Annotated in this window: 50 protein-coding genes and 1 pseudogene; 33 read left to right on the top strand and 18 right to left on the bottom strand. The window is 67.3% G+C overall.

Going from position 1 to position 55,144, the window contains the following annotated elements:
* A pseudogene (locus ARC63_RS07955) lies at positions 1-186 on the top strand (IS110 family transposase); the annotation flags it as partial.
* 45 nt (positions 187-231) lie between these two features.
* Here ARC63_RS07955 and ARC63_RS07950 read toward each other — a convergent pair.
* The 4 genes from ARC63_RS07950 to ARC63_RS07935 form a co-directional block, all read right to left on the bottom strand.
* A complete protein-coding gene (locus ARC63_RS07950; protein ID WP_010483507.1) occupies positions 232-618 on the bottom strand; it encodes an SseB family protein in 387 nt (128 codons plus the stop codon).
* 125 nt (positions 619-743) lie between these two features.
* On the bottom strand, positions 744-2,456 hold the full coding sequence (locus ARC63_RS07945) for an alpha-amylase family glycosyl hydrolase (RefSeq protein WP_057502974.1): 1,713 nt from the start codon (positions 2,454-2,456) through the stop codon (positions 744-746).
* A complete protein-coding gene (locus ARC63_RS07940; RefSeq protein WP_057502973.1) occupies positions 2,456-3,943 on the bottom strand; it encodes an MFS transporter in 1,488 nt (495 codons plus the stop codon). The genes ARC63_RS07945 and ARC63_RS07940 overlap by 1 nt, the downstream gene beginning before the upstream one ends.
* Positions 3,940-6,132, bottom strand: coding sequence for a glucosidase family protein (locus ARC63_RS07935; RefSeq protein ID WP_057502972.1), 2,193 nt, complete (start codon positions 6,130-6,132; stop codon positions 3,940-3,942). Before ARC63_RS07935 ends, ARC63_RS07940 begins: the two co-directional genes overlap by 4 nt.
* A 237-nt stretch (positions 6,133-6,369) precedes the next feature.
* On the opposite strand from ARC63_RS07935, the gene ARC63_RS07930 reads away from it, so the two are divergent.
* Together ARC63_RS07930 and ARC63_RS07925 are read left to right on the top strand one after the other, a co-directional pair.
* Complete coding sequence (locus ARC63_RS07930) at positions 6,370-8,424, top strand: glycoside hydrolase family 97 protein (protein ID WP_057502977.1); 2,055 nt, start codon at positions 6,370-6,372, stop codon at positions 8,422-8,424.
* A gap of 277 nt (positions 8,425-8,701) precedes the next feature.
* Positions 8,702-11,470, top strand: a complete 2,769-nt coding sequence (locus ARC63_RS07925; RefSeq protein ID WP_057502976.1) for a TonB-dependent receptor — start codon at positions 8,702-8,704, stop codon at positions 11,468-11,470.
* A 183-nt stretch (positions 11,471-11,653) separates the two neighbouring features.
* Here ARC63_RS07925 and ARC63_RS07920 read toward each other — a convergent pair whose 3' ends face one another.
* The gene (locus ARC63_RS07920) at positions 11,654-13,267 is read right to left on the bottom strand and encodes an alpha-glucosidase (protein ID WP_057502971.1); all 1,614 of its coding nucleotides are present in this window, start codon (positions 13,265-13,267) and stop codon (positions 11,654-11,656) included.
* Between the two features lie 215 nt (positions 13,268-13,482).
* Here ARC63_RS07920 and ARC63_RS07915 point away from each other — a divergent pair, with 215 nt between their 5' ends.
* Positions 13,483-14,481 carry a polyprenyl synthetase family protein gene (locus ARC63_RS07915; protein ID WP_057502970.1) on the top strand — a complete coding sequence of 333 codons (999 nt, stop codon included), beginning with the start codon at positions 13,483-13,485 and terminating at the stop codon, positions 14,479-14,481.
* A gap of 153 nt (positions 14,482-14,634) precedes the next feature.
* Here the strand turns inward: ARC63_RS07915 and ARC63_RS07910 are convergent, their stop codons facing one another.
* Positions 14,635-15,420 (bottom strand): dienelactone hydrolase family protein, encoded by a 786-nt coding sequence (locus tag ARC63_RS07910; RefSeq protein ID WP_019337088.1) that lies wholly within the window; start codon positions 15,418-15,420, stop codon positions 14,635-14,637.
* A gap of 133 nt (positions 15,421-15,553) precedes the next feature.
* Between ARC63_RS07910 and ARC63_RS07905 the strand changes: the two genes are divergently transcribed.
* Entirely contained in the window at positions 15,554-16,147 is a 594-nt protein-coding gene (locus ARC63_RS07905; protein ID WP_019337089.1) for an SMI1/KNR4 family protein, read from the top strand.
* Between the two features lie 60 nt (positions 16,148-16,207).
* On the opposite strand, the gene murD is transcribed toward ARC63_RS07905, so the two are convergent.
* The 3 genes from murD to ARC63_RS07890 all read right to left on the bottom strand — a co-directional run bounded on the left by murD (position 16,208) and on the right by ARC63_RS07890 (position 21,621).
* Positions 16,208-17,617: a UDP-N-acetylmuramoyl-L-alanine--D-glutamate ligase gene (gene murD, locus ARC63_RS07900; RefSeq protein ID WP_057502969.1), complete on the bottom strand. Its 1,410-nt coding sequence runs from the start codon at positions 17,615-17,617 to the stop codon at positions 16,208-16,210.
* The gene (gene murL, locus ARC63_RS07895) at positions 17,598-18,950 is read right to left on the bottom strand and encodes a UDP-N-acetyl-alpha-D-muramoyl-L-alanyl-L-glutamate epimerase (RefSeq protein WP_057502968.1); all 1,353 of its coding nucleotides are present in this window, start codon (positions 18,948-18,950) and stop codon (positions 17,598-17,600) included. The genes murD and murL overlap by 20 nt, the downstream gene beginning before the upstream one ends.
* A gap of 76 nt (positions 18,951-19,026) precedes the next feature.
* The gene (locus tag ARC63_RS07890; RefSeq protein WP_057502967.1) at positions 19,027-21,621 is read right to left on the bottom strand and encodes a bifunctional aspartate kinase/diaminopimelate decarboxylase; all 2,595 of its coding nucleotides are present in this window, start codon (positions 21,619-21,621) and stop codon (positions 19,027-19,029) included.
* A 75-nt stretch (positions 21,622-21,696) separates the two neighbouring features.
* On the opposite strand from ARC63_RS07890, the gene ARC63_RS07885 reads away from it, so the two are divergent.
* Both ARC63_RS07885 and ARC63_RS07880 read left to right on the top strand, forming a co-directional pair.
* Positions 21,697-22,569, top strand: coding sequence for a PhzF family phenazine biosynthesis protein (locus tag ARC63_RS07885; RefSeq protein WP_043396944.1), 873 nt, complete (start codon positions 21,697-21,699; stop codon positions 22,567-22,569).
* A gap of 90 nt (positions 22,570-22,659) precedes the next feature.
* Positions 22,660-23,538: a PhzF family phenazine biosynthesis protein gene (locus ARC63_RS07880; protein ID WP_057502966.1), complete on the top strand. Its 879-nt coding sequence runs from the start codon at positions 22,660-22,662 to the stop codon at positions 23,536-23,538.
* A 99-nt stretch (positions 23,539-23,637) separates the two neighbouring features.
* On the opposite strand, the gene ARC63_RS07875 is transcribed toward ARC63_RS07880, so the two are convergent.
* A complete protein-coding gene (locus ARC63_RS07875; protein ID WP_005408443.1) occupies positions 23,638-24,069 on the bottom strand; it encodes an OsmC family protein in 432 nt (143 codons plus the stop codon).
* Positions 24,070-24,441: 372 nt separating this feature from the next.
* Here ARC63_RS07875 and ARC63_RS07870 point away from each other — a divergent pair, with 372 nt between their 5' ends.
* The 4 genes from ARC63_RS07870 (at position 24,442) to ARC63_RS07855 (ending at position 26,686) form a co-directional block, all read left to right on the top strand.
* Positions 24,442-24,840, top strand: coding sequence for an HU family DNA-binding protein (locus ARC63_RS07870; protein WP_010483539.1), 399 nt, complete (start codon positions 24,442-24,444; stop codon positions 24,838-24,840).
* Between the two features lie 254 nt (positions 24,841-25,094).
* Positions 25,095-25,403 carry a DUF3861 family protein gene (locus ARC63_RS07865; RefSeq protein ID WP_010483541.1) on the top strand — a complete coding sequence of 103 codons (309 nt, stop codon included), beginning with the start codon at positions 25,095-25,097 and terminating at the stop codon, positions 25,401-25,403.
* 55 nt (positions 25,404-25,458) lie between these two features.
* Positions 25,459-26,007 (top strand): hypothetical protein, encoded by a 549-nt coding sequence (locus ARC63_RS07860; protein ID WP_049434503.1) that lies wholly within the window; start codon positions 25,459-25,461, stop codon positions 26,005-26,007.
* 82 nt (positions 26,008-26,089) lie between these two features.
* The gene (locus ARC63_RS07855; RefSeq protein WP_057502965.1) at positions 26,090-26,686 is read left to right on the top strand and encodes a YceB family lipoprotein; all 597 of its coding nucleotides are present in this window, start codon (positions 26,090-26,092) and stop codon (positions 26,684-26,686) included.
* Between the two features lie 38 nt (positions 26,687-26,724).
* Here the strand turns inward: ARC63_RS07855 and ARC63_RS07850 are convergent, their stop codons facing one another.
* Positions 26,725-27,267, bottom strand: a complete 543-nt coding sequence (locus ARC63_RS07850; RefSeq protein WP_010483547.1) for a type 1 glutamine amidotransferase domain-containing protein — start codon at positions 27,265-27,267, stop codon at positions 26,725-26,727.
* A gap of 129 nt (positions 27,268-27,396) precedes the next feature.
* Positions 27,397-27,864, bottom strand: a complete 468-nt coding sequence (locus tag ARC63_RS07845) for an SET domain-containing protein (protein ID WP_010483549.1) — start codon at positions 27,862-27,864, stop codon at positions 27,397-27,399.
* Between the two features lie 209 nt (positions 27,865-28,073).
* Between ARC63_RS07845 and ARC63_RS07840 the strand changes: the two genes are divergently transcribed.
* From ARC63_RS07840 to ARC63_RS07820, 5 genes are all read left to right on the top strand, one after another.
* Positions 28,074-28,529, top strand: coding sequence for an SUF system Fe-S cluster assembly regulator (locus ARC63_RS07840; RefSeq protein WP_005408436.1), 456 nt, complete (start codon positions 28,074-28,076; stop codon positions 28,527-28,529).
* Positions 28,530-28,546: 17 nt separating this feature from the next.
* The gene (gene sufB / locus ARC63_RS07835) at positions 28,547-30,022 is read left to right on the top strand and encodes a Fe-S cluster assembly protein SufB (protein WP_005408435.1); all 1,476 of its coding nucleotides are present in this window, start codon (positions 28,547-28,549) and stop codon (positions 30,020-30,022) included.
* Positions 30,023-30,096: 74 nt separating this feature from the next.
* Positions 30,097-30,861: a Fe-S cluster assembly ATPase SufC gene (sufC, locus tag ARC63_RS07830; RefSeq protein WP_019659403.1), complete on the top strand. Its 765-nt coding sequence runs from the start codon at positions 30,097-30,099 to the stop codon at positions 30,859-30,861.
* Complete coding sequence (gene sufD, locus ARC63_RS07825) at positions 30,861-32,123, top strand: Fe-S cluster assembly protein SufD (RefSeq protein ID WP_057502964.1); 1,263 nt, start codon at positions 30,861-30,863, stop codon at positions 32,121-32,123. The genes sufC and sufD overlap by 1 nt, the downstream gene beginning before the upstream one ends.
* Entirely contained in the window at positions 32,120-33,376 is a 1,257-nt protein-coding gene (locus ARC63_RS07820) for a cysteine desulfurase (protein ID WP_057502963.1), read from the top strand. Before sufD ends, ARC63_RS07820 begins: the two co-directional genes overlap by 4 nt.
* 15 nt (positions 33,377-33,391) lie before the next feature.
* Here the strand turns inward: ARC63_RS07820 and ARC63_RS23625 are convergent, their stop codons facing one another.
* Together ARC63_RS23625 and ARC63_RS23620 are read right to left on the bottom strand one after the other, a co-directional pair.
* Positions 33,392-33,703 carry a hypothetical protein gene (locus ARC63_RS23625; protein ID WP_227199488.1) on the bottom strand — a complete coding sequence of 104 codons (312 nt, stop codon included), beginning with the start codon at positions 33,701-33,703 and terminating at the stop codon, positions 33,392-33,394.
* A gap of 24 nt (positions 33,704-33,727) precedes the next feature.
* Complete coding sequence (locus ARC63_RS23620) at positions 33,728-34,042, bottom strand: transposase (protein WP_227199487.1); 315 nt, start codon at positions 34,040-34,042, stop codon at positions 33,728-33,730.
* A gap of 207 nt (positions 34,043-34,249) precedes the next feature.
* On the opposite strand from ARC63_RS23620, the gene ARC63_RS07810 reads away from it, so the two are divergent.
* From ARC63_RS07810 to ARC63_RS07750, 13 genes are all read left to right on the top strand, one after another.
* Positions 34,250-34,789 carry a GNAT family N-acetyltransferase gene (locus tag ARC63_RS07810; protein ID WP_021202565.1) on the top strand — a complete coding sequence of 180 codons (540 nt, stop codon included), beginning with the start codon at positions 34,250-34,252 and terminating at the stop codon, positions 34,787-34,789.
* The gene (locus ARC63_RS07805) at positions 34,786-35,118 is read left to right on the top strand and encodes a non-heme iron oxygenase ferredoxin subunit (RefSeq protein WP_010483575.1); all 333 of its coding nucleotides are present in this window, start codon (positions 34,786-34,788) and stop codon (positions 35,116-35,118) included. The genes ARC63_RS07810 and ARC63_RS07805 overlap by 4 nt, the downstream gene beginning before the upstream one ends.
* A gap of 205 nt (positions 35,119-35,323) precedes the next feature.
* The gene (locus tag ARC63_RS07800) at positions 35,324-35,728 is read left to right on the top strand and encodes a hypothetical protein (RefSeq protein ID WP_057502962.1); all 405 of its coding nucleotides are present in this window, start codon (positions 35,324-35,326) and stop codon (positions 35,726-35,728) included.
* Between the two features lie 150 nt (positions 35,729-35,878).
* Positions 35,879-38,188, top strand: a complete 2,310-nt coding sequence (locus ARC63_RS07795) for a TonB-dependent receptor (protein ID WP_057502975.1) — start codon at positions 35,879-35,881, stop codon at positions 38,186-38,188.
* 68 nt (positions 38,189-38,256) lie between these two features.
* Positions 38,257-38,976, top strand: a complete 720-nt coding sequence (locus ARC63_RS07790; RefSeq protein ID WP_057502961.1) for a tetratricopeptide repeat protein — start codon at positions 38,257-38,259, stop codon at positions 38,974-38,976.
* A gap of 10 nt (positions 38,977-38,986) precedes the next feature.
* A complete protein-coding gene (locus tag ARC63_RS07785; RefSeq protein ID WP_057502960.1) occupies positions 38,987-39,664 on the top strand; it encodes a Fe2+-dependent dioxygenase in 678 nt (225 codons plus the stop codon).
* Between the two features lie 164 nt (positions 39,665-39,828).
* Complete coding sequence (locus ARC63_RS07780) at positions 39,829-40,239, top strand: hypothetical protein (RefSeq protein WP_057502959.1); 411 nt, start codon at positions 39,829-39,831, stop codon at positions 40,237-40,239.
* Between the two features lie 146 nt (positions 40,240-40,385).
* On the top strand, positions 40,386-42,806 hold the full coding sequence (locus tag ARC63_RS07775) for a TonB-dependent receptor domain-containing protein (RefSeq protein WP_057502958.1): 2,421 nt from the start codon (positions 40,386-40,388) through the stop codon (positions 42,804-42,806).
* Positions 42,807-43,008: 202 nt separating this feature from the next.
* The gene (locus tag ARC63_RS07770; protein WP_010483588.1) at positions 43,009-43,647 is read left to right on the top strand and encodes a PepSY-associated TM helix domain-containing protein; all 639 of its coding nucleotides are present in this window, start codon (positions 43,009-43,011) and stop codon (positions 43,645-43,647) included.
* A 26-nt stretch (positions 43,648-43,673) separates the two neighbouring features.
* A complete protein-coding gene (locus ARC63_RS07765; RefSeq protein WP_004147429.1) occupies positions 43,674-44,192 on the top strand; it encodes a DUF2271 domain-containing protein in 519 nt (172 codons plus the stop codon).
* 73 nt (positions 44,193-44,265) lie between these two features.
* A complete protein-coding gene (locus ARC63_RS07760) occupies positions 44,266-45,069 on the top strand; it encodes a DUF4198 domain-containing protein (RefSeq protein WP_057502957.1) in 804 nt (267 codons plus the stop codon).
* A 54-nt stretch (positions 45,070-45,123) separates the two neighbouring features.
* Positions 45,124-46,095 carry an FAD:protein FMN transferase gene (locus ARC63_RS07755; RefSeq protein WP_057502956.1) on the top strand — a complete coding sequence of 324 codons (972 nt, stop codon included), beginning with the start codon at positions 45,124-45,126 and terminating at the stop codon, positions 46,093-46,095.
* A complete protein-coding gene (locus ARC63_RS07750; protein WP_057502955.1) occupies positions 46,092-47,696 on the top strand; it encodes a sulfite reductase subunit alpha in 1,605 nt (534 codons plus the stop codon). The genes ARC63_RS07755 and ARC63_RS07750 overlap by 4 nt, the downstream gene beginning before the upstream one ends.
* 111 nt (positions 47,697-47,807) lie before the next feature.
* Here ARC63_RS07750 and ARC63_RS07745 read toward each other — a convergent pair whose 3' ends face one another.
* From ARC63_RS07745 to ARC63_RS07730, 4 genes are all read right to left on the bottom strand, one after another.
* Complete coding sequence (locus ARC63_RS07745; RefSeq protein ID WP_049413417.1) at positions 47,808-48,416, bottom strand: HutD/Ves family protein; 609 nt, start codon at positions 48,414-48,416, stop codon at positions 47,808-47,810.
* A gap of 34 nt (positions 48,417-48,450) precedes the next feature.
* A complete protein-coding gene (locus ARC63_RS07740; protein WP_057502954.1) occupies positions 48,451-49,176 on the bottom strand; it encodes a murein L,D-transpeptidase catalytic domain family protein in 726 nt (241 codons plus the stop codon).
* Between the two features lie 17 nt (positions 49,177-49,193).
* Positions 49,194-50,279, bottom strand: a complete 1,086-nt coding sequence (locus ARC63_RS07735; protein WP_057502953.1) for a L,D-transpeptidase — start codon at positions 50,277-50,279, stop codon at positions 49,194-49,196.
* 352 nt (positions 50,280-50,631) lie between these two features.
* Positions 50,632-50,943, bottom strand: a complete 312-nt coding sequence (locus tag ARC63_RS07730) for a ComEA family DNA-binding protein (protein ID WP_228355127.1) — start codon at positions 50,941-50,943, stop codon at positions 50,632-50,634.
* Positions 50,944-51,159: 216 nt separating this feature from the next.
* Here ARC63_RS07730 and ARC63_RS07725 point away from each other — a divergent pair, with 216 nt between their 5' ends.
* The 4 genes from ARC63_RS07725 (at position 51,160) to murU (ending at position 54,790) form a co-directional block, all read left to right on the top strand.
* Entirely contained in the window at positions 51,160-52,653 is a 1,494-nt protein-coding gene (locus ARC63_RS07725; protein WP_010483606.1) for a M20 family metallopeptidase, read from the top strand.
* A 70-nt stretch (positions 52,654-52,723) separates the two neighbouring features.
* Positions 52,724-52,993 (top strand): GlsB/YeaQ/YmgE family stress response membrane protein, encoded by a 270-nt coding sequence (locus ARC63_RS07720; RefSeq protein WP_010483608.1) that lies wholly within the window; start codon positions 52,724-52,726, stop codon positions 52,991-52,993.
* Positions 52,994-53,057: 64 nt separating this feature from the next.
* Positions 53,058-54,083, top strand: coding sequence for an aminoglycoside phosphotransferase family protein (locus ARC63_RS07715; RefSeq protein WP_057502951.1), 1,026 nt, complete (start codon positions 53,058-53,060; stop codon positions 54,081-54,083).
* Positions 54,080-54,790, top strand: a complete 711-nt coding sequence (gene murU, locus ARC63_RS07710; protein ID WP_057502950.1) for an N-acetylmuramate alpha-1-phosphate uridylyltransferase MurU — start codon at positions 54,080-54,082, stop codon at positions 54,788-54,790. The genes ARC63_RS07715 and murU overlap by 4 nt, the downstream gene beginning before the upstream one ends.
* Positions 54,791-55,144 lie beyond the last annotated feature (354 nt).

Raw genomic sequence — 55,144 nt, 5'->3', positions numbered from 1 at the left:
CTCAAGCGGTGTCGCCGGGGGCAACCGCTCTACGACGAGCTGGCAAAACGCGGTCACCCCAGCACCGCCGTCTTCAACATTCTGGCAAGGAAGCTGGCCAGGATCGCCTGGGGCGTGTTCAAAAGCGGCCGAGACTTCGATCCGGCCATGCTGAAGGTGGGTCAAGCCTGCTTCCAGCAGGCTTGACCACGAACATAGGATCTCGACTCTACAGGAGCCGCAGGCGGCAACTCAGCCCTGCGCGAAGTCCTTCAGGATCTCGCCGACGCCGCTGGGCGAGATCTCGAAGCCCAGCGGAGTGCCTGGGTTGATCACCACGCCGTAGCCCCCCGGCACGCGGCGGAGAACGTCCAGCATCAACCAGCGGATCTGGTGTTGGGCCTGCTGGCTGTAGATGCCCACCCGCGATGGATCGGTGAACACGGCCACGTGCAGGATGCCCTGCTTGTCGAACAGCAGCGGGTCGAAGCCGCTGCCGTCGGGCGTGACCAGGCTGCCGGTCAGCAGCACTACCTCGGAAGCGACGAAGGCCTCCATGAAGGCGCGGATCGGCACCGCCCCGTCCATCGCCGCCTTCAGCAGGGTTTCGATCGGGGTCTGCGGGGCGAGGTCGGTCATGGCGGTACGGCAGGGCGTGAGGGGGGCCTATTGTAGGGTCGAGCCTGCTCGACTGCTCGAAGAGCGTGCCAACCGAGGTTGGCACCCACCAGAGCGGTAGCGCCGGGCCATGCCCGGCGGCGCCCTCACCGTCCCAGACGCTGGTCCCGAGCCTTCTGGTCGGTCATCGCCTTGTCCAGCTCGACCTGCAGCGCTGGCTGCTGCACGGCGGCATCCAGCACGTACACCTTCACGCCATGCGCAGGCACTTCGGCCTTCAGGGAGGCATCCACCTGCAACGAACCGCCGTCCAGCGCATCACGCCAGCGGCCAGCCTGGACGTAACGCGCCACGGTGAAGCTCCTGGCCTGGTCGCCCTTGTTCAGCAGCACCAGCGCGGTCTGCGCCACCTCGCCCTGCTGCAGCACACGGAAGAACACCGCCTCATCACCCTGCAGGCGCTCGTTCACCTGCAGGCCGCGCTGCAGCGCCGGGGTGGCTTCACGCAGTCGCGCGATACGCTGCAGCGGCGCGAAGATGGGGCTCTTCGGCGCCGCATCCACACGCGGCTGGCCGAAGTAGGCGCGGTTGCCGGCGTGCTCGGCGCGGCCACGCATGAAACCGGTCTCCGAGCCGTAATAGACCACCGGAATGCCGCGCGCGGTGAACAGCCAGTTGTGCGCATCGATGAAACCGCTGTCGCTGGCCTGCAGGCGCGGCATGTCGTGGTTGTCGTAGAAGCTCATCAGCTCGTACGGGTTGGCGTACGGCCCCCCGCTCAGGTGCAGCGGCTCGGCCAGCGTTTCAAAGCCCTTGCCGGCGGTGCCGAAGGTCTGCTCCAGTGCACCGCGCAGCGGGAAGTCGAGCACGCTGACATTGGCGTTGGCCGGCCAGGTGTGCTCGGCAATGGTCGCCGCGTTGTAGTCGAAGGCTTCGCCAAACATGAACATGCCCGGATGCTCGGCGCGGATGCGCTTGACGAATTCATGCCACCACGGGTGCGGCAGCCAACCGATGGTGTCGATGCGCAACGCGTCCACGCCCTGCGCGGTCCACTGCAGGTAGGCGCCGACCAGGTACTCCATCACCGCCGGATTGTCCTGGTTGAAGTCGGACAGCTCGGCCAGGTTGCCATCGAAGATCGAGCCATCCTTGCTGTCGACCGGACCAACGTTGTTGTAGAACGCGTGCAGCGGGTTGTGCTTCGGATCCAGTTTCTGCGGGGGCAGGTTCTGGTGGTCGGCAATCAGTTTTCCATCCCGGTCGAAGATCTGGCCGAACTGTGGCTGCCGCGTCGGCATGGTCCAGGCCGGCGAACCGTGGTTGCCCACGATATCCAGCACCACCTTCAAGCCAGCACCGTGCAGGCCCTTGGTCAATCCGGCAAAGTCCAGGTCCTTGCTGGGCAGGTGTTCATCGAGTTTGTAGAAATTGATGCCCCAGTAGCCGTGGTAGCCGGTCTTGCCACGGTCGGTCAGCGTGCTGGTGCAGCTGATCGGCTTGCTGCCGGTAAAGGCTTCGTCCGGGTTGTCCACGATCGGCGTGATCCACACCGCGCCGAACCCCAGATTGCGGATGTACTGCGCATTGTCGAGCACGCCGCGGAAATCACCACCGAGGTAACCGATGTTGCCGTCCACCTTGTCCGGGCACGGCACCGGGATATCGAAGGTGCGGTGCTTGCCGCCCTGGTCGCGGTGATCGTTGGACGGATCGCCGTTGACGAAGCGGTCGGTGACCACGAAATACACCGCATCACTGGCGAACGGTTCGGTGGTACCGACGTAGTCCGGACGCGGCGCGGCCACCGCCTGACCAGCCAGCACCAGGGAAACAGCAACAGACAGCACACCACGCATCACACCACCTCCGGACGGGACGGAACCCGCAGCACGCACAGGCCGGCGACGAACAGGCTGCAGCCGCCCAGCACCAGCACATGCATCGGTTGACCACCCAGCCAGGCGCGCAGGGCAAAACCGAGCGCGCTGGCCGCGACCAGCTGCGGGATCACGATGAAGAAATTGAAGATGCCCATGTACACGCCCATCTTCGACGCCGGCACGCTGTCGGACAGCAGTGCGTAGGGCAGTGAGAGGATCGACGCCCAGGCGAAGCCGACGCCGACCATCGACAGCAGCAGCCAGTGCGGGTCGCGGATGAACATCAGCGAGACCAGACCGGCGCCACCCAACCACAGGTTGAGCAGGTGGCTCCAGCGCAGGCCGATGGCACGCACCATCGGTGGAATCAGTACCGCGGCCAGCGCAGCGAAGCCGTTGTAGGCGCCGAACAGTACGCCCACCCAGTTGGCGCCCTCGTTGTAGGCCGCCATCTTCGGGTCGTCCGAACCGAAGTGGACACCGGCCACTGCGGCAGTGGTGTAGATCCACATTGCGAACAGCGCGAACCACGAGAAGAACTGCACCCAGGCCAGCCGCCGCATCGTGACCGGCATCGCCCGCAGGTCGCCCACGATGGCGGCCAGCATATGCGTGCCAGGCAACGCGCGGGCCACGGCCAGCAGCAGGCCGTAGCCGGCACACAGGCCGGCCAGCACGTACAGCATCCGGTCGCCCTGCCGCCACGCGATCAGCAGCGCCAGCAGCACGCCCAGCCCCAGCCATACGGCCACCTGCGTCCAGGGCGCCGGACCGCTGATCGTCGCCGCCGCGTAATGTGCCGGCGGCTCGGCATCATCGAACCCGGCCAGCTCCGCCGGTGAATATTCGCGGGTGCTGACCACCGTCCAGGTGATCGCCGCCAGCAGCACCACCGCGCCGAAGTAGAACGCATAGCGCACGGTGTCCGGCACTTCACCTGCGGCGGCCGTATTGGCGACGCCGAAGTGGGCCAGGATGAACGGCAGGAAGCTGGCGACGATGGCGCCCACGCCGATGAAGAAGCTCTGCATGGCATAGCCGGTGGGGCGCTGGCGTGGCGCCAGCTGGTCGCCGACGAAGGCGCGGAATGGCTCCATCGATACGTTGATCGAGGCATCCAGCACCCACAGCGTACCGGCGGCGATCCACAGCGTTGGCGAATTCGGCATCACCAGCAGGGCCAGCGTGGTCAGCACCGCACCGATCATGAAGTATGGACGACGGCGCCCCCAGCGGGTCCAGGTGCGGTCGGACAGGTAACCGATCACCGGCTGCACCAGCAGGCCGGTCAGCGGCGCGGCGATCCACAATCCAGGTACCGCGTCGATGTCCGCGCCCAGCGTCTCGAAGATGCGGCTGGCGTTGGCGTTCTGCAGGGCGAATCCGAACTGGATGCCGAGGAAGCCGAAACACATGTTCCAGATCTGCCAGAACGACAGTTGTGGCTTGGCGGGACGATTCATCGTGCGTCCTCTTCCGCCGCCACCTGCGTCACCTTCAACGCCTGCACCTGCGCCTGGTTGAGCACGCCGTCGCGCCCGCCCTTTCCGCCGGTGTAGTGCGCGAAATGCTGCAGCGCGCTCATGTTGAAGCCTTCTTCAAGCGCGACCGTGCACGGCCCCTTGGGCACGGCGAACGTTGCCGAGGTCGAGTCCTGCACGGCCACGCTGTGCGGCATCGCAACCGTATGCCGCTGCAAAGGCTGGCCCGGGCACTGCAGCACCAGCTGCTTGACTGCAGCCGTGACGCCGGTGTTGATCGGCCCGTTCGGGTTGCGGTACTGCAGGCGCAGGCGCACCTGCCCGGCCTTGGCCGAGGTGAACTGCCAGCGTTCCTCACCCTTCAGCACCTGCTGCGGACCGACGCAGAGCATCGGGCTGTGCAGCGATTCCAACGTGCCTTCGCGCCGGGTCAGGCTGAGGCAATGCTGCAGGCCATCGTCGTTGATGCGCGCCACGCCGTTGCTGGCGGTGACCGCCTTGCCGTCCTTCCACAGCACCTGATCGGCTGCCACCGGAACGTTCCAGCCCGTGCCCTTGCGCGGGGCCTGCGGCGCAACCGGCGTGGCCGGCGCACGCACGTTGGCATCCGCAGTCGTGGCAGCGAAACCGGTTGCTGCCGGGGCGGCGACCAGCTGCACTGTCGTGGTGCTGCCACGCGTGGTGGTTCTGCCGGCCACCAGCAGGCCATCGCCCACGTTCTGCGGGCGCTCCAGCACATAGCGCTTGCCGTTGGCTTCCAACGTGATACGGGGATGTGTGCCGAACAGTTCCGGCACCAGCGCGACCGGCAGCTTGGGCTGCACGCGGCCATCGTCCTGCACGCCGAACACGCCTTCGGTGACCATGGCCAGATAGCCGGCCACCGACCACAGCTGGCGCTCGGAATTGACCACCGGCCCGCTCAGCGCGCCTTCGTCCACATGCACGGCCTGGCTGACAAGCTCGTAGTTTTCCATGTTGGAACCGGCCAGCGCGGCGCCGCGCATCAGCGAACGGATCTCGGCGGCAATGCGCGGGACATCATCCAGCTGGCGCGCCGCGCGCAGCGAATAGGCGCTGACGAACGGCCAGATGGCGCGGTTGTGATAGATCGGCTGCTGCCCTTCCTGCGGCCAGACCACCGGACTGCCGGCCGGCCCGATCGGGTACGCCGCCAGCGCACGGCGCGCACGCCCGGTCGGCAGCACGTCGGCCAGGATACCCAGCGACAGGCCCAGCAGAGCGACCTTGGCGTACGGCACCGGGTGCGCCGCTTCGCCGATGTAGCTCATGTACTGGCCCATGTCCTCCCGCCAGAAGCGCGCATCGATCTGCTGCGCCAACGCATCGGCCCACGCCTTGTACTCGTCCGCGCGGGCATCGCCGCGCTGGCCGGCCAGGCGTTCGGCCAGGCGCAGCGCCTGGTAGTGCAGTACGTTGGTGGATAGCGCGTAGGAATCACCGATGAAGCGCACGTCCTCGCGGGTCCAGTCCGGATAGGTCTGCTCGCGCCAGTCCAGGAACGAGGTCTCGCCGCGGTACAGGCCCACCTGCGCGTCGAACACCATCGCGCGGTCCTGGGCCAGCGTGCCCTGCAGCGCCTGCCAGACCTGATCGGCAAACGCCGGATCATCCAGCAGGTGGCGCGCGGCCAGGAACCACACCACGCGGTCGCTGCTGATCGGCCAGCTGCCGCCGGACCCGGTGTCCTGCGCCACGAACAGGCCGGGCGTGTGACCATCTCGGGCCGCCGACAGCTTGAACTGCAGCGACTGCCGGGTGCGTTGCGGGTCCAGCCGCGCCAGCGCCAGATCGGCGGCGAAGCTGACATCGCGGGTCCACACATAGGGCCAGCGCGCGCCGGTCTGGAAGCACTCGCACGGCACCGGCCGGCCTTCGTCGAACGCAGGATCGCGAATCGCGTCCACACGGTCCTGGTCCATTTCCTGCTGGGCCAGCGCGAACAGCGCGTCGAACATCACGCTGCCGGTCTGGCTGCGCATCGGCATGGGCGCGATACGCACCTCACCTTTCGGCGCATGAAGTATGAAGCTGCCGTTGGCAGCGGCTTCGGCACGCGCATGGCGGCCGTCGAATTGCAGGTCGGCCGCCTGCGCGGTCGATCCCAGCGCTGCCCCCAGGGCAGCGGTCAGGCAAATGATCTTCAGCATCGAAGCGGCGGACCGGCTTGCGCCCGTCGGCCTCCCTCCCTCTCTGCACGCGTTGTAGGTCCGCACCGTCGTTGCCGGCGGGCGGGCACGGCCCCTCCCTCAAGGTGCCTTGGCCCCATGGTAGACGCGGGGCTGTCGGCTGCGTCCAGCTGCATACGTATTCATGGCGCCACGCGGTAGCGCGCCTGCTGTGCTGGCTTATGGTCCGGGTCTGCCAACGGCGCCTTGGGAGGGGAACTGCCGATGTCACCCACTTCTGTACGCGCGGCAATCGCGCACCTGCTCGGCCTGGCCCTGCTGGCCTGGGCCACGCTGGCACAGGCCGCGCCACAGGTCGCCAGCGTCGAATCACCCGGCAAGGTGCTGAAGGTCAGCCTGGTGCTGGACGGCGGCACCGCCCGCTACCGCGTCGAGCGTTTCGGCGAGCCCGTGGTGGAGGATTCGAAGCTCGGCTTCGCCCTGCGCGATGGCCGCCTGGACCGCGATTTCGCCCTGCTCGGCCAGCAGCGGCGCAGCGTCGACGACAGTTGGGAGCAGCCGTGGGGCGAGCGCCGGGTCACCCGCAACCACTTCAACGAGCTGACCGTGCAGCTGGCCGAGACCACGGGCAGCAAGCGGCGGCTGGATGTGGTGTTCCGCGTCTACGACGACGGCCTCGGCTTCCGCTACGTGTTCCCCGAGCAGCCGAACCTGCGCGAAGCGATCATCGATGACGAGCTGACCGAGTTTACCATCGCACAGGATTCCACCGCCTGGTGGATTCCCGCCGGCGAACCGATCCATTACGAGTACCTGTACCAGCGTACCCCGCTGCGCGAAGTGCCGCAGGTGCATACGCCGATGACCCTGCGCAGCCGCGATGGCCTGCACGTGGCGATCCACGAGGCTGCGCTGGTGGACTACGCCGGCATGTGGCTGCGCCGCACCGAGGGCCAGCGCCTGCGCGCGCAGCTCTCGCCCTCGGCCGAAGGCTGGAAGGTGCGCCGTGCCCTCCCCTTCGCCACACCCTGGCGCACGCTGCAGGTTGCTGACCGCGCGGGTGGCCTGATCGAATCGGACCTGATCCTCAACCTCAACGAACCCAATGCGCTGGGCGACGTGAGCTGGGTGAAGCCCGCCAAGTACCTCGGGGTGTGGTGGTCGATGCACCTGGACAACGAGAGCTGGGCGACCGGGCCGAAGCATGCGGCCACCACCGCCAGGACGAAGAAGGTGATCGACTTCGCTGCTGCGCACGGCTTCCGCGGCGTGCTGGTGGAAGGCTGGAATCCGGGCTGGGACGGCATGTGGGTGGGTAATGGCTACAACTTTGATTTCACCCGCGCCACGCCCGATTTCGATATCGAAGCGCTGTCGGCGTATGGCCTGAAAAAGGGCGTGCACCTGATCGGCCACCACGAAACCGGCTGTGCCATCGAGCACTACGAGGATCAGTTGGGCGCCGCGCTGGACCTGTACGCACGGCTGGGGGTGGACCAGTTCAAGACCGGCTACGTCTGCGACGATGGCCAGGTCGACCGGCGAAATCCGGCTGGCGGCTCGCTCTGGCGCGAGTGGCACGACGGGCAGTTCATGGCCCGCCATCACCTGAAGGTGGTGCAGGAGGCCGCGCGCCGGCACCTGTCGGTGAACCCGCATGAGCCGATCAAGGATACCGGCCTGCGCCGCACCTACCCCAATTGGATCTCGCGCGAAGGCGCACGCGGCATGGAGTACAACGCCTGGGGCCAGCCGCCGAACCCGCCGGAGCACGAGGTCAACCTGGTGTTCACCCGGATGCTGGCCGGGCCGATGGATTACACCCCCGGCATCCTCAGCCTGAAGGGCCGCCACGGCCAGGCCATTCCCAGCACGCTGGCGCGCCAGCTGGCGCTGTACGTGGTGCTGTACAGCCCGATCCAGATGGCCGCCGACCTGCCCGAGCACTACCTGCAGCATCGCGAGGCGTTCCGCTTCATCGAAGACGTGGCGGTGGACTGGGAGCAGAGCCGCGTGCTCGATGGCGAGGTGGGCGACTACGTGACGATCGTGCGCCGCGACCGCAACAGCCGCGACTGGTTCCTCGGCAGCATCACCGATGAACACGGCCGCGTGCTGCCGGTGTCGCTGGGCTTCCTGGAACCCGGCGTGCGCTATCGCGCCGAGATCTACCGCGATGGCGAGGGCGCTGATTTCCGCAGCAACCCGTTCGCGTTCGCACGCGAAACCCGCGAGGTGACCAGCGCCGATGCAGTGACGCTGGTACTGGCACCGGGCGGTGGGCAGGCCATTCGCTTCACGCCTATCCGTTGAACGTCTTCCTGCCTGCGCGCCGCTGTAGCGCCCGAGTCCACGCTCGGGCGGCGGTGCGCAGCACCGGAACGCAGCCGAGCATGGGCTCGGCTCTACAGAACGATGCACCTGAAAGCGATTACACCCCTGCAAACGGCATTGAATACGTATGCAGGGTGATTCCCGCGAAGAACGCGCTGCCTACCATAGCGGCGACGACAGCGGCCACCGCGTCGCACGTCCACGGTCACTCCGGGACGTTCACGAATCGATCTGCAACATTGCCTGGGAGGGGAAAATGTTGAACCACAAGCGCAGCGCGCTGAGCATCGCGCTGGCCGTTGTCCTGGCGCCGACGCTGGCGTCTGCACAGTCCACGCAGAGCACCACCACGCCGGCCGCCACCGCCGCCACCAACCTGGATACGGTGCAGGTCACCGGCATCCGCCGCGGCATCGAAAACGCGATCGCGATCAAGCAGGACGCCACCTCGGTGGTCGAGGCGATTTCCGCCGAAGACATCGGCAAGCTGCCCGACGTCAGCATCGCCGAATCCATCTCGCGCCTTCCCGGCCTGGCCGCCCAGCGCGTTGCCGGCCGTGCGCAGGTGATCAGCGTGCGCGGCCTGTCACCCGACTTCGCCACCACCCTGCTCAATGGGCGTGAAGTGGTCAGCACCGGCGACAACCGCGGTGTCGAGTTCGACCAGTACCCGTCCGAGCTGGTCAACGGCGTGACCGTCTACAAGACCCCGGACGCGGCCCTGGTCGGCCAGGGCCTGTCGGGCACCATCGACATGCAGACCGCACGCCCGCTCAGCTTCGGCGAGCGCGTGATCGCGGTCAGCGGCCGCTACCAGAAGAGCTCCCTGGGCCGCGCCGCCAACATCGATCCGTATGGCAACCGCTTCAGTGCCAGCTACATCGACCAGTTCTTCGACAACACCCTGGGCATCGCCATCGGTTACGCGCACAGCGACATGCCGATCCAGGAGAACCAGGTCGGCCTCTACGAGCCCTGGACCACCGAGCACACCGACAAGGGCGAGCGTCGCGGAATCGCGCCAGGCACCTACTTCACCGATGGCATCAAGGCGCTGCGCCGTACCGGCAACAACAAGCGCGACGGCGTGATGGCGACGATCCAGTTCCGCCCGAGCAACAGCTGGACCAGCACCTTCGACGCCTTCCACACCGAAGCCGAGCAGATCGACACCGCCAACCAGTTCGAGCTGAGCCTCAGTGGCAATGGCGAGGACAGCAACAATCCCAACGCGATCCTGCCGGTGTTCAGCAATGTCGGCCGCAATGCCGATGGCAGCTTCACCGGTGGCACGATCAGCAATGCGTACCCGCTGGTCCGCGGCATGTACAACAAGCGCAAGGACAAGATCGACGCGTTCGGCTGGAACAACGAGTTCAACGTCGGCGGCGTGAAACTGGTCGCCGACCTGAACTACTCGAAGGCGACCCGCCGCGAGATCAACCTGGAAAACAACCTGCAGCTGGTGCCGCGCCCGCAGTTCGATACGATCGGCCTGGTGGTGAACAACAACAGCTTCTCGCAGATCACGCCGGGGCGCGACTATTCCAGTCCGGACAGCCTCTTCCTGACCAATACGATCTATGGTTCCGGCTACGGCAAGGTGCCGGAAGTTGAAGACCGCTTGAAGGGCGCCAAGCTGGCGGCGACGCTGCCGGTTCCTGAAGCCATGTCCAGCTGGTTCTCGGATGTGGACGTGGGCGTGAACTATGCCGACCGCCGCAAGCAGAAGGCCCAGGCCGAAGGCAACATCCTGCTCGGTGCTCAGGGTGAATCCACCATCGCCCCGGACCTGCAGTACCGCCCGGTCAACCTCGGTTTCGCCGGCATCGGCTACATCCCCTCGTGGAACGTGCCGGCGGCGGTGGGTCGCTACATGACCTTCAACCCGGTCGACAACCTGGACTACCTGATTCCCAAGTCGTGGACGGTCGAGGAGAAGATCACCACCGCGTGGGCACGCCTGAACATCAACACCGACATCGGCGTGGTCGGCGTGCGCGGCAACATCGGCGTACAGATGCAGCACACCGACCAGAGCTCGGATTCGCGCTACTGGGACAGCTCGCAGCCGGCGGGCAGCAACACCCAGCCCTTCTCTGCCGGCAAGACCTACAAGGATTGGTTGCCGAGCTTGAACCTGGTGTTCATGTTCCCGCACCAGCAGACATTGCGCTTCGCCGCCGCCAAGCAGGTCGCGCGCCCGCGCGTGGACCAGATGCGTGCCGGCCTGGAGTTCGGTGTGGATACCAACAACGGCCGCCCCGGTGGCAGCGGCGGCAATCCGCTGCTGGATCCGTGGCGCGCGACCGCGCTGGACCTGTCCTATGAGAAGTACTTCGGCGAGAAGGCCTACGTCGCAGCGGCGATCTTCTACAAGGACCTGAAAAGCTACGTCTACACGCAGTCGGTGGACAACTACGACTTCAGCGGCCTGCTGGGCAATTACGTGCCGCCGCCGGGCATGACCGCACCGGTGCTGACCACCGGCACCTTCTCCACGCCGCAGAACGGCAAGGGCGGTACGTTGAAGGGGCTGGAGCTGACCGGGTCGTTCCCGCTGGAGATGCTGACCGACAGCCTGCGTGGCTTCGGCGTGCAGGCCAGCGCGACCTTCAACAAGAGCGACATCACCATCCTGGATCCGGAAAGCGCCTCCAGCGTGGGCAGTGACCCGATCAGCCTTCCCGGCCTGTCCAAGCGTGTCTACAACTTCACCGCCTACTACGAGCGCAGTGGCTTTGAAGCACGCGTGAGCCAGCGCCGCCGCTCGGACTTCATTGGTGAGATCGGCAACTTCAACGGCAACCGCACGCTGCGTTACGTGGTGGGCGAGAACGTGACCGATGCACAGGTCAGCTACACCTTCAGCGACAGCAGCAGCCTGCGTGGGCTGACCCTGCTGCTGCAAGGCAGCAACCTGACCAACGAGCCGTACCGCACCTACGCCGGCAGCAAGGACCGCCCGCTGGAGTACATCGAGTGGGGCCGCACCTACATGCTGGGCGTGAACTACAAGTTCTGATCACGACCGGGTAGTGCCGGCCGCTGGCCGGCAACCCATGGGTAGCAGGACCGGAAACCCGCTGCGCAGGCAGCGGGTTTTCCTTTGCGCGGATGCCGGCCGTTGGTCGGCCAGGCCCACCCACAAAAAAGGGACGGGGCGCTTCGGCCCCGTCCCCGCAAGTACCGCCACCGGAGAAAACGGTCAGCTGCGTCGGGCGCAATACACCGCGCGCGGCGGCAGCTGGAGTTCATTGCCCTGCACCGTGCCCGCATCCGGGCCCGGTACCGTCACCTGCTGCCAGTTGCCCGGCGGCAGCGGATGGCTCACCGCCTCGGCCGACAGGTTGAAGGCCAGCAGGAGGGTTTCATCTGCAAGCATACGCTCGAACAGCAGCACTGGCTCGGTACTGTCGATGAATCGGATGCTGCCATGCAGGAGCGCCGGCTGGCTATGCCGCCAGGCCAGGAACCCCCGGAACGCGGCCAGGACCGAGTCCGGGTCGCGCTCCTGCACCGCCACGGCCGCGGCGCGGTGCTCGGCCGGGATCGGCAGCCACGGCTGGCCGGAAGTGAAACCGGCCAGCGGCGCATCGGTCCACGGCATCGGCGTGCGGCATCCATCACGGCCCTTGAAGTTCGGCCAGAAGGTGATGCCGTAGGGGTCCTGCAGGGCCTCGAACGGCACCTCGGCCTCGGCCAGGCCCAGCTCCTCGCCCTGGTACAGGCACACCGAGCCGCGCAGCGAGCACAGCAGCGCCACCAGCATCCGTGCCAGCCGCGGGTCGGCCGGGTGCCCGCCCCAACGGCTGACCGCCCGCTCCACGTCGTGATTCGAAACCGCCCAGCACGGCCAGCCTTCGGTCATCGCCGCCTCCAGGCGGGAGACCGTGTCGCGGATGTAGGCCGCGCTGTAGTCGTCCACCAGCAGTTCGAAGCTGTAGCCCATGTGCAGGTGGCCGTCCCGGGTGTACTCGGCGGTGGTGGCCAGCGAGTCCTCCGAGGAGATCTCGCCCAGGCTCACCGCGCCCGGGTACTCGTCCAGCAGCGCGCGCAGGCGCTCCAGGAAGGGCAGGTTCTCCGGCTGGGTGTTGTTGTAGTAGTGGTACTGGTACGCGTACGGGTTGTCCGGGCTGAAGCCGCGGCCCACGCGCTTGTCGGCGGGCTTTGGCGGGTTGTCGCGCAGCTGCGCGTCGTGGAAGCAGAAATTGATGGCGTCCAGGCGGAAGCCGTCCACGCCGCGGTCCAGCCAGAAGCGCACGTTGTCCAGGGTGGCCTGCTGCACGTCCGGGTGGTGGAAGTTCAGGTCCGGCTGGTCGACCAGGAAGTTGTGCAGGTAGTACTGCTCACGGCGCGGCTCCCACTGCCAGGCGCCGCCGCCGAACAGCGACAGCCAGTTGTTGGGCGGGGTGCCGTCCTCGCGCGGATCGGCCCACACGTACCAGTCGGCCTTCGGATTGCTGCGGTCCTGGCGGCTCTCGCGGAACCAGGCGTGCTCGATCGAGGTATGGCTCAGCACCTGGTCGATCATCACCTTCAGGCCCAGGCCGTGGGCCTTGGCCAGCAGCCGGTCGAAGTCGTCCAGGCTGCCGAACAGCGGGTCGACGTCGCGGTAGTCGGCGATGTCGTAGCCGAAGTCGGCCATGGGGGACTTGAAGAACGGCGAAATCCAGATCGCGTCCACGCCCAGCGCGGCGATGTGGTCCAGCCGCTCGATGATGCCCGGCAGGTCACCCACCCCGTCGCCGTTGGCATCGAGGTAGCTGCGCGGGTAGATCTGGTAGATGACGGCTCCGCGCCACCATGGATAGTGCGACATCGACAGCCCCCCTCCGGGCATGCAGGGCCCACCGGAAGCGGGCCGAAATCCTGTTCCGGCAAGCTTAGCGGTGGCCTCCGGGGCATGGCGCAGCCTGCATACGTATTCACGCTGGCCGCTGGCGTGACCACGCCGCAGCGGCGTGCCAGTCCGGTTTGCGCCCGGAGTTCACGGGCAACGCCTATAATCAACGGCGAGCCTGAAAGCCTGATCGCATGACCATCACCGAAGACACCCGTCCCGCCCTGGGCCTGCCCCAGATCCAGTCGCTTGCTGCGGCCGACATGGCCGCCGTCGACGCCCTGATCCGGCGCCGGCTGTCCTCGGACGTCGTGCTGATCAACCAGATCGCCGATCACATCATTTCCGCCGGCGGCAAGCGCCTGCGCCCGATGCTGGTCATGCTGGCCGGCCATGCGGTCGGCCAGGCCGGCCCGGATCACCACCAGCTGGCGGCAATCATCGAGTTCATCCACACCTCCACCCTGCTGCACGACGACGTGGTGGACGAATCCAGCCTGCGCCGTGGCCGCAGCACCGCCAACGCGCTCTGGGGCAATGCACCGAGCGTGCTGGTCGGCGACTTCCTGTACTCGCGCAGCTTCCAGCTGATGGTCGAACTGGAGCGCATGTCGGTGATGCAGATCCTGGCCGATGCCACCAACCGCATCGCTGAGGGTGAGGTGTTGCAGCTGCTGCACGTGCACAACCCCGATACCGACGAAGCCGCGTACCTCCGCGTGATCGAGCGCAAGACCGCGGTGCTGTTCGCCGCCGGCACCCGCCTGGGCGCGCTGGCCAGTGGCGTGGACGAAGCCAAGCAACAGGCCCTGTTCGACTACGGCATGCACCTGGGCTACGCGTTCCAGATCGCCGACGACGTGCTGGACTACTCGGCCAACGCCGACGAGCTGGGCAAGAACCTGGGCGATGATCTGGCCGAAGGCAAGGCGACGCTGCCGCTGATCCACGCGATGGCGCACTCCGACGGCGCCACCCGCGAGCGCCTGCGCACCATCGTGCAGGACGGCGATGCCTCGGCGATGCCGGAGGTGTTGGCCGCGATCCGCGCTACCGGCGGCCTGGAGTACAGCCGCGCGCGTGCAGAGGAATACGCCGAAGCCGCCGAGCGCGCGCTCGATGGCCTGGGCGACAACGACGCGGTCGCCGCCCTGCGCGGCCTGGCCCGCTACGCGGTGCAGCGCTCGCATTGATCGGTTGAGGTGTGCCGACCAACGGTCGGCACCTACCGCGGCTGTGGGTGGGTGCCGACCATTGGTCGGCACCTACCGTGGCTGTGGGTGGATGCCAACCTTGGTCGGCACTGGAACATCGGTGAGTGCCAACCTTGGTCGGCACGCCTTTGTTTACCGGAACCGCTCCTCGAAGAATTCATCCAGCGCCTTCCACGCGCGCTTGGCCGCCCGTTCGTTGTACTGGCAGCCCGGCGGGCTGTTGGCATCGCGCTCGGCAAAGCAGTGCACCGCGCCGCTGTAGTTGGTGAACTCCCAATCGACCTTGGCCGCGTTCATTTCCTTCTGGAAACCGGCGATGTCCTCGGCGGTCACGCTCTTGTCGTCGGCGCCATTGAGCACCAGCACCGACGGATGGCTGCCACCGGCCTGCGCCGGCAACGGCGAGCCCAATCCACCGTGGAGGCTCACCACACCGGCCAGCGGCGCACCGGCCCGGGCCAGCTCCAGCACCGTGGTGCCGCCAAAACAGAAGCCCACCGCGCCGATCCGGCTGGCATCCAGCGGCACCTTGCCGGCCTGCGCCTTGAGCACGTTCACCGCCTCCAGCGCGCGGGCACGCAGCAACGGCCGGTCGTTGCGCAGCTTGGTCGCCACCGGCCCGGCCTCGGCATCGGTCTTCGGCCGCACACCCTTGCCGTAGACATCGGCCACCAGCACCACGTAGTCGTCACCGGCCAGCTGCTTGGCCTTCTCGATGGCCGATTCGTTCACGCCCTTCCAGTTCGGCACCATCACCAGACCAGGCCGCTTGTCATGCTCGCCGTCGTCATAGACCAGCACGCCACTGAAGGTCGTGCCCTGGTGTTTCCATTCCACCGGCTGCGTCTTCATCGCCGCCCACGCCGGCATCGCCGCCAGCCCCAGGATCATCGCCACACCGCATCGCCAACGATTCATGCGCCTGCTCCGCAAGAAAAAGGGGACGGAGGGGATTAAGCCGTAATCGCCCCTCCCGCGTCGCATTCTGCATTGGCGGCGTGACGCAGGTGTGGTTGGATACGACTTAATCCCCTCCGTCCCCTTTTTTCGCATGAATCTTGTTGATCGCTTTCTGTCTGGCCTGATCCCGCGTTTGCCTGCCGAGGATGCCCCGCAGTGGGCACATGTCCAGGGCGCCAGCGCCGAAGACCTGCAGCGCCTGCGTGTGCAGTGGCCGCAGGTGCCGGGCAGCCTGGTGGAGCTGCTGTCGCGCGTGGATGGCACCCACTACCGGGAGTACCCCGCGGGCAAGGTCTGCGTGCTGATGCTCGGCTCGGATGTCGAGGACGGCGGCTATCCGTACTACCTGCGATCGGTCGCGCAGATCTTCGAGGACCAGCAGCGGTGGGACGACAGCATCCGTTCCATCTACGAAGAGTGGCTGGATGACGAGCCGGAGATTCTCGGCGAGGGCATCGATGCGGATCTGCCGATGAGCCGCCGGCTGTGTTTCTCGCACTGCATGAACAACGGTGGCACCTCGATGCTGTATCTGGATTTCGATCCGGCACCGGGCGGCACCGTCGGCCAGGTGGTGCGCTACCTGCACGATCCGGACAGCTACGCGGTGATCGCACCGAGCTTCGATGCGTACCTGCAGCAGCTGATCGATGGCGATTACGCGTTCATCGACGAAGACCAGTAGATCCACGCCGTGTGTGGATGAATTTCCCGGTGGGTTGCCGGCCAGCGGCCGGCACTACCCTCAGGCGATGCCCAACCCCGGAATCGCGCTGATGCTGTCCGGGTCGAATCCGGCCAGTTCGGCGAAATGGCGACCACGCGCCACGTAATCGCGGTAAGCACCAAAGCTCGGCGCACCCGGCGACAACAGCACCACCCCGCCCTGCGCGCCCAGCGCCGTGCGCGCCAACGCCATCGCCTCGGCAAGATCGCCCGCAGCGTGCAGGCCGAAGCGGCCGGCGTCGGCCAGCGGCTGCAGCATCGCGTGGATGCGCGGGCCGTTGCTGCCCATGGTCACGATCTCCACCGGCGGCACGTCGTGCGCCATGTGCTGCATGAAATCGGTCCAGTCCAGGCCGCGGTCATGCCCGCCCACCAGCAGCGCGATGCGCTGCCCGGCGAAGCATTCCAGCGCGGCCAGGCTGGCATGCGGCGTGGTGCTGATCGAATCGTTGACGTAGGTCAGGCCATGGGCCACGCCAATGCGCTGCAGGCGGTTCGGCAGCGGACGGAAATCCTGCACCGCCGGTGCCAGCGCCACCGCATCCAGGCCCAGCGCCTCCAGCGCGGCCAGCACCGCGCACAGGTTGCCGCGGTTGTGACGGCCCGGCAGCGGCGTGTTGCGGGTATCGAATACGGGCTGCTCGCCGCGATGCACGATGTCAGCGCGCATGTGCCACCCCTGCGGCTGGTTGAACCAGACCACCTCACTGTCGGGCAACGACAGCGCGGCCAGATGCGGATCGGCGGCATTGAGCACGGCAATGCGCGGTGCGGCTTCCGTCACCAGCCGCAGCTTATCCTCGATGTAACGCTGCTCGCTGCCGTGCCAGTCCAGGTGTTCCGGGAACAGGTTCAGCACCACCGCCACCTGCGGGCGGGCGCCACTGCGCGCCACTTCACCGGTCTGGTAGCTGGACAGCTCGACGGCCCAGTACTCGGGCGCCGGCTGCGGGTCCAGCACTTCCAGCAGCGGCAGGCCGATGTTGCCGACCAGGCCGGTACGATGACCGGCGGCACGCAGCAGGTGCGCGACCAAGGCGGTGGTGGTGCTCTTGCCCTTGGTACCGGTCACGCACACGGTGTCGTGCACGATGCCGTCGTCGGCCGCGTGTTCGGCAAACCACAACGCGGTGCCGCCGATGAAGGTGGTGCCCTGCTCTGCCGCCGCCAGCGCGATCGGCTGGTAAGGGCTGATGCCGGGCGACTTGATCACCACATCGAACGCGGCCAGCGCATCGGCCGAGGGTTCGCCACGCACGTCCAGCGCGCCCTGCGTTTCCGCACGCGCGGCTTCGGCTTCAGCGGCCGGGCAGAACAGGCTCAGGCCAAGCGTTGGCAGGCGCTCACGCAGCACCGCAAACGCGGCGCGGCCCTCACGGCCCCAGCCCCACAGCGCAACGTGCTTTCCCTCAAGCTTCGAAATCTTCACGGACCCGTTCCCACAGCGCAGCCGGAACGCGGTGCTCGCCCTGCAGCTGCAGCAGCGGCGCCAGTTCCAGTTCGGCGGCATCCAGCTGCGGCTGGATCTCGTTGCAGAAGCGCTTCACCAGCACATCTTCCTTCCACTCCGGCCGCTGCGCCAAGGTCGCCATCGCTGCACGCGATTCGCGGCCCTCGCCCACGCACTCGAACGGCTTGTGGTCCTGGAATTCCAGCAGCGCGTCGAAGCCACCGGCCTGTTCGGCATCGTCCAGCAGATTGCGGCCGAAGATGCGCACCAGGCGCGTCTTCGGCATGAACGGGGCCAGCGCCAGGAACACGAAGTGGCACTTCGGGCAGACGCCGCACCAGCGGTTCACCGGGCGCTCGCCGAGGATGTGGAAATTGCGGTTGCAGCTGGAGAAATGCGCGTCGTAGAAATCGGTCTTGGCGAACTGGCGGGCCACCGCCAGCTCCGACATCGGGCGCAGCAGCGAGTAGTACTGCAGGTCCGCCGCGACGTGCGCCTGCACATGGCTGCCGAACGCCTGCTCGAACGCCCAGCCCTTGGACCACTGGTGATTCACTTCGCCGGTGCCCGGAATCTGGCTGCCGTAGCTGGCCGAAAGTTCGTTGGAGAACACCACCTGGTCCACGCCCTGCAACAGCGCGGCCAGCACCATGATCGCCGAGTTCACCGCGGTAACCGGGATATGCCCGTTCCACGCGCCCTGGCGGTTGAGCTCGAACAGTTCCGGCGCCAGCGCGCGGCCCAGGTTCAGGATCGGCAGGCCGGTGCGCTCGGCGCAGGCACGGATCAGTTGCGAACCACCGATCCAGGTCACCGTTTCGTCCACGCCGGCACGGCGCAGCGCTTCGATGCTGACCAGCGAATCCTTGCCGCCGCCGATCGCCACCAGTGCGTGCGGCTGCAGGCCCAGCACCGGTGCCTGCACCGCTTCGCCCTGCACCGGCAGGCGGAAACGCCCGCGCAGGTTCAGGCCGTTGCGGTAGGCGAACTCGCCCAGGCCATTGAGGTAGACCGTCTCCACCAGCGCCGCGGTATCGGCATCGATGGCATAGCTGTCGATGCTGACCGTCTCCGGCACGCCGGCCTTGTAGTAGCTGACACCGGCAATCAGGTGCAGCAGCTGCAGCGCACGCTGCACGGCGGCGGCACGCGCCTCGTCCAGCACGAACGGGGCGCCCGGCACGGTGATGGTTTCCACCATCTCCGGGCCGTCATCGAAGGCGTAGACCAGCTTGGCCACGCCGGTCTCCGCAGCGAATTCGCAGCGGACGAAGCGGAAGCGGGAAACCTGGTGTTTGTCGAAAGCAGTCATGGTGTATCCGGTCAGGCACGGACCCGCGCAAGGGCGCGGGACGTGTCGGTGGGCGGGTGCAGGGCGCGCGCGGCGATCATTCGATCACGTCTTCGCGCGGCAGCATCCGCTGGTTGTAGGTGTTGGCCATCGAATAGCCGTAGGCGCCGGCATCGGCGATCAGCATCACGTCATCCGGCGCGGTCGACACCGGCAGCTTGCGGCGCTTGCCGAACACATCGCTGGATTCGCAGATCGGGCCGACCACATCGAATGCCGCCTCGGCATAACCACCCTGACGGCTGAGGTTCTCGATGTCGTGCCATGCGTCGTACAGGGCGGGGCGCATCAGTGCATTCATGCCGGCATCCAGGCCGACGCGACGCACGCCCTCCTTTTTCACCACCTGGGTGACGTGGGTCAGCAGCACACCGGACTCGGCCACCAGGTAGCGGCCCGGCTCGATCGCCAGGCGGAACGCCGGATGCAGCGCCTTGACCTCGGCCAGGCCAGCGGCCCAGGCATCCAGGTCGAACGGCTCGTCCTCGGCGGAATACGGAATCGGCAGTCCGCCACCGATGTCGATGGTCTGCACGCTGCCGATGCGGCGGGCGAAACCGGCCAGCTCATCGCACATCAGGCGCCAGTGCTGGGCAGTCTCCACGCCGCTGCCAAGGTGCGCGTGCAGGCCGACCACGCGGCTGCCCAGGTCGGTGGCCGCGCGCACGAATTCGTCGACGCGGGCGATCGGCAGGCCGAACTTGGAGTCCTTGCCGCCGGTACGGACCTTGGCATGGTGGCCTTCGCCACGGCCCAGGTCGACACGCAGCCACAGCTCGCGGTTGCGGAACAGGTCCGGCCAGCGCTGCAGTGCTTCGACGTTGTCGACGGTCACGGTCACACCGAGCGCGAACGCCGCCTCGTACTCGCTGCGCGGGCAGAAGCTGGGGGTGAACAGCACGCGCTTGGGCGACAGTTCCGGCAGGTGCTGGAACACATGCTTCAGCTCGCCGTGCGACACGCATTCCAGGCCGAAACCTTCGGCTTCCAGCAGCTGCAGGATGGCCGGGTGGCTGTTGGCCTTGATCGCGTAGTAACGCTGGTCGATCGGCTTGATCGCGGCCAGCGCGCGGGCGCGGGCGCGCACGGTCGGCAGGTGGTAGACGTAGCGCGGCGTACCGGCATCGGCCAGCTGCAGCAGGTGCGCACGCTGACCCCGCCACCACGGCGTACCACGCGGGCGCACGGTGCCGGCGATCTCGCGCCAGCGCGGGCCGAACACCTCGGCCTCTTCCACCGGCATCGCACCGCTGTCGATCAGCTCGGCATGCAGCACGGGCAACAGGCCATCGGCATCGGCTTCGTCGATGACGAAGGTCAGGTTCAGGTCGTTGGACGACTGCGAGATCATGTGCACGCGCTCGCGGCCGAAGGTGGCCCACACGTCCGACAGCTTGTGCAGCAGCGAGCGCATGCCACGGCCAACCAGGGTGATGGCCGCGCACGGCACGATCACCTTCACCTTGCAGATCTGCGACAGGTCGGCCGACAGCGCGGCCAGCACATCGGTGTTGACCAGGTTCTCGGACGGGTCCAGCGACACCGTGACGTTGGTTTCGGCCGAACCGATCAGGTCCACCGAAAGCCCGTGCTTCTTGAACAGGTTGAACACATCAGCCAGGAAGCCGACCTGCTGCCACATGCCGATGCCTTCCATCGACACCAGCACGATGCCGTTGCGGCGGCTGATCGCCTTCACCCCCGGCACCGGCGCGGCGCTGCCGTCGATGCTGGTGCCCGGCAGTTCCGGGCGCTCGGTGTCGAGGATGGCCATCGGCACGCCGGCATCGCGGCACGGCTTGATCGAGCGCGGGTGCAGCACCTTGGCGCCGGTGGTGGCGATTTCCTGTGCTTCGTAATAGTCCAGGCGGGTCAGCAGGCGCGCGTCCGGCACGTCCTTCGGGTTGGCGCTGAACATGCCCGGCACGTCGGTCCAGATCTCCACGCGGCTGGCGCCGAGCAGCGCACCGAAGTACGCCGCCGAGGTATCCGAGCCACCACGGCCGAGGATGGCGGTGCCGCCATCGGCATGCCGCGAGATGAAGCCCTGGGTGATCAGCAGGCGGGTCGGCTGCGCGCGGAAGCGCTGCATCCACTCCGCATCCGCACGCCACTGGCAGTTCACCGACAGGCGCTGCGACCAGTCGCTCTGGTTCGGCTGCGGCGGCATCGCATCCAGCCACTGCCGGGCATCCATCCAGCCCATGTCCAGGCCCGAGGCGTGCAGGTAGGCCGCGCCCAGGGTGGAGGACAACAGCTCGCCCTGGCCCAGCACGTCGGCCTGCCAGTCCAATGGACGGGTGGCCGCACGCGCGTCGTCGAGCAGGCCCTGCAGCGCCGCCAGGCGCTCGGCCAGCACTTCGCGGCCCAGGCCCAGTTCAACCAGGAAGCCCTCGTGGCGCTCGACCAGCGCCGCCACGCGATCACGGCTGTCCGGCGCGCCATCGGCGATCGCGGTCAGTTCGTTGGTGACCCCGGACAGCGCCGACACCACTACCAGCACGCGCGAGCCGGTCTCTTCCGCACGTTTTTTCGCCAGCTTCCCGATCGTGTCCCAGCGATGACGACGCGACACCGAGGTGCCGCCGAACTTCAGTACGATCCAACGATCGACAAGGGGGGAAGCTGACATGGATTGGCTATGTAGAATGTGGGGAAGCCGCCCTCGGGGGCGGAACCTTTGATTCTAAGCGCAATATCCCCGTAGATGGCCGTCCTCCGTTACCTGCAGCTCGATGTCTTCGCCCCCCGCCCCGGCACCGGCAACCCACTGGGCGTCATCCTGGACGCCGACGGGCTCTCCAGCCGCCAGATGCAGGCCCTGGCCGCCTGGCTGAATCTGTCCGAGACGGTGTTCTTCCTGCGCCCCAGCGCGCCGGGTGCCGACTACCACATCCGCATCTTCACCCCGACCCGCGAGCTGGCATTTGCTGGCCACCCCAGCGTCGGCGCCGCCTGGGCCGCGGTGAGCTGTGGCTTGGCGCAACCGCGCGACGGCGCCCTGCTGCAGCAATGCGCTGCGGGGTTGCTGCCGGTACGGGTGAGCGGTCCGGCCGAGGCACTGCAGATCCAGCTGGCCAGCCCACCGGCACGGCAACTGGACACGAGGGTGGACGCCGCGCCGGAGACGCTGCTGGCGCTGGCGGCCAACGGGCACGTGCCCGAACTGTGGGACAACGGTGCACGCTGGTGGCTGCTGCCGCTGCGCGACGCCGCCGCCGTGCGCGGACTGGCGCCAGACATGGCGGCCCTGCGCGACTGGAGCCTGGCCACCGACGCTACTGGCCTGGCCGTGTTTGCCGACGAGCCCGGCGACGACCACGCCCGCGTGGTGCGCGCCTTCTGCCCCGCTGACGCGGCCGCCGTACCCGAAGACCCGGTGACCGGCAGCGCCAATGCGCTGATCGGCGCCTGGCTGCGGCAGCGCGATGCCCTGCCCGGCCGCGAAGGCCGCTACGTGGCCAGCCAGGGCCGCGAAGTGGGCCGCGATGGCCGCGTGCAGGTGCAGGTCGACGCGCAGGGCACGGTATGGATCGGCGGCCAGGTGCAGTGCGTGATCGACGGCAGCATCCATTGGTAGCGTCGGGCCACGCCCGGCGAACGCCGCACACGGACGCCGGGCATGGCCCGGCGCTACCGTACCCCTCTCGTTCTACGGAGTTTGCCCCCTATGACCACCCGCCGTTTCCTGCAGCTGGATGTGTTCTCCCCGCGCGCCGGCGCCGGTAACCCGCTGGCCGTGGTACTCGATGCCGAGGGCCTGGATGACACCAGCATGCAGGCCATCGCCCGCTGGACGCGGCTGCCCGAAACCACCTTCGTGTTTCCGCCGCATGTCGACGGCGCCAGCTACCGGCTGCGCATGTTCAGCCCGCAGAAGGAAGTGCCGTTCGCCGGCCACCCCAGCGTCGGCACGGCGCATGCGGTGCTGCAGGCAGGCCTGGCCACACCGATCGATGGCGTGCTGGTGCAGGACGGCATTGCCGGCGCCCTGCCGCTGCGCGTCAACGGTGAAGGCGCGCAGCAGCGCATCGCCATCCGCACCCCGCGCGCGCAGCTGGCGGAAACGACCGAGGCCACCGATCCTCGCCTGCAGGCCGCACTGAAGGGCTGGCCGCTGGGTACGCTGCCGCCGGCACGCATGCAGGGCGGGCGGAGCTGGTGGGTGGTGCAGGTGGCCGACGAGGCGGCATTGCGCGCGCTGCAGCCGGACTGGGATGCGGTGGCCGCACTGGCGGAGACCACCGACAGCATGGGCGTGTTCGCCTATGCCTTCAGCGATGGCAGCGAGGGCTTCGACCTGGCGGTACGTGCCTTCGTCGGCAATGGACGCCGCTTCGAGGACGCCGCCTCCGGCGCGGCCAACGCCGTGCTGGCCGCGTGGCTGGACCTGCGCGATGCGCTGCCCCGTGGCCGTGCCCCGTTCGAAGTCAGCCAGGGCCGCGAAGTCGGCCACGATGCGCGCCTGACGCTGCTGGTCGACGAGGACGGCGAGGTCTGGTCGGGCGGCCAGGTGCAGACCGTCATCACCGGCACCCTCGATTGGTAAAGGGACACTGTAGAGCCGAGCCCATGCTCGGCTGCTCTTCGGCCAGATCACGGGAGCTGCAGAAGCCGAGCATGGGCTCGGCTCTACAGATGCGCCGGCTCAGCCCAGCTCGGCTTCCAGGCTGATCGGAACGGCGCTCAGTGCCTTGGACACCGGGCAGTTCTGCTTGGCGTCATCGGCAATCGCACGGAACTGCGTCGCGTCGATGCCCGGCACCACCGCCTTCACCTTCAGCCGGATCTGCGACAGCTGCGGGCCGCCTTCCAGCGACAGATCGACCTTGGCCTCGGTATCCAGCGAGGTCGGGGTAAAGCCGGCTTCGCCGAGCTTGGCCGACAGCGCCATGGTGAAACAACCGGCGTGCGCGGCAGCGATCAGCTCTTCCGGATTGGTGCCCTTTTCGTCGCCGAAACGGCTGTTGAAGCCGTAGCGGGTCTTGTCCAGCAGGCCACTCTGCGGCGTGCTCAACTGCCCCTTGCCCGACTTCAGATCGCCTTCCCAGTGCGCGGTGGCGTGTCGCGAGATTCCCATGTGCAGCTCCTGCGTGACGGTGATGAACGGTCACCCTCGCACGGGAGGCGTTAGCCCTGCGTCGCTCCGCCGCACGCTGGAGGTCGTCTTCCGAACCCGGCGCGTGGACACTTCCTCGCCAACCGGAAACGCATTTCCCTCTTGTTTTCAGTGGTTTCGCGCATTCCGACGATGGGCGGGCGCCGGCCATCGCGTGCGCTGCCACACCCCCATCCCCCACTGCCGGCCATGTACTGAATCGGCCTGGATATGAAAAAACATGCACTTTCCGCGCTTCGGGCTATTGGCGGCGCCCGAGAGTTGCCCTACATTGCGCTTGCCGACGGGGTTCGGCGCCGACCAAACAACCAACCGTTCACGGAACAGGAAACCATGGCAAAGACCGCTAAGAAGGCTGCCCCGAAGAAGGCAGTGAAGAAAGTCGCGACGAAGGCAGCCGCCAAGCCGGCCGCTCCGAAGCCGATCAAGGAAGTGCTGACCAAGTCCGGCCTGGTTGCACACATCGCTGAAGCCTCCGGCGTCATCGCCAAGGACGTCCGCGCTGTGCTGGCCTCGCTGGAAAGCGCCGTCGCCTCCTCGGTGCACAAGAAGGGCGCTGGCTCGTTCACCCTGCCGGGCCTGCTGAAGATCACCACCGTCAATGTGCCGGCCAAGCCGAAGCGCAAGGGCATCAACCCGTTCACCAAGGAAGAGCAGTGGTTCGCTGCCAAGCCGGCCACCACCAAGCTGAAGGTGCGTCCGCTGAAGAAGCTGAAGGACGCCGCGCTGTAAGCGCGCGCCCCAACGCGGATTCCGACGGGACGGCTCTGGCCGTCCCGTTTTTTTTGTACCAACCACAGGCCGCAACACAGCGTTGCCGCATCCCCGGGAATGCGCGTACAGGCCCGTCGCCATTGGCTGGCCGTGGTCCGTTGCGGCCCCGGAACGTACCGGGTGGAACACTGCGTGCAGCCCCGGCCATCGCCGCCGGGCACGGCCTTGCCTAAGGTGGGCACATCCTCCACAGCTACGGCGAGCGTCCCCTCATGGCCAGCCCCTCCACCCGCTACCGGATCTCGGTGACCCCCATCGAAAAGGACGGGTTGCAGTGCACCGGGCGCTGCACCATCGAACTGGAACATCGCGCCAGCCGCGACCTGATGCGCCTGCTGGAAGCGGCGCCGCGCACCGCAGGCATCAGCGGCGACGAGCGCGCGACCCTGGTGATCGCCACCCAGCTGCTGCGCGACATCGTGCAGCGCCACGCCGAAACCGAAGGCCATGCCCTGGCCGCCATCGCCGCGCAGGTGCTGCCGGCGCTGGATGCACTGGAACAGCTGCCCTCCTCCCGCTGATCGCGGCACAGCCGATACACTGCCTCCTTCCGTTCGCCTCGGGGAGGAGGCAGACATGCGCAGGTTCCTGATACTGATCGCACCGCTGGTGCTGCTGGCCTGTTCCCGGCCGCCATCGCAACCTCATCCTGCGGATGCCGCTCCGCCGGCCACGACCGAGGCGGCTGCCCGCGCGAAGCCACAGGCCGCCGCAGAAGGCGATGCAGCGGCCGTGCAGGCCATCGATGTCGATCCCCTGTTTGCCGCCGTCGCGGCCGAGGCCGAGCTGCCGGCGGGAATGCTCAATGCCTATGTCATGGCCCTGCTCAATCGCGATCGCAAGGCCATCGACGCCGCATGGACCTTCCCGCCCAGCGATGCACGACGCGCCGACGATGCCGCATTGCGCCAGCTCACGGACGTGCGCAGCCTGCGCCTGACCAGCGAACTGCCGGTCGCGCGCGACGGTCACCAGCCACCGCAGCTGCTGGAGGTTCCGGTGCAGATCCGCGCGGTGACCGCTGAGGGCACTTTCCGCTTCGGCGGCTGGTACCGCGTGCAGCCCAGCAGCGATGGCCGCGCCTGGCAGATCCAGTCGGCGCAACTGCGGCCATCGCTGGACTGAACCGTTGCAGCGGCATGCACGCGCGATTCAGCCGGCAAGGCTACTCTTTGGTCCATCCATTCCGCATTCACCGGTCACCGCCATGCGCCTGCGTTCCCTGATGACCCGCCTCGCGGCCTCCACCGTGCTGATCGCTGCTGCGATCGGCGCCCAGGCCGCCCCTTCCATTTCCGGCCGCGAACTGTCGGTCGGTGCCAGCGACGTGCAGCAGTACCTCAATGGCAGCTTCCCGCGCACCCAGGACGCCCTGGGGGGCCTGATCGCCCTGACCATGAGCCATCCGCAGCTGAGCCTTCCGGCCGGCGAACGGTTGAACCTGGGCATGGACGTCGCACTGGCCACCGCCGGTGGCAACCCGTCCAAGCTGGGAACGGTGAAGCTCAGCAGCGGCCTGCGCTACGACGCGCAGACCCAGGGCTTCCACCTGCAGCAGCCGAGCGTGGATGACTTCACCCCGGCCAACCAGGGCGGTCGCCTCGATTCGCGCACCCGCGGCCTGCTCAATGCCTGGCTGAGCGACTACGCCCAGCGCGAACCGATCTACAAGCTGGACCCGGCCATGGCCGGCCTGCTCGGCGCACTGCAGGTGCAGTCGGCACAGGTGAAGAACGGCAAGCTGGTGGTCACCTTCAACCAGAACCTGGGCAACCTGGTGCCGGCAGGCGTGCTGGGTAAATGAGGTAGTGCCGGCCGCTGGCCGGCACTACCCGTAGCGCATCAGGCGGCAAGTGCCTTGACCACCGCCTCACTGAAGGCGGGAATGTCGTCCGGCTTGCGGCTGGTGATCAGGTTTCCATCGATCACAACCGCGGTATCGCGCCATTTCGCACCTGCGTTGACCAGATCCTGCTGCAGGGACGGCCAGGACGTCACGTCGCGCCCCTCAGCAAGGCCGCTGTTGATCAGCAACCACGGGCCGTGGCAGATGGCGGCCACAGGCTTGCCGGCTTCATCCACTGCCCGGATGAAGCCGAGTACAACCTCGTCGGTACGCAACGTGTCCGGATTGATGACGCCTCCGGGCAGGACCAAGGCATCGAAGCGTGCCGGATCCGCTTCATCCAGCGGAATGTCCACCGCGACGGCGTCGCCCCAGTTCTTCTCCTTCCAGCCCTTGATCGTCGCCTCCTTTGCGGGCGACACCACGCTGACGCGCGCGCCCTCGGCTTCCAGCAGCCGCTTGGGTTCGGTCAATTCGGACTGTTCGAAGCCGTGGGTGGCCAGGATGGCAATCTGCTTGCCCTTCAATCGCTCTGCCATGGGTGCACTCCGGTTGGGGGAGCCGACAGAATGGAAGAACGGCCCTTGCACGGCGGTGACCCTGCCGTGCACGGCAGGTGGAGAGCCTCCGGGTAGTGCCGGCCAGTGGCCGGCAGTCCCCGGTACCGGTCAGCGCTTGGGCTGCAGCATGGTGCCGGTGCACTTGGGCGAGCCGCAGCGGCACTCCCAGATCTTCTTCAGCTTGGCGGTATGACGCTCGGCCAGGGTGATGCCGTAGTTGTAGGTCAGTTCCTCACCGGCCTTGATATCGCGCAGCGCCTCGATGAACACCTTGTCGCCACGGCTGTCGCCGTCCTCGTCTTCCTCGATCACTGCCTCGCAGTTCGGGTCGCAGCTGTGGTTGATCCAGCGCGCGTCGTTGCCCTTGTAGTTGGCATCGATCACCCAGTCGTCATTGAGGGTGAACAGGAAGGTATGGCCACTTTCAACGTCGCCGCTGTCATCGGCATCAACGTCGCCGTGGCTGCGCAGCAGGCCCTTGTACTGGATCACGCGCTCGCCCTGCTTGATCGGGGCCACGGAAAACACACCGTTGCCGTGGATGGCGGACTTGCGGGCTTGGATCTTCTTGGGCATCGGCAAGGGAAGTCTGCAGCGAAAGGAACGTTGATTCTCGCCCATTCCGGGTGATTGCGAAAATCACCCCGTTGGCGCAGCATTGCGCCCTGGCAACGGCCCCGGTGTGTTCTCCCGTCCCGGCCCCAGCGCCGGCTGAATGCCCGGGTTGGATGGCGGCGAAGAAAAGCGTACAATTTCAGTCCGCTTTAAGAACCACTCGCATCCCCATGTTGCGCGTCACCAAACTCACCGATTACGCCACCGTCGTACTGACCGTGCTCGCCGCCCGTCCGGGCGAGGTGCTCAGTGCCACCGAGCTGGCCGAATTCACCGGTCTGGAGCCGCCCACCGTCAGCAAGGTACTCAAGCCGCTGGCCCAGGCCGGCCTGGTTGAAGGCCTGCGCGGCGTGCGTGGCGGCTACCGCCTGACCCGCCCGGCCATCGAGATCTCGCTGTTCGAAGTGGTCGAAGCGATGGAAGGGCCGCTGGCCCTGACCGAATGCAGCCACGACCACCACCAGTGCGGCATGGCGCCCAAGTGCGGCGCGCGCAGCAGCTGGCGGCTGATCAACGACGTGGTCTCCGAGGCCCTGCGCGATGTCACCCTCGCCCAGATCCTGCCCCCTCTCCCCCTTGCCGATGACGAACAGCGCCGCACCATCGCTGTCGACGTCGTCTCCTGATCCGTAGGCAGCCCCCCATGGCCACCGAAACCATCGAAAACGTCGCCCACGACGACACCCCCAACCGCGAGATCCACGAGCAGCTCGGCCGCAAGTATTCGGCCGGCTTCATCACCGAGATCGAGTCGGACTCCCTGCCGCCGGGCCTGGACGAGGACACCATCCGTGCCCTGTCGGCCAAGAAGGACGAGCCGGAGTGGATGACGCAGTGGCGCCTGGACGCCTACCGCCACTTCCTGACCATGCCGATGCCGGACTGGGCCAAGCTGGAGATCGCCCCGATCGACCTGCAGGCGCTCAGCTACTACTCCGCGCCGAAGGGCCCGAAGTACGCCTCGCTGGATGACGTGCCCAAGGAGCTTCTGGACACCTACGACAAGCTGGGCGTGCCGCTGCACGAGCGCGCCAAGCTGGCCGGCGTGGCGGTGGATGCGGTGTTCGACTCGGTGTCGGTCGGTACCACCTTCCGCAAGGAACTGGCCGAGAAGGGCATCATCTTCTGCTCGATGTCCGAGGCCATCAAGGAGCACCCGGAGCTGGTCCGCCAGTACCTGGGCACCGTGGTGCCGGTGGGCGACAACTACTTCGCCGCGCTCAACTCGGCAGTGTTCTCCGATGGCAGCTTCGTGTTCATTCCCAAGGGCGTGCGCTGCCCGATGGAACTGAGCACGTACTTCCGCATCAATGCCGGCCATACCGGCCAGTTCGAGCGCACCCTGATCGTGTGCGAGGACAAGGCCTACGTGTCCTACCTGGAAGGCTGCACCGCGCCGATGCGCGACGAGAACCAGCTGCACGCCGCCGTGGTCGAGCTGGTCGCGCTGGAAGATGCGGAGATCAAGTATTCCACCGTGCAGAACTGGTACCCGGGCGACGAGAACGGCGTCGGCGGCATCTACAACTTCGTCACCAAGCGTGCCGAATGCCGTGGCGCGCGCAGCAAGGTCACCTGGACCCAGGTCGAAACCGGCTCGGCGATCACCTGGAAGTACCCGTCCTGCGTGCTGCTGGGCGACGACTCGGTCGGTGAGTTCCACTCGGTGGCGCTGACCCATCACCGCCAGCAGGCCGACACCGGCACCAAGATGATCCACGTTGGCAAGCGCACCAAGAGCAAGATCGTCAGCAAGGGCATCAGCGCCGGCCGCGGCCAGAACACCTACCGCGGCCTGGTGCGTGTGGACCGCAATGCCGATGGCGCGCGCAACTACACCCAGTGCGATTCGCTGCTGATCGGCAAGCAGTGCGGCGCGCACACCTTCCCCTACATCGAGGTGAAGAACCCGGGCGCCACCGTCGAGCACGAGGCCACCACCTCCAAGATCTCCGACGACCAGCTGTTCTACTGCCGCGCCCGTGGCATCAGCCAGGAAGACGCGGTGTCGATGATCGTCGACGGCTTCTGCAAGCAGGTGTTCCGCGAACTGCCGATGGAGTTCGCGGTGGAAGCCAAGAAGCTGCTGGAAGTCTCGCTGGAAGGTTCGGTGGGCTGACCGCCCGCCCCTGCCCCTCGCAAACGCATTCTCTTTACCGGCGGGCCGCGGCCCGCCCCACGGAAATCCCCACCATGCTGAAGATCGAAAACCTCCACGCCCGCATCGGCGACAAGGAAATCCTCAAGGGCCTGTCGCTGGACGTCCAGCCGGGCCAGGTGCACGCCATCATGGGCCCGAACGGCGCCGGCAAGTCCACCCTGGGCAATGTCCTGGCCGGCCGCGACGGCTACGAAGTGACCGAAGGCAGCGTGCAGTTCGACGGCGTCGACCTGCTCGACCAGGACCCGGAAGCGCGCGCCGCCGCCGGCCTGTTCCTGGCGTTCCAGTACCCGGTGGAAATCCCGGGCGTGAACAACACCTACTTCCTGCGCGCGGCACTGAACGCCCAGCGCAAGGCACGCGGCGAGGAAGAACTCGATTCCATGCAGTTCCTCAAGCTGGTGCGCCAGAAGCTGGCCGTGCTGCACCTGAAGGACGAACTGCTGCACCGTGGCGTCAACGAAGGCTTCTCCGGTGGCGAGAAGAAGCGCAACGAGATCTTCCAGCTGGCCGTGCTGGAACCGAAGCTGGCGATCCTGGACGAAACCGACTCGGGCCTGGACATCGATGCACTGAAGAGCGTGGCCGATGGTGTCAACGCACTGCGCGCTGCTGATCGCTCGTTCCTGGTCATCACCCACTACCAGCGCCTGCTGGACTACATCAAGCCGGACGTGGTGCACGTGCTGGCAGATGGCCGCATCGTCAAAAGTGGCGGCCCGGAGCTGGCACTGGAGCTGGAAGCGCACGGCTATGATTTCCTGAAGGACCGGGTCGTGCCCGAGGCGGCGGTCTGATGAGCGCCCTGCTTGATTCGATGGCCCAGGCCTTCTGCGGCAGCGATGCGCGCCGCGAAGTGCTGGATGCGGCCCTGCGTGACGGCCTGCCGGCCGCCCGCAACGAAGCCTGGAAGTACACCTCGCTGCGCCAGCTGGAACGCCGTGCGTTCGCTGCGGCACCGCTGCAGGGCCCGGCGCTGGACGCCGCCCTGCTGGAAGACATCCCGGCGCCGCGCCTAGTGTTCGTCAACGGCCGTCTGGATGCCGCGCTGAGCGACGTGCAGGCCTTGCCGGCCGGCGTGCAGCTGCAGCCGCTGTCGGTCGCACTGGCCGCTGGCGAAGATGCCGTGCGTTTCCTCGGCCGCCGCTACGAGCGCAGCGAGGAGATCTTCGCCCGCCTGAATGCCGCGCTGGCCGATGAAGGCGTGGTGCTGCGCGTGGATGAAGGCGTGCAGGTCGAAACGCCGCTGCAGCTGGTATTCGCCAGCGTCGCCGGCGACACCGACCTGGCCTGGCATCACCGCCACCTGATCGAACTGCGTGCCGGCGCCAGCCTGGGCGTGGTCGAGCACCGCTTCAGCGTGGGTGACTCCGCCCACCTGGACAACACCGTGCTGCATGCCCACGTCGCTCGCGATGCCGTGCTCAAGCACGCCCGCGTGCAGGCCGGCAGCGCGCGCCAGACCAGCTTCCTGCGCACCGACGCCGTGCTGGCCCGCGACGCGCAGTACCACCGCGTGGACCTGGAACTGGGCGCCGCGCTCAGCCGCCATGAACTGAACGTGCGCCTGGAAGGCGACAATGCCCAGCTGACCGCCAACGGCGTGCTGCTTGGCAATGGCCGCCGCCACGTCGAAACCCGCCTGGGTATCGACCACATCGCACGCGATACCGCCTGCGAACTGCTGTGGCGCGGCGTCGCCGCCAACCGCAGCCGCGTGGTGTTCCATGGTGGCATCCAGATCCGCGAAGGCGCCGATGGCACCGACGCGAACCTGTCCAACAAGAACCTGCTGTTGTCGGCCGATGCCGAGATCGACACCCAGCCAACGCTGGTGATCGACGCCGATGAAGTGAAGGCCGCGCATGGCGCGACCGTCGGCCAGCTCGACGCCAATGCGCTGTTCTACCTGCGCTCGCGCGGCCTGCCGCAGGCACAGGCGCAGGCACTGCTGAGCGCCGCGTTCTGCCACGAGCCGCTGAAGATCCTGCCGGACGCACTGCGTGCGCAGCTGGCACGCCGCCTGGACAAGGCGCTGGCCGAGGCAGGTGTGGCATGAACCTGTCCACGCCGCGCCCGATCGAAGAACGCGCCGGCGCCCCCGACTGGGACCGCGTCCGCCTCGACTTCCCGCTGCTGATGCGTGAAGTACACGGCAAGCCGCTGGTCTATTTCGACAATGCCAATACCGGCCAGAAGCCGGTGCAGGTGATCGGCGCGGTGGACGAGTTCTACCGCCGCTACAACGCCAACGTCAGCCGCGCGGTGCATGCACTGGGCAGCGAAGCCACCGACGCCTACGAAGGCGCACGCAACACGCTGGCACGCTTCCTCAACGTGCGCCCCAGCGACCTGGTGCTGTGCAGCGGCACCACCTTCGCCATCAACCTGGTGGCCTACTCGTGGGCGCTGCCGCGGCTGAAGGCCGGTGACGTGATCCTGATCACGCGCATGGAGCACCACGCCAACATTGTGCCGTGGCAGCTGGTCGCGCAGCGTACCGGCGCCACCATCCGCGTGGCCGAGATCACGCCTGACGGCGCACTCGATCTGGATGCGCTGCGCGCGGCGATGACCCCGGAGGTCAAGCTGCTGGCCGTCACCCACGTCTCCAACGTGCTGGGCACGGTCAACCCGGTGCGCGAGATCTGCCGCGAAGCGCGCAAGCGCGGCATCATCACCGTGGTCGATGGCTCGCAGGCGGTGCCGCACCGCAAGGTCGACGTCGCCGCGATCGGCTGCGACTTCTACGCCATCACCGGCCACAAGATGTGCGGCCCGACCGGCACCGGCGCCTTGTGGGCGCGCCGCGAGCATCTGGATGCGATGCCGCCGTTCCTCGGTGGCGGCGAGATGATCAAGGAAGTCAGCTTCGACGGCACCGTGTTCAACGATGCCCCGCACAAGTTCGAAGCCGGCACCCCGAACATCGCCGGTTTCATCGGCCTGGGTGTGGCTGCCGACTACCTGCAGCAGCTTGGGCAGGAGAACGTGGAAGCCCGCGAAGCCGAACTGCTGGCGCACTTCACCGAAGAGCTGCGCCGCGTCGACGGCCTGCGCATCATCGGCGAAGCGCCGGAGAAGGCTGCGGTGGTCTCGTTCCTGATCGATGGCGCGCACGCGCACGATCTGGCCACCCTTCTGGATCTGGAAGGCGTGGCCGTGCGCTCGGGTCAGCACTGCGCACACCCGCTGCTGCAGTACTTCGGCGTCGCGGCTACCTGCCGTGCCTCGCTGGCGTTCTACAACACGCATGCCGAGATCGAGCGGTTCATGACCGCACTGACCAAGGTGCGGAAGCTGCTGGGGTAACACAGCACATCGGGGTCAGAGCCCTTTCGCATCGCGAAAGGGCTCTGACCCCATCAGCATTCCCGAAAGCCGCCGTTGCGACTGCAATGCCCGCCGGATCGCCAGCAGATCGCCCGCCGGAATACCCGTCTTGATGAACTCCACATAGCGCCTACGCCGTTCATCAGCATCAGAAGCCATCAGCTCAAATGCCGAGTGCGGCTCGAGCAGCGCATTGGGTTTGCCACACGCATTGGCCCGATAGCTCGACCAGCGATAGTCCCCTGGGCGCGCCACTATTCCCGCACGGACCGGGTTGAGTTCAATGTAGCGCTGGCAGGCAAGCACGTACTGATCGGTGTCGACCAGCGTTCAATGGAAACGCCCTTCCCACAGGGTTCCCGAACGTTGCTGTCGTTCATTCACCCGCCGAACGTAGGCGCGATTTACTGCCTGCATCATCCGGGACAACCCGCCGGATGCATCAGGCGTCACCAGCAGGTGAATGTGATTGCTCATCAACACATAGGCGTGAACCCGGCAATACTGCTGGTCCGCGTGATGACACAGCAGGCGCAGGTAGGCGACGCGGTCGCCATCCGTAAAGAATACGGGCTGACGATTGTTGCCGCGCTGGACGACATGTTGCGGATATCCGGGCGCATCGACCCGTCGTGGCCTCGGCATGGGCTGCACCTGGTAGCAGGGGGTCAGAGCCCTTCGCTGCGCAAAGGAATCTGACCCCGAGCATCTGCCGATTCCGCGCCTGTGCCAGTCGGTCCATGGCCTTCCGTTGAGTCGGTAGATACCGGGGGCAGAGCTCCTCCGCGTTGCGAAAGGGATCTGCCTCCTCCCCCCATTTGCGCCCACCCACGGCCCAACTAAAATGGGCCCATGAGCACCCTGACCTTCCGCGCCGCCACGCCGGCCGACATCCCCGCCCTGATCGCCCTGGTCACCTCGGCCTACCGGGGTGACGCCAGCCGCGTCGGCTGGACCACCGAAGCCGACCTGCTGGACGGCGCCCGCATCGACGCCGAAGGCATCCAGGCCGACCTGGACCGCCCGCGCTCCACCATTCTGCTGGCCGAGCGCGGGGATCAGCTGGTGGCCTGCGCCCATGTCGCCGATGTCGACGGCAAGGGCTACTTCGGCATGTTCTCGGTCGATCCGGCCCAGCAGGGCGGCGGCGTCGGCAAGCAGCTGATGGACGCCGCCGAAGCGCACGCCGCACGCGAATGGAACGTGCCGGTGATGCAGATGACGGTGATCGACGTGCGCGACGAACTGATCGCCTTCTACGAGCGTCGCGGCTACAGCCGCACCGGCATCAAGAAGCCGTTCCCGTATGGCGACGAGCGTTTCGGCATTCCAAAGCGCGACGACCTGCGCTTCGAGATCCTGGAAAAGCCGCTGACCGGAGCCGTCGCGTGAGCGAGGCCTGGACCTTTGTCTGTGCCGGCGCCGAGCTGTTGCCGGGCGAAATGAAGAGTGTGTTCGACGAGGTGACCGGCACGCCGATCGTGGTGTTCAACCTCGACGGCGAGCTGTACGCACTGGAAGACCAGTGCACGCATGAAGAGTTCGAACTGTCCTCCGGCGAGTTCAACACGACCGAAGGCAGCGTGGAGTGCGTGCTGCACGGCGCGCGCTTCGACGTGCGTGACGGGCGCGCGCTGTGCGCGCCGGCCTACAGCCCTGTGCCCAAGTTTCCGGTGAAGCGCGAGCACGACGCCATCTGGACCCGCGACGACCGGGATTGAGGCGGCACTCCGCCCGGAGAGGTCATCCACGGGGCGCCCCGGCAGAGAGCATTCACACCCATGGGGTGGATCTACCGGAAGGCCATGAGGCCCCTTCCAGGGCGCCCCGTGGCCGCCTCGGGGGGCCGCCACGCACCGCACATGCGAATCATTATCGTTGATGTTATTCTACGTAACATCTTCGTAACGACTCTGCCCCCGCGCCATGGCTTCGCCCGCGCCCACCGCCACGCTGTGCCAGCTTGCCCGTCAAGGGTGGCCGCTGCTTGTGGTCGTGCTGCTGACGCTGCTGCTGGGCTGGTCGGCATTGCACGAAGGGCGCGGCAACAACCCGGCTGCCCACGGCTGGCAGGCACACGCTGATGATCTGCAGCAGGTCATGCCGATGCCGGCCCCGCCGGCGGACGAGTGCCCGCACCCTGCCGCGCCAGCACCGGAGCCGCCGCTGGATGGCGAGGGCACCACGCCCTGTACCGGACTGGCTCCCCCGCGCGCCGCCCTGGTCGCGCATGTTCCGCTGTGGCGCTCCAACGCCCTGCGCTGGCAGCTGCACGATCCCGCACTGCGGTTGAACCCCGGCCACGCACCGCCCGCACCGCACGCCAGCTGAGGCGCCCTGCGGCTTTTGCCGTGCGCCTGTTTACGTTTCCTGCCAGCCGAGCGTCGGCTCGGCTCTACAGATACCGCCTTCTACATGTCGTCGCGCTGCCTGCGCTTCGGCCCGCGCCCTTTTCTGATCCAAGCCACCGCCACCCAGACCATGACCCACATCACGTCCCGCAAGCACGCCCCGCGCGTTTCCCTGCTCGCTACCGCCACCCTGGCCGCCGGCTTCGCACCGCTGGCCGCACAGGCCGCCGACAGCGCCGATGCCAGCTCCCGCAACGCCACCGACCTGGACAAGGTGCAGGTGCGCGGCAGCTGGTTCAATCCGTCCTCGCCGAAGTTCACCGCCGAGCTGCTGGACACCCCGAAGTCGGTGTCGATCGTGTCGGAAAAGCTGATCGCCGAAACCGGTGCGACCAACCTGCAGGATGCGCTGCGCATGGTCCCGGGTATCACCTTCGGTGCCGGCGAAGGCGGCAACCCGACCGGTGACCGCCCCTTCATCCGTGGCTTCGATTCGCAGAGCAACGTGTTCGTCGACGGCCTGCGCGACGTCGGCTCGCAGACCCGCGAGATCTTCGACCTGGAGCAGGTGGAAGTCGTCAAGGGCCCGAGCTCGGCCTACGGCGGCCGTGACTCCGGTGGTGGCAGCCTGAACCTGGTGAGCAAGACGCCGAAGCTGAAGAACGAGACCAGCGCCAGCATGGGCATCGGCACCGACAGCTACGCACGCGGCACCGTGGACGCCAACTACGTGCTGGGCGATGGCATCGCCGCCCGCCTGAACCTGATGAAGCACGAATCGGACATCGCCGGCCGCGACGCCGCCAACGTCAGCCGTTGGGGCATCGCGCCGTCGATCGCGTTCGGCCTGAACGGCCCGGCGCAGCTGATCGCCAGCCACTACCACATGCAGAGCGATGACCTGCCGGACGCGGGTGGTTTCCCGTACAACAACCCGTTCACCAGCGGCCCGAACGTGGCCAAGAACGGTGATGGCCGCCCGATGGTGCCGGACCGCAACAACTACTACGGCCTGGTCGACCGTGATTTCCAGCGTACCCGCGCCGATATCAGCACCCTGGACGCCAGCTACGATTTCGGCGGCCACAAGCTGCGCAACATCGCGCGCCTGGGCAACACCAGCAACGACTACCTGTGGACCCAGCCGGACGACAGCAAGGGCAACCCGAACAACTACGGCACCCTGTGGCGCCGCACCAACAGCCGCGCCGTCGACGTCAAGAGCTTCGCGGACCAGCTGGGCCTGACCGGCGCCTTCCAGACCGGCGCGCTCAAGCACAGCTACAGCGCCGGTGTGGAATACAGCGACGAGAAGATGACCCGTGGCAGCTACCAGATGACGCCGGGCACCGCCAACCCGCTGGAACCCCTCGCTGCCAACAGTTCGCGATGCACGGCGTCCGGCGCTGCCACCAATTACAACTGCACCGACTTCAACAATCCGAACCCGAACGATCCGTGGGCGGCCGGTCAGATCGTCTACCGCAGCAACAAGGCGCTGGACGTTGAACAGCGCACCAAGACCAAGTCCGCCTATCTGTTCGACACCATCGAGCTCAATGCACAGTGGAGCTTCAACGTTGGCCTGCGTTATGACGACTACAGCACCACGCTGACCACGCCGGTGCTCAACGCGGCGCCGACCCGCCTGCGCAACGACAACGACTTCGTGAACTACCAGGCCGGCGTAGTGTTCAAGCCGGTGGCCAACGGCAGCATCTACCTGTCCTGGGGCACCTCCTCGACCCCGCCGGGCATGGACGGTGGCGATGGCTCCGACGGCCTGACCGGGCTGGTGGCCGACCTCAAGCCGCAGGACACCAGGAACCTCGAACTCGGCACCAAGTGGGACCTGCTCGACAACCGCCTGAACCTGACCGCCGCGATCTTCCACACCGTGATGAACAACGCACGTGTGACCATCGACAACGGCACCAGCCAGAACGCCGGCAAGAAAGAGATCAACGGTTTCGAGCTGGGCTTCAACGGCCAGTTGACCGACGCCTGGAGCCTGTACGGCGGCTACACCTACCTCGATTCCGAGCTGAAGGACAATGGCTTTGTCTGTGGCGCACCGGTGGGCCGCACCTGCCCGTCCAACGTCTACGTGCCGTCGCCGAACAACGGCAACGTGTTCCCGAACACCGCCAAGCACAGCGCCAACCTGTGGACCACCTACCGCTTCCCGATCGGCCTGACCATCGGCGCTGGTGCGTTCTACTCGGACAAGCAGTACGGTGATGTGGCCAACACCAAGTGGATTGCCAGCTACACCCGCTTCGACGCGATGGCCAGCTACGCGATCCAGGACAACATCAGCCTGCAGCTCAACGTGCAGAACCTGACCGACAAGACCTACTTCACCAAGGCCTATGCCTCGCACTACGCGAGCATCGCCCCGGGTCGCTCGGCCACCCTGGCACTGAACGTGAAGTTCTGATGTAACTTCGCTCCACCACGGCGGCAGGCTCTCCTGCCGCCGTTTTTGTTTCCGGCGATACTCACCCCATGGCGACCCTTACCCCCATCGACAGCGACGCCCTGGCCGAACTGCTGCAGCACGACCCGGCAGCCGCGTTCGCACGCGTGCGCGACGCTGCGCAGGCCGGGCAGGTCGAGGCACAACTGCTGCTCGCGCAGATGCACATGGAAGGCAAAGGCACCGCACAGGACGCCTCGGCGGCACTGCTCTGGTACGAAACCGCCGCCAACAACGGCGCGCCGATGGCGATGAACATGCTTGGCCGCTGCCACGAACTGGGCCAGGGCACCGTCGCCGACCCGATGCTGGCAGCCGTCTGGTACCGGCGCGCCGCCGATACCGGCCTGGACTGGGGTCTCTACAACCTGGCCAACCTGCTGGCCACCGGCCGCGGCGTGGCCCAGGACCGCGCGCAGGCGCTGGCGCTGTACACGCGCGCCGCGCACCTGGGCCACGCCAAATCGATGAACCTGCTGGCCCGCCACCTCGAAGACGGACTGGAGATCGAGCGCGATCCGCAGGCGGCGCTGGACTGGTACCAGCGCGCGGCCGAGGCCGGTGATTTCCGCGGCCAGGCCAACTACGCCTCGATCCTGCTGCAGGCCGGCCACGTCGATCAGGCCGTGCGCTGGCTGCGGCTTGCACTGGCCCACGGCAGCCCGGCGTTCATGGCGCACCTCGTGCCGGAACTGGCCGCATCGCCGCATCCACAGGTGCGCGCCCTGGTCGCACCGCCGTCCCTCTGAGGAGTCCCGCATGCTGCTGCACATCCCCGACATTCTCAGCGCCGACCAGGTGGCCGACTTCCGCCGCCGGCTGGATGCCGCCGACTGGACCGATGGCCGCGAGACCGTCGGCCATCTGGGCGCGCAGGCCAAGCACAACCAGCAGCTGCCCGAGGCCTCACCGCTGCGCCGCGAACTGGGCGAGATCATCCTCGTCGCGCTGGCCCGGCATCCGCTGTTCTTCAGCGCCGCGCTGCCACTGAAGTACCTGCCACCGCGCTTCAACCGCTACAGCGGCGGCGGCACCTATGGTTTCCACGTCGACGGCGCGGTGATGAACCTGGCCAACGGCGAACAGCTGCGTTCGGACATCTCCTGCACCCTGTTCCTCTCGGCGCCGGACGAGTACGAGGGCGGCGAACTGATCATCAGCGACACCTACGGCGAGCACGAAGTGAAGCTGCCCGCCGGCGACCTGATCGTCTACCCGTCCAGCAGCCTGCACCAGGTGCGCCCCGTCACCGCCGGCGCGCGCGTGGCCTCGTTCTTCTGGGTGCAGAGCATGGTCCGCGACGATGTGCAGCGCCGCCTGCTGTGGGAAATGGACGGCTCGATCGAGCGCCTGCGGCAGACCGGCGGCGACGCCGAGGCGACCCTGCAGCTGACCGGCGTGTACCACAACCTTTTGCGGCGCTGGAGCGAAGTCTGAGCCCCATCTGGCCAGCCTGCGACATTTTGGCAATCATTCTCATTTGCAACAGCTAACGGCTCTCATTACAATCACGCCCCGTTGATGCCGGCCGCTGCCGGCAGACCCTTGGGGACCCCTGCTTGCTGCGCCCGCTTCGCCCTCGCCCACTCATCCATCGCAAGATGGGCACCGCCATGCGCGGCCAGCGTCCTGCGCTGGCCAGCCTGCTGGCGTGGGTGGCGATGCTGGTACTGCTGATGGGTACTCTGCCGCTGCTTCCACAGGCCCACGCCGGCAACGCCGCGCAGGCAGTGCAGCCGCCGCTGGAAGAGCGCGGCGGCGAAGCGCCCCTGCAGGAAGAAGCCCCGGCCAAGCTGCGTCGCTGTGCTGCCGCTCCGGTGAAATCAGCCGAGAAGGCACACCCGCCGCTGCTGCTGGCCAGCCAGTGGCTGCGTACCGAACGTGAACTCGTACCCGCTACGCCGGCCATGCCCGGTGTGCGCCCGGATTGGCCACTGGCCGCTCCGGACACGCCCTGGGCCGACGCACCCGGGCGCCGCCAGCAACGCGGCCAGGCGCCGCCGCTCGCCTGATCCACGGCCCTGCGTGACCGCCCGCGCGGTCGCGTCAGCGCACCGCTGCCTGCTTCATCCCTGCCGCCCCTGACCGGGCCTCCCCGTGCATGCCGCGCCACTCGCGCCTGGCATTGCACCACCCTGCATCCTTCGAGGTTACTGCCATGGCCCAGCGCCATCGTGTCCGTTCGTCCCTGCCCCGTACCCTGCTGACCAGCGCCGTGCTGGCGGCCATGGCCGCCCCTGCCTTCGCCCACGGTGACGCTTCCGGCGCGCCGCAGACGCTGGACAAAGTGGTGGTCACCGCCTCCGGCTTCGAGCAGAAGGTGGTCGATGCACCGGCCAGCATCAGCGTGGTCAGTCGCGAAGAACTGAGCAAGCGCCCCTACACCAACCTGGTCGACGCGCTGCGCGACGTCGAAGGCATCGATGTCGGCCTGGAGGCCAGCGACAAGAACGGCCGCGCCACCATCTCCATGCGCGGCCTGCCGTCCGAGTACACCCTGGTGCTGATCGACGGCCGCCGCCAGAGCAATGTCGGCCAGCTGTATCCGAACAACTTCGGTGGCGGCCAGTTCGCCTACCTGCCGCCGCTGGACGCGATCGAACGCATCGAAGTGGTGCGCGGCCCGATGTCCACGCTGTATGGCTCGGACGCGATGGGTGGCGTCATCAACATCATCACCCGACGCAACCAGGACAGCTGGCACGGCGCCGTGACCCAGGGCTTCACCGTGCAGCAGGATGACCAGTTCGGTGATGCACGCACCACCGACCTGTACCTCAGCGGCCCGCTGCTGAAGGACCGCCTCAGCCTGGCGGTGCGCGGCAGCTACTACGACGCCAAGGCCTCCAATCCGGAGTGGGATGCACTGACCCTGCCCGACGGCAGCCTGTGGGAGCGCAGCATCGGCTTCGGCGGCGGTGGCAAGTCGGTGGCCAACACCAACTGGAACACTGGCGTACGCCTGGATTTCCGCGTCAACGACGATCACGAACTGTGGCTGGACTACGACGTGTCGCGGCAGAAGTACGACAACAGCGAAGGACAGACCGGCACGCTGGACAGCCTGGCCAGCCTCTGGCGCGTCGGCAACGCGGTCATCCCCAACCCGAACGGCAGCGGCACCGTCACCCGCCGCGTGGTGCAGCCGCGCGTGGGCTACACCGCCTACCAGCGCTACGAGCGCGACCAGCTGTCGTTGACCCACCAGGGCCGTTACAGCTTCGGCACCTGGCAGACCTCGCTGACCTACAGCAAGAGCAGCAACCTCGGCCGCTCGCTGCCGCTGACCCTGGACGAGCGCGCCAACCTGCAGACGCTGTGGAATGACGTCTGCCGCCGCACCGGTGCCGCCAACAACTGTGCGGCCGGCCGCGGCAATGCGCTGACCGCACTCAATCCCAGCGAGATGGCGCGCCTGCAGGCGTTCCTGCCGCGCCCGCTGCGCACCATGGAATTGGAAGGCTACGTGCTCGACACGATGCTCGACCTCGACTTCGGCGCGCACAAGCTGACCGTCGGCGGCCAGTACAACGACACCGACATGATCGATGGCGTGTTCGGCATGGATGGCGCCGGTTATCGCAGCAACACCAAGCAGAAGCACCGCATGTGGGCGCTGTTCGCCGAGGACAACTGGGCGTTGACCGATAGCCTCACCGCCACCTTCGGCCTGCGCTACGACGACCACAACGTGTTCGGCAGCCACGTCAGCCCGCGCGGCTACCTGGTGTGGAACGCCAGCGACGCGTGGACCTTCAAGGGCGGCGTCAGCACCGGCTACAAGACCCCGCGTCCGGACCAGCTGTTCCCGGGCATCACCGGCTTCGGTGGCCAGGGCGTGCTGCCGCTGGTGGGTTCGCCGAACCTGAAGCCTGAAACCAGCACCAACTACGAGTTGGCCGCCTACTACGAGGGCCAGCGCTGGGGCTTCAACGTGACCGGCTTCTTCAACAAATTCGAGGACAAGATCGCCAGCGGCGGCACCTTCCCCAACTGCGAAGTGGCCCGCGCCGGCAGCGGCTACTGCGTGGACATCGGCCCAGGCTGGGCAGCACTGGGCTACAGCACCTTCACCCAGAGCGTGAACATCGACAAGGCCGAGACCCGCGGCGCCGAACTGGCCGCGCATGTCGACCTGCTCGACACCCTGCAGCTGCGCGGCAACTACACCTGGACCAAGAGCGAGCAGACCAGCGGCCCCGACAAGGGACGCCCGATCTCGGGTACCACGCCGGCAAAACACATGGCCAACGCCAGCCTCAACTGGCAGATCAACGAAGCGGTCAGCCTGTCGCTGATCGGCGAAGGCCGCTACGACCGCTATCGCGACACCCTCATCGACAGTGCCGGCACCCGCCACGTGCGCTATTACGAGGACTACACGATCTTCCACCTGGGCGGCAGCTGGAAGGCCACGCCGTGGCTGACGGTCAACGCACGGGTCAACAACCTGTTCGACAAGGACTTCGTCTCGCAGTCGTGCCTGCTGCTCAATCCCAGCGAGTTCAGCTGCGTGGACGACTACGCGACCAAGGACCAGCGCCGCAGCTACTGGATTTCGTTGAACGCGAAGTTCTGATCGCCGCGCACCGCCTTGGTGGGTGCCAACCTTGGTCGGCACCGCTTCATCCACGCATGGCGTGGATCTACCAATCCTGCGGTAGTGCCGGCCGCTGGCCGGCAACCGCTAAAGCCCCCTCCGGGATACAGAACGACACGCAATTGCGAGCTATTCTCATCAATGATGTAATGGGCAGTCCCCGTCCGCCCCGAACCGTGCCGTGAGCCGTCCTGCCTCTTCCACCGTGCAGCAGCAACAGAACCGTGGCTTCTGGCTGCGGACGCTGCACCAGTGGCACTGGATCAGCTCGGCGGTGTGCCTGATCGGCATGCTGCTGTTCGCGGTGACCGGCCTGACCCTCAACCATGCCGCGAAGATCGAGGCCAAGCCCGAGGTGCAGAACCAGCATCTGGAGCTGCCGGCCGAACTGCTGGGCCAACTGGGCACCCGCGAAGACGGCAACGCGCCGATCCCGCGCCCGGCGCGGCAATGGCTGGATACGCAGCTGGGCATCGCCATTGGCGGCCGCCCGGCCGAATGGTCGGCCGAAGAGATCTACCTGTCGCTGCCGCGCCCCGGTGGCGATGCCTGGCTGAGCATCGATCGCCAGACCGGCGCGGTGGAATACGAATCAACCTCGCGCGGCGCGGTGTCCTACCTCAACGACCTGCACAAGGGCCGCAATGCCGGCCCGGCGTGGGGCTGGTTCCTGGACCTGTTCGCCGTGGCCTGCCTGGTGTTCTGCATCACCGGCCTGTTCCTGCTGCACCTGCATGCGCGGCAGCGGCGCATGACCTGGCCGCTGGTCGGCCTCGGCCTGATGATCCCGCTGCTGATCGCCCTGCTGCTGATCCACTGACTTTCCTTCGTTCCTGGAGCCGCCCCATGCGCGTCACCCTGACCATCGCCCTCAGCGGCCTGCTGGCCACTTCGCCGGCCTATGCCACCACGCTCGACATCAACGTCGAAGTGCCCAAGCTCAACGTGGCCGAGTACCACCGCCCGTACGTGGCGGTGTGGCTGGAAGGCGCCGACCAGAAGGTCGCGGCCAACCTGTCGGTCTGGTACCAGCAGACCAGCAACAGCGAAGGCCATGGCACCAAGTGGCTGCCCGACCTGCGCCAGTGGTGGCGCAAGAGCGGCCGCACCCTGCAGGTGCCGGTGGACGGCGTGACCGGCCCGACCCGCCCGGCCGGCAAGCACGCGCTGTCGTTCAACGACAAGCAGCCGGCACTGAAGCAGCTGGCCCCGGGCAACTACACCCTGGTGGTGGAAGCGGTGCGCGAAGTCGGCGGCCGTGAACTGCTGAAGATTCCCTTCACCTGGCCGGCCACCGCCGCACAGAACGGCAAGGCGCAGGGCGCCACCGAACTGGGCCAGGTCACCCTCGCCGTCAAACCCTGAGAGGGGACGGAGGGGATCAAGTCGTAGCCCCCTCTTCCTTGCCGCATCACCCGCATCCACTGGAGTCCTCCGCATGAAGCGCACGCTCGTCCTCGCCGCCGCCCTGGCCGCTGCCCTTCCCTTCTCCGCCCTGGCCCACAAGGCCTGGCTGCTGCCCTCGCAGACCGTGATCGCCGGCAACGCGCCGTGGATCACCGTCGACGGTGCGGTCTCCAACGACCTGTTCTATTTCAACCACGTGCCGCTGCGCCTGGAATCGCTGGTGATCACCGCGCCGGACGGCAGCACCGTGCAGCCGCAGAACGCCTCCACCGGCAAGTACCGCAGCGTGTTCGACATCGAACTGAAGCAGCCGGGCACCTACCGCATCGCGTCGGTCAATGACGGCCTGTTCGCCACCTACGAGCAGAACGGCGAGCGCAAGCGCTGGCGCGGCAGCGTCGCCACCTTCGGCGAACTGCCCAAGGACGCAAAGAAGCTGGAAGTGAGCCAGTCGGTCGGCCGCGTGGAGACCTTCGTCACCAACGGTGCGCCGAACGACACCGCGCTCAAGCCCACCAACCGTGGCATCGAGCTGGTCGCCGTCGGCCACCCGAACGACCTGTTCGCCGGCGAGGAAGCCACCTTCCGCGTGCTGGTCGACGGCAAGCCGACCGCCGGCCTGGAGTTCGAGATCGTGCGTGGCGCCACCCGCTACCGCAACGCGCAGGACGAACTGAAGGTCACCAGCGATGCCAAGGGCGAGATCAAGGTGACCTGGCCGGAAGCTGGCATGTACTGGCTGGAAACCGGCACCGAGGACAACAAGACCTCGGTGAAGCAGGCCGCCAAGCGCCGCCTGAGCTACGTGGCCACGCTGGAAGTGCTGCCGCAGTAATGACGTGGACCGCGATGCCGGGCAGCCCCGGTATCGCATCTGCAGCACACCACCATGACCGATCCCCAGCTCGACATCGCCCGCCTCGGTGGCATCACCATGGGCACCACCTGGAGCGTGTCGCTGGTCGCGCCGCGCCAGCGCGACCTGCACCCGCTGCATGTCGGCATCCAGGCGCGGCTGGACGAGGTGGTCGCGCAGATGAGCACCTGGGAGCCCGGCTCGGACCTGAGCCGCTACAACCGCGCCAACGCTGGCCAATGGTGCGCGCTGCCGGCTGAGACCCGCCAGGTGCTGGCCTGCGCACAGGCCATCGCCGCCGCCAGCGATGGTGCATTCGATCCCACCGTCGGCCCGTTGGTGGCACTGTGGGGTTTCGGTGCACATGCCGGCGAACGCCGCCAACCCGATGCCGCCACCGTGCGGGCCACGCGCGAGCGCTGCGGTTGGCAGCGCCTGCAATGGCGCAGCGATGCGCTGCTGCAACCGGGCGGACTGGAACTGGATCTGTCGGCGATCGCCAAGGGGTTCGGCGTCGATCACGTGGCCGCCTGGCTGCGCGATCAGGGCATCGCTGCTGCACTGATCGAGGTCGGTGGCGAACTGGCCGGCTACGGCCGAAAACCGGACGGCCAGCCGTGGCGCGTGCTGGTGGAGTCCGCACCGGAAGAAGACGCGCACACCGAAACACCACCGCGGGTGCTGGCACTGGAGGACAAGGCGGTGGCCACCTCCGGTGATCGCTGGCACCAGTACCAGGCCGATGGCGAGGCTTACAGTCACAGCCTGGACCCGCGCTCTGGCAGACCGGTGCGGCAGGTCGCCGCAGCGGTCACCGTGGTGGCGGACGACGCCATGCACGCCGATGCCTGGGCCACCGCACTGACCGTGCTCGGCCACGAACAGGGCATGGCGCTGGCCGAACGCGAAGGCCTGGCTGCACGCTACCTGCAGCGTGCAGCAGACGGCCCCCGGGAATTTCTCAGCAGCGCCTTCCAGCGCCTGCTCGACGAGCAGGACGCATGAGCGCACGTCCATCGCGCGCGTGGCTCGGCAACGCACTGGCCCTGCTCCTGCTGGCGCTGATCGCCTGGGCGTTGCTGCGACTGCATCTCGGCGAAGCCTGGTGGCAGGGCGCGCCGCCGGCACGGCGAACGCAGATTGCGATCATCGCCACCGCGCTGTATGCGCTGGCCTGCGCCGCACTGTGGTGGCGTGGGCGACCGCGCGACGATGCTGCCTGTGGCGACGTCGCACCGATCCTGATGGTCTGGTCCAGCCAGACCGGTTTTGCCCGCGAACTGGCCGAACGCAGTGCCAAGGCATTGCGCGGTGCCGGCGTGCCGGTGCGTGTGCGCGGCCTGCATGAGGTCGACGCCACGCTACTGGCCGACAGCCAGCGTGCATTGTTCATCGCCAGCACCACTGGCGAAGGCGACCCACCCGATCATGCGCTGCCGTTCCTGCGCGGCGTGATGACCTCACCGCCTGCGCTGCAGCACCTGCAGTACGGCGTGCTCGCACTGGGCGACCGCAGTTACGGCCACTTCTGCGGATTCGGCCACCAGCTCGATCAGTGGCTGCGCCAGCACGGTGCGCATCCGCTGTTCGATGCGATCGACGTCGACAACGCCGATCCGGCCGCGCTGCGCCATTGGCAGCAGTTGCTGGGCCAGCTCGGCGGCGGCGCCAGCGAACTGCCCGACTGGAGCCCGGCCGAGTACCAGCCGTGGACGCTGCTGCAACGTGAGCATCTGAACCCGGGCAGCCCCGGCGGCCCCGTGTATTGGCTGCGCCTGCAGCCCCCGGCCGATGCAGATGCGCAGTGGCAGGCCGGTGACATCGCCGAGATCGGCCCGCAGCACGCACCGCACACCGTGCGTGCCTGGCTGGACGCACAACGCTTCGATGCGGATACCGTGCTGGATGACGGGCAGACGTTGCTGGCACGCGTCGCGCGCTCGCACCTGCCCTCATTGGTTCCCCCGGGTGATCTGCCCGCATTGCTGGCGACCCTGCAACCGCTGCCCCATCGCGAGTACTCGATTGCCTCGGTGATGGCCGACGGTGCGGTCGAGCTGCTGCTGCGCCGACAGCTGCGCGCGGACGGCACGCCTGGCATCGGCAGCGGCTGGCTGTGCGACCACGCGGCCATCGGCGAACCGGTGCAGCTGCGCCTGCGCCGCAACGACAATTTCCATGGCGTGCCCGCCGATGTACCGCTGCTGCTGATCGGCAACGGCACCGGCATCGCCGGCCTGCGCGCGCATCTGCACGAACGTATCCGCAGTGGCGCACGACGGACCTGGCTGCTGTTCGGTGAGCGCACCGCCGCGCACGACTTCCACTTCGGTGAAGAACTGCAGGCCATGCTGGCCGACGGCTCACTGGCGCGGTTGGATGCCGTGTTCAGCCGCGACGGCGGCGCGCATCGCTATGTGCAGGACCGGCTGCTGGCCGAAGCGGCAACGCTGCGGCAGTGGGTGGATGAAGGCGCCACGATCCTGGTCTGCGGCAGCCTGCAGGGCATGGCCCCGGCGGTGGATGCGGTGATCGAGCAGGTGCTGGGTGTTGCGGGCAAGGAAGCGCTGTTGCTGGCCGGTCGCTACCGGCGCGATGTGTATTGAGGTTGCCGCATCCACGCATGGCGTGGATCTACTGCGCGGCGTGTCCAGGCATGGCAACTACACCCCAGTAGATCCACGCCATGCGTGGATTGAGCCACCGGCGCCCAGGAATCATCCCGCTGCTGCACTGACCCGTATCGCCAACAACTCGCCACCGCCCTGCAACGCGTGCCGCTGACGTTCGCCGGCCGCCAACCACGCGGTATCGCCGGCCCGTAGCGCGGGCAGGCCGCTGTCGGCACCGAACTCTGCCTGACCGGACAGCAGATGCAGCGCCCAGGCCACGCCCGGTTCGCAGAAGAAGAACATCGCGCCCACCAGCGGCCGGTGCAGCAGTTCGGCCTGCAGCAGCTCGCGCTTCCACATCAGGTTGAAGTCGTGGGTGGTGCCATCGACCAGTTCACCGTGCAGGGTTTCCTCGCCGGCAAAGCGCACCCGTCCATGCGGCGGCAGGACTTCGGCAACGCGGCCACCGTCGAAGCGCAGGCGCACGCCATTGCCCTGCAGCAGTACCAGTTCGCGCTCCACGCCGGGGAAGGCGGAGAACGCGGCGTCCTGTTCGATCTCGGCCACCGACAGGCGCAGCGCCCAGTCATCCCCCTGCGCAGGCAGGCGCAGGATCTCGCGGGTCCAGCCAAGTCCATTCCGCCAGCGTTCGCGGCGGTAGTCCAGGCGGGAGATCACCTGGCTCGGAGTGTGCAGCAGGGAGTCGATGTTCATCCGCGCATTGCATCATGCCGCGCGCCGTCGTGCATCACCGCGTGGCGAGCGTGCCCTGGCCACCGCACCCGCCGGCCAGCAGCTGCGAGTGCTTCAGCCAATCCTGGTCGGGGTAGTAAGCAAACACCATCGTGCCACCACGCAACGCATCGATCAGCGGCTTGGCCACCGACAGCCGCACCGCCGGGCAACCCAGGCTGCGTCCCAGCCGCCCCTGCAGCTGCGCGGTAGCCGGGTTCACGTACGGCGCACCATGGATGACGATCGCTCGGTCACGCGCGCGGTCATTGAAGCCCGGTTCCAGGCCGGCCAGGCGCAGCGAATATCCATTGCCGCCCATGTAGGTCTCCTGCGCGGTGAACGCGCCGAGACTGGACATGAAACTGCCGTCGCGGTTGGAGAAGTGCTCGGTGCGGTTCTCGCCGCTGTTGCGGCCATGCGCCACCCATTCCTCGAACAACAGGCGCTGATGGGCCAGGTCGAACACCCACAGCCGCGGCTCGGTGGACGGGCGCGAGTAATCGATCACGCTGAGGCGATCACCCTTGATGCCCAGTTCCGGCCGCTGCAACGCACAGCGCATGGCGTGCGCCGCCAGCTGCAGCACGTGGCGGTCGGCCTTGGGCGCACTGCGCGACAGCAGGGCAGCCAGATCATCGGCAGAGGTGGCGAGGGCGGGCGTCTGTGCCAGCGCCGGGGCGCTGGCCGAGGTCGCCAGCAGGCCGAACGCGGCCAGCCGGCACAGGCGGGATGCAGTCATGGGCACAACGAGGGGACTCAGTTGCCCTTGAGGGTGGACCCTGGCGGCTCGGATTCCAAGACCGGCTGCATTCCGGATTCAGCCGGGCTTGGGCGGACCGCCGGCAGCGAGGTGACCAGCAGGGTCGTGCCCGGCACCAGCACCTGGTACAGCTGGCGAGCGAAATCGGTCGGCAGCGCCATCGGCAGCGAGGGCGTGGCCAGCAGGTCCGGCGTGGCCTGGGCACGGTCCTGGCCCAGCAACGGATAGGCCGTCCACTGGTGCAGCCGCTGGTTCACGTCCAGCGGGCTGGGGGTGTCGCTGTAACCCTGCCCCATCACGAACAGCGTGGTGCCCTGGAAGGCCGGCAAGGCGTCGGCCTTCAGCGGCGACTCGCCAATCATCACGCCGTCGCGCAGCACGTACAGGCGCTGGTCGTGCAGGCTGACCAGGATGCCGACCTGCCCGGCCGGCGCCGCGGCGTCGTCCCACCAGGCCTGTGCCGGGGCTCCGCCCTCGGTCTCCGGCAGGGCCTGGCCGCGCGCGTTCACCGGCGCCAGCACCGACGGATAGGCCAGGGTCATCGGCGAGCTCTTGGCATCGGCCACGACCACGGTATCGCCGCGCTGGGTTTCACTGAACAGCTTCTGCGCGAAGGCCTGCGGCAGGCGCACGCAGCCGTGCGAGGCCGGATGCCCGGGCAGGCTGCCGCCATGCAGGGCGATGCCGTCCCAGGTCAGCCGCTGCATGTACGGCATCGGCGCGCTGTTGTAGAGGTTGGACTTGTGGTCCTTGTCCTTCTGCAGGATGGTGAACACACCGGTCGGCGTCTCGTGCCCGGCCTTGCCCGAGCTGATCGTGGTCAGGCCGATGGCGATACCGTTGCGGTAGACATAGGCGCGCTGCTCATCAAGGCTGACCACCAGCACGATCGGGCCGGTCGGCGAGATTTCCGGATGCCACAGGTATTCGCCCGGCTTGAGGTCGGTCGGTCCGCGTACCTCGGCGGTGGCCACAGCGGCAGCTGCAGGCTTGGCGGCCGGCGTCGGCGCAGCGGCATGGGCCAGCAGCGGCAGGGCCAGTGCAAGGGCGAGCATCAGGGTCGTGGGGCGGTGCGGAAGCATCCAGCGGGGGTCCTTTCCATGCAGAGCGGCCACCGTACACCATCGGCCCGTGGTGGCCGCGGCAAAACCAGGCGCCGGAAATGAAACTGCCCGGCGACACAGCCATGTGTCGTACCGGGCAATCGTTACGTCCTTGTCGGCCTGCTGCCGCCCCCTCGCATCCTGCGCTGTGGGGGTAGCGTTGCATCCTGCACGCGGCCGCGTCTGTCCTGTTTGTATCTCAGCCCCTTCCACAGGTCTGTGATGCCACCATCCTGGTGAGTGGTGCCGCGTCCTGCGGCGGTCGGTGGTCACGGCCTTCCTGTCCGTGACCGGTGAACCAGCCTCCTGCCGGTTCCGACGATTCCTGCTGTCAGCGCCTCGGTACGGTTCGCACCGGTACCGATCCGGGTACCGGATCCGCCGGCAACAACCTGTTGCGTACGGTGATCCGCTGTCGATTCCGTTCGACGATTGCTTTCCCTATCCCCTTCACCTGCGCCAGGTCCTCGACGCGATGAAACGGGCCGTGTCTGCGCCGGTGCTCGACGATCGCCTCGGCCTTGGCGGCTCCGACCATCGTCAATCCCTGCTGCAGCGCCTGGGCATCGGCGCGGTTGATGTCGATCGGTTCGGCGGCATGCGCCCCTGCGATCCACACGACCAGCACCAGTGCCCTCAACACGACACTCCAAGGCACGACGTGTATCTCCTTGTGGTTCTGACCGTCCCGACCGGCAATCCCGTCGGTAGGAACAGTGTCCGTCACCACATGCACACAGCCTATCGGTTTCCTGGATTTCTAAAAGCCAGCCAAATACCCGACGTGATGTAGGAAAAACCCTACCCACGGCACAGGCGTAGAATGTCGCGATCACAGCCCATGCAATCGGAGTTTCAGATGGACAGCGCCAAGCTCGGCCAATTCGTCAATGACAAGTGGGACAGCGAGATCGTCCCGCAGTTGGTCGACTACATCCGCATTCCCAACAAGTCGCCGATGTTCGACGCCAATTGGGTGCAGAACGGCTACATGGAACAGGCGGTCACGCTGATGGAGAACTGGGCCAAGGCCCAGCAGCTGCCCGGCCTGAAGGTTGAAGTGGTGCGCCTGGAAGGCCGTACCCCGCTGATCTTCCTGGAAATTCCGGCTACCGGCGCCGAAACCGGCGACGACACCATCCTGCTCTACGGCCACCTGGACAAGCAGCCGGAAATGACCGGCTGGGACGACGACCTCGGCCCGTGGACCCCGGTCCTGCGCGGCGACAAGCTGTATGGCCGCGGCGGCGCCGACGACGGTTACGCCATCTTCGGCTCGCTGGCCGCCGTACTGGCGCTGCAGGCCCAGGGCCTGCCGCACGCCCGCTGCGTGGTGCTGATCGAAGCCTGTGAAGAATCGGGCAGCTACGACCTGCCAGCCTACGTAGACCACCTGGCCGACCGCATCGGCAAGCCGTCGCTGGTGGTCTGCCTGGATTCGGGCTGCGCCAACTACGACCAGCTGTGGTGCACCACCTCGCTGCGCGGCCTGACCGGCGGCAACTTCACCGTGAAGGTGCTCAACGAAGGCGTGCATTCCGGCGATGCCTCCGGCGTGGTGCCGTCCAGCTTCCGCCTGCTGCGCCAGCTGCTGTCGCGCATCGAGGACCAGGACACCGGCCGCATCCTGATCGACGGCATGAACGTTGAAATTCCGGCCGAGCGCCAGGAACAGGCCAAGCGCGCCGCCGAAGTGGTCGATACCGAAATCTTCGAGAAGTTCCCGATGGTCGACGGCCTGCGTCCGATGAACGAGGACCTGACCGAGCTGGTGCTCAACCGCACCTGGCGCCCGGCGCTGTCGGTCACCGGCGTCGGTGGCATGCCGGCATTGGAATCGGCCGGCAACGTGCTGCGCCCGCAGACCTCGGTGAAGCTGTCGCTGCGCCTGCCGCCGACCGCCGATGGCAAGACCTGCGGTGAGCTGCTGAAGGAAGCGCTGCTGCGCGATCCGCCGAACGGCGCGCAGGTCACCCTGGATCTGGAAAAGGCCTCCACCGGCTGGAACGCCCCGGCCATGGCGCCGTGGCTGACCCAGGCCATCGACGACGCCAGCCAGGCCTTCTTCGGCAAGCCGGCGATGTACATGGGCGAAGGCGGCTCGATCCCGTTCATGGGCATGCTGGGTGAGAAGTTCCCGGGCGCCCAGTTCATGATCACCGGCGTGCTTGGCCCGCACTCCAACGCGCACGGCCCGAACGAGTTCCTGCACATCCCGATGGGCAAGAAGGTCACCGCCTGCGTGTCCAAGGTGATCAGCGAGCACTACGCGGCCAGCCTGCGCGGCGAGACCAGCGGTTCGCCGGTGGCTGCCGACAGTGGCACCCGCCACGGCGACCACGGCTGCTGCTGATTACGTCACACCGTGACGGACGCAGTCTGGCCTTGCTAGGCTGCGTCCACCCTTGCTGGAAATCGCGCGCATGAATGGTCTGTTCGGCAGCAGCAGCTGGCTCTACATCATCCTGGTCGGCTTCTTCGTCGGCCTGCTCGGGCGTTTCTTCATGCCCGGCAACAACCGCATGGGCTGCCTGCTGACCATCGTGCTGGGCATCCTCGGTGCGCTGCTGGCCGGCTGGTTTGGCCAGTACATGGGCTGGTACGCCCCCGGTGAGCCGGCCGGTTTCCTCGGTGCGGTGGTGGGCGCGGTGGCCGTGCTGGCCGTCCTGCGCCTGTTCAGCGGCCGCCGCTGAGCCCGCATCCCCTTCCCTTCCTGTTCCCGACGTTGGCGCGCCCGGCGCGCCCGGATATGCCTGCATGACCGAACCCGCCTCCGATCCCCAGCGCAGCGCGCAGCGCCTGCGGTGGGCCCGTACCCAGCTCGATGATGCCAGCGCGGTGGTCGAACGCGCCTCGGTTGATGCCGGCATGCGCAGCTACTGGCGCACCACCAGCACCGGTGGCAGCCACATCGTGATGGATGCCCCGCCGGGGCTGGAAGATCCGCGGCCGTGGCTGCGCATGCGCGGCCTGCTGCACGACAACGGCCTGCGTGTGCCCGCGCTGCTGGCACAGGATCTGGAGGCCGGCTTCCTGCTGCTGGAAGATCTCGGCGGCCCGACCCTGGCGAAGATCCTCGACGAGCGCAACGCCGATGAATGGTTCGGCCGTTCGATCGAACAGCTGCTGCGCCTGCAGGCGATTCCGGTGCCGGCCGACTTCGGCCAGTTCGGCGAAGCGCTGCTGCAGCGTGATGCCGGCCTGTTCGACGAATGGTTCCTGCAGCGCCACCTGAACCTGGAGCTGGACTGCGGCGAGATCGAAGGCCTGCAGCTGGTGCATCGCCGCCTGATGGACAACGCGCTGGGCCAGGCCCAGCTGATGACCCATCGCGACTACATGCCGCGCAACCTGATGCCGGTCGACGACGGCCCCGCCGTGCTGGATTTCCAGGACCTGGTGCGCGGCCCGATCGCCTACGACGCGGTGAGCCTGTTCAAGGACGCCTTCCTGAGCTGGCCGCTGCAGCGCGTGGACGAGTGGCTGGCGCAGTACCACGAGCGCGCGCACGACGCCGGCCTGCCGGTGCCCGACCGCGCCACCTTCCTGCGCGATGCCGACTGGATGGGCATCCAGCGCCACGTGAAGATCCTCGGCCTGTTCTGCCGCCTGCGCTACCGCGACAACAAGGGCCATTACCTGGACGACGCACCGCGCTTCATCAACTACCTGGATGAAGTGCTGCCGCGTTACCGCGAACTGGCACCGCTGCAGCAGCTGCTGGACGACCGCATCAAACCGGCGCTTGCCGAACTGGCCGCACCGATGCGCGTGGCCCGATGAAGGCGCTGGTCTTTGCCGCCGGCCTCGGCGAGCGCATGCGCCCGCTGACCCTGCACACGCCCAAGCCGCTGCTGGAAGTAGCCGGCAAGCCACTGATCGTCTGGCACCTGGAGCGCCTGGCGGCGCTCGGTGTGCGCGAGGTAGTGGTCAACACCGCGTGGCTGGCCGAGCAGTTCCCAGCGACGCTGGGTGATGGCAGCCAATGGGGCCTGCGCCTGCATTTCCTTTACGAAGGGCAGACCCCGCTGGAAACCGGCGGCGGCATCCTCAACGGGCTGCCGGTGCTGGGCGACGCCCCGTTCCTGGTGGTGAACGGCGACATCTGGACTGATTTCGATTTCGCCACGCTGCCGCGCGAACCACAGGGCCAGGCGCACCTGGTGCTGGTCGACAATCCCGCGCAGCACCCGGACGGCGACTACCGGCTGGACGCGCAGGGCCTGCTGCACCACGACCGCCAAGGGCCGTGCCTGACCTACGCGGGCATCGGCGTGTATCGCCCCTCCATCGTGGCCGACTGGCGCACGGTGATCGGCGATGCGCCGGGTAGCGAGCGTGTTCCGCCGAAGTTCTCGGTGGTGCCGCTGCAGAAGCATTTCATGGCGCAGGGGTTGATGACGGGGCAGCACCATCGCGGGCGTTGGACCGATGTGGGTACCGTGGATCGCCTGCGCGCGCTGGATGTTGAGTTGGCGGCGAACGGCTGAGCCCCTCGTGGCTGGACGTTTTGAGAGCAGAAGCCTTGCTTGGCCGGGCGGGGTGGGCTGCGCAGGGGACGCTGCAAGTACGTCCATGTAAGCTCGGTCGCCGCATCCATGCGGCTCACGCCCCTGCGCAGCCCACCCCGACCGGCCTCTGACAGTTTCCGTGCGCGTCCAGCCACGGAAAAGAAAAAGAAAATCAAAAGCGGATCGCTTCGCTGCGCTCGCTCTGGTGACGGCCAACGGTCGTCACCCACCAACAGCAGTCAGCAGTGCAGTACGCAGTCCCGGCAGATCGCGGGAACCTGTCGAAGGCGGGGCGCTGTGGGTTTGCGGGGTGTGAGCCGCATGGGCCCGAGG

It is taken from the genome of Stenotrophomonas geniculata ATCC 19374 = JCM 13324 (assembly GCF_001431625.1).
GTDB lineage: Bacteria > Pseudomonadota > Gammaproteobacteria > Xanthomonadales > Xanthomonadaceae > Stenotrophomonas > Stenotrophomonas geniculata.
Note: the sequence above shows the minus strand (reverse complement) of the source record. Positions and strands in the feature narration are given on the sequence as shown.

Bases quoted from the DNA above. Each gene is read 5' to 3' on its own strand.
- ARC63_RS07950 (WP_010483507.1), bottom strand. From the start codon at position 618: ATGACCGACCTCGCCCCGCAGACCCCGATCGAAACCCTGCTGAAGGCG.
- ARC63_RS07945 (WP_057502974.1), bottom strand. From the start codon at position 2,456: ATGCGTGGTGTGCTGTCTGTTGCTGTTTCCCTGGTGCTGGCTGGTCAG.
- ARC63_RS07940 (WP_057502973.1), bottom strand. From the start codon at position 3,943: ATGAATCGTCCCGCCAAGCCACAACTGTCGTTCTGGCAGATCTGGAAC.
- ARC63_RS07935 (WP_057502972.1), bottom strand. From the start codon at position 6,132: ATGCTGAAGATCATTTGCCTGACCGCTGCCCTGGGGGCAGCGCTGGGA.
- ARC63_RS07925 (WP_057502976.1), top strand. From the start codon at position 8,702: ATGTTGAACCACAAGCGCAGCGCGCTGAGCATCGCGCTGGCCGTTGTC.
- ARC63_RS07920 (WP_057502971.1), bottom strand. From the start codon at position 13,267: ATGTCGCACTATCCATGGTGGCGCGGAGCCGTCATCTACCAGATCTAC.
- ARC63_RS07915 (WP_057502970.1), top strand. From the start codon at position 13,483: ATGACCATCACCGAAGACACCCGTCCCGCCCTGGGCCTGCCCCAGATC.
- ARC63_RS07910 (WP_019337088.1), bottom strand. From the start codon at position 15,420: ATGAATCGTTGGCGATGCGGTGTGGCGATGATCCTGGGGCTGGCGGCG.
- ARC63_RS07905 (WP_019337089.1), top strand. From the start codon at position 15,554: ATGAATCTTGTTGATCGCTTTCTGTCTGGCCTGATCCCGCGTTTGCCT.
- murL (WP_057502968.1), bottom strand. From the start codon at position 18,950: ATGACTGCTTTCGACAAACACCAGGTTTCCCGCTTCCGCTTCGTCCGC.
- ARC63_RS07890 (WP_057502967.1), bottom strand. From the start codon at position 21,621: ATGTCAGCTTCCCCCCTTGTCGATCGTTGGATCGTACTGAAGTTCGGC.
- ARC63_RS07885 (WP_043396944.1), top strand. From the start codon at position 21,697: ATGGCCGTCCTCCGTTACCTGCAGCTCGATGTCTTCGCCCCCCGCCCC.
- ARC63_RS07880 (WP_057502966.1), top strand. From the start codon at position 22,660: ATGACCACCCGCCGTTTCCTGCAGCTGGATGTGTTCTCCCCGCGCGCC.
- ARC63_RS07875 (WP_005408443.1), bottom strand. From the start codon at position 24,069: ATGGGAATCTCGCGACACGCCACCGCGCACTGGGAAGGCGATCTGAAG.
- ARC63_RS07870 (WP_010483539.1), top strand. From the start codon at position 24,442: ATGGCAAAGACCGCTAAGAAGGCTGCCCCGAAGAAGGCAGTGAAGAAA.
- ARC63_RS07865 (WP_010483541.1), top strand. From the start codon at position 25,095: ATGGCCAGCCCCTCCACCCGCTACCGGATCTCGGTGACCCCCATCGAA.
- ARC63_RS07860 (WP_049434503.1), top strand. From the start codon at position 25,459: ATGCGCAGGTTCCTGATACTGATCGCACCGCTGGTGCTGCTGGCCTGT.
- ARC63_RS07855 (WP_057502965.1), top strand. From the start codon at position 26,090: ATGCGCCTGCGTTCCCTGATGACCCGCCTCGCGGCCTCCACCGTGCTG.
- ARC63_RS07850 (WP_010483547.1), bottom strand. From the start codon at position 27,267: ATGGCAGAGCGATTGAAGGGCAAGCAGATTGCCATCCTGGCCACCCAC.
- ARC63_RS07845 (WP_010483549.1), bottom strand. From the start codon at position 27,864: ATGCCCAAGAAGATCCAAGCCCGCAAGTCCGCCATCCACGGCAACGGT.
- ARC63_RS07840 (WP_005408436.1), top strand. From the start codon at position 28,074: ATGTTGCGCGTCACCAAACTCACCGATTACGCCACCGTCGTACTGACC.
- sufB (WP_005408435.1), top strand. From the start codon at position 28,547: ATGGCCACCGAAACCATCGAAAACGTCGCCCACGACGACACCCCCAAC.
- sufC (WP_019659403.1), top strand. From the start codon at position 30,097: ATGCTGAAGATCGAAAACCTCCACGCCCGCATCGGCGACAAGGAAATC.
- sufD (WP_057502964.1), top strand. From the start codon at position 30,861: ATGAGCGCCCTGCTTGATTCGATGGCCCAGGCCTTCTGCGGCAGCGAT.
- ARC63_RS07820 (WP_057502963.1), top strand. From the start codon at position 32,120: ATGAACCTGTCCACGCCGCGCCCGATCGAAGAACGCGCCGGCGCCCCC.
- ARC63_RS23620 (WP_227199487.1), bottom strand. From the start codon at position 34,042: ATGCCGAGGCCACGACGGGTCGATGCGCCCGGATATCCGCAACATGTC.
- ARC63_RS07810 (WP_021202565.1), top strand. From the start codon at position 34,250: ATGAGCACCCTGACCTTCCGCGCCGCCACGCCGGCCGACATCCCCGCC.
- ARC63_RS07800 (WP_057502962.1), top strand. From the start codon at position 35,324: ATGGCTTCGCCCGCGCCCACCGCCACGCTGTGCCAGCTTGCCCGTCAA.
- ARC63_RS07795 (WP_057502975.1), top strand. From the start codon at position 35,879: ATGACCCACATCACGTCCCGCAAGCACGCCCCGCGCGTTTCCCTGCTC.
- ARC63_RS07790 (WP_057502961.1), top strand. From the start codon at position 38,257: ATGGCGACCCTTACCCCCATCGACAGCGACGCCCTGGCCGAACTGCTG.
- ARC63_RS07785 (WP_057502960.1), top strand. From the start codon at position 38,987: ATGCTGCTGCACATCCCCGACATTCTCAGCGCCGACCAGGTGGCCGAC.
- ARC63_RS07780 (WP_057502959.1), top strand. From the start codon at position 39,829: ATGGGCACCGCCATGCGCGGCCAGCGTCCTGCGCTGGCCAGCCTGCTG.
- ARC63_RS07775 (WP_057502958.1), top strand. From the start codon at position 40,386: ATGGCCCAGCGCCATCGTGTCCGTTCGTCCCTGCCCCGTACCCTGCTG.
- ARC63_RS07765 (WP_004147429.1), top strand. From the start codon at position 43,674: ATGCGCGTCACCCTGACCATCGCCCTCAGCGGCCTGCTGGCCACTTCG.
- ARC63_RS07760 (WP_057502957.1), top strand. From the start codon at position 44,266: ATGAAGCGCACGCTCGTCCTCGCCGCCGCCCTGGCCGCTGCCCTTCCC.
- ARC63_RS07755 (WP_057502956.1), top strand. From the start codon at position 45,124: ATGACCGATCCCCAGCTCGACATCGCCCGCCTCGGTGGCATCACCATG.
- ARC63_RS07750 (WP_057502955.1), top strand. From the start codon at position 46,092: ATGAGCGCACGTCCATCGCGCGCGTGGCTCGGCAACGCACTGGCCCTG.
- ARC63_RS07745 (WP_049413417.1), bottom strand. From the start codon at position 48,416: ATGAACATCGACTCCCTGCTGCACACTCCGAGCCAGGTGATCTCCCGC.
- ARC63_RS07740 (WP_057502954.1), bottom strand. From the start codon at position 49,176: ATGACTGCATCCCGCCTGTGCCGGCTGGCCGCGTTCGGCCTGCTGGCG.
- ARC63_RS07735 (WP_057502953.1), bottom strand. From the start codon at position 50,279: ATGCTTCCGCACCGCCCCACGACCCTGATGCTCGCCCTTGCACTGGCC.
- ARC63_RS07725 (WP_010483606.1), top strand. From the start codon at position 51,160: ATGGACAGCGCCAAGCTCGGCCAATTCGTCAATGACAAGTGGGACAGC.
- ARC63_RS07720 (WP_010483608.1), top strand. From the start codon at position 52,724: ATGAATGGTCTGTTCGGCAGCAGCAGCTGGCTCTACATCATCCTGGTC.
- ARC63_RS07715 (WP_057502951.1), top strand. From the start codon at position 53,058: ATGACCGAACCCGCCTCCGATCCCCAGCGCAGCGCGCAGCGCCTGCGG.
- murU (WP_057502950.1), top strand. From the start codon at position 54,080: ATGAAGGCGCTGGTCTTTGCCGCCGGCCTCGGCGAGCGCATGCGCCCG.